This window comes from Paenibacillus sp. J2L1-98, assembly GCF_056269405.1.
In genome coordinates this window covers 1-56770 of the sequence record NZ_JBWDNW010000030.1, presented here as the reverse complement: position 1 = coordinate 56770, position 56770 = coordinate 1, and the positions used below count along the sequence as shown (strand labels likewise).

Annotated in this window: 60 protein-coding genes, 2 tRNA genes, 1 other RNA gene and 1 riboswitch (1 of these 64 cut by a window edge); of the genes, 39 read left to right on the top strand and 24 right to left on the bottom strand. The window is 48.6% G+C overall.

All coding sequences use genetic code 11. The features are described from left to right. From AC0YNZ_RS28880 to AC0YNZ_RS28840, 9 genes are all read left to right on the top strand, one after another. Window positions 1–405, top strand: partial view of a D-alanyl-D-alanine carboxypeptidase family protein gene (locus tag AC0YNZ_RS28880; RefSeq protein ID WP_475829847.1) — the 3' portion only. 894 nt of this gene lie to the left of the window's left edge; only the last 405 of its 1299 coding nucleotides appear in the window; the start codon falls outside the window, past its left edge; its stop codon occupies window positions 403–405. A 128-nt stretch (window positions 406–533) separates the two neighbouring features. After that, complete coding sequence (pdxS, locus tag AC0YNZ_RS28875) at window positions 534–1415, top strand: pyridoxal 5'-phosphate synthase lyase subunit PdxS (RefSeq protein WP_475829846.1); 882 nt, start codon at window positions 534–536, stop codon at window positions 1413–1415. A 77-nt stretch (window positions 1416–1492) separates the two neighbouring features. After that, complete coding sequence (gene pdxT, locus AC0YNZ_RS28870) at window positions 1493–2077, top strand: pyridoxal 5'-phosphate synthase glutaminase subunit PdxT (protein ID WP_475829845.1); 585 nt, start codon at window positions 1493–1495, stop codon at window positions 2075–2077. 47 nt (window positions 2078–2124) lie between these two features. Continuing rightward, complete coding sequence (gene serS, locus AC0YNZ_RS28865) at window positions 2125–3411, top strand: serine--tRNA ligase (RefSeq protein WP_475829844.1); 1287 nt, start codon at window positions 2125–2127, stop codon at window positions 3409–3411. Between the two features lie 81 nt (window positions 3412–3492). Continuing rightward, a tRNA-Ser gene (locus tag AC0YNZ_RS28860) sits at window positions 3493–3581 on the top strand. Window positions 3582–3705: 124 nt separating this feature from the next. Beyond that, on the top strand, window positions 3706–4053 hold the full coding sequence (locus tag AC0YNZ_RS28855; RefSeq protein WP_110774079.1) for a hypothetical protein: 348 nt from the start codon (window positions 3706–3708) through the stop codon (window positions 4051–4053). Window positions 4054–4068: 15 nt separating this feature from the next. Further along, window positions 4069–4245, top strand: a complete 177-nt coding sequence (locus AC0YNZ_RS28850) for a hypothetical protein (RefSeq protein WP_475829843.1) — start codon at window positions 4069–4071, stop codon at window positions 4243–4245. 45 nt (window positions 4246–4290) lie between these two features. Further along, the gene (locus AC0YNZ_RS28845; RefSeq protein ID WP_475829842.1) at window positions 4291–4446 is read left to right on the top strand and encodes a small acid-soluble spore protein P; all 156 of its coding nucleotides are present in this window, start codon (window positions 4291–4293) and stop codon (window positions 4444–4446) included. Window positions 4447–4592: 146 nt separating this feature from the next. Then, window positions 4593–5651, top strand: coding sequence for a hypothetical protein (locus AC0YNZ_RS28840; protein ID WP_475829841.1), 1059 nt, complete (start codon window positions 4593–4595; stop codon window positions 5649–5651). 198 nt (window positions 5652–5849) lie between these two features. Here the strand turns inward: AC0YNZ_RS28840 and AC0YNZ_RS28835 are convergent, their stop codons facing one another. Together AC0YNZ_RS28835 and AC0YNZ_RS28830 are read right to left on the bottom strand one after the other, a co-directional pair. After that, entirely contained in the window at window positions 5850–6206 is a 357-nt protein-coding gene (locus AC0YNZ_RS28835; protein ID WP_475829840.1) for a DUF4870 domain-containing protein, read from the bottom strand. A 299-nt stretch (window positions 6207–6505) separates the two neighbouring features. Continuing rightward, window positions 6506–6582 (bottom strand) — tRNA-Arg (locus AC0YNZ_RS28830). 181 nt (window positions 6583–6763) lie between these two features. Here AC0YNZ_RS28830 and AC0YNZ_RS28825 point away from each other — a divergent pair. Further along, window positions 6764–7915: an HD domain-containing phosphohydrolase gene (locus tag AC0YNZ_RS28825; RefSeq protein WP_475829839.1), complete on the top strand. Its 1152-nt coding sequence runs from the start codon at window positions 6764–6766 to the stop codon at window positions 7913–7915. 132 nt (window positions 7916–8047) lie between these two features. Here the strand turns inward: AC0YNZ_RS28825 and AC0YNZ_RS28820 are convergent, their stop codons facing one another. The 5 genes from AC0YNZ_RS28820 to AC0YNZ_RS28800 form a co-directional block, all read right to left on the bottom strand. Then, window positions 8048–8242, bottom strand: coding sequence for a hypothetical protein (locus tag AC0YNZ_RS28820; protein WP_475829838.1), 195 nt, complete (start codon window positions 8240–8242; stop codon window positions 8048–8050). Window positions 8243–8269: 27 nt separating this feature from the next. Then, window positions 8270–8983 (bottom strand): aspartate/glutamate racemase family protein, encoded by a 714-nt coding sequence (locus tag AC0YNZ_RS28815; RefSeq protein ID WP_475829837.1) that lies wholly within the window; start codon window positions 8981–8983, stop codon window positions 8270–8272. A gap of 40 nt (window positions 8984–9023) precedes the next feature. Further along, complete coding sequence (locus AC0YNZ_RS28810) at window positions 9024–10493, bottom strand: UDP-N-acetylmuramoyl-L-alanyl-D-glutamate--2,6-diaminopimelate ligase (protein ID WP_475829836.1); 1470 nt, start codon at window positions 10491–10493, stop codon at window positions 9024–9026. A 42-nt stretch (window positions 10494–10535) separates the two neighbouring features. After that, the gene (locus tag AC0YNZ_RS28805; protein WP_475829835.1) at window positions 10536–11723 is read right to left on the bottom strand and encodes a carboxylate--amine ligase; all 1188 of its coding nucleotides are present in this window, start codon (window positions 11721–11723) and stop codon (window positions 10536–10538) included. A gap of 345 nt (window positions 11724–12068) precedes the next feature. Then, window positions 12069–12950 carry a LysR family transcriptional regulator gene (locus AC0YNZ_RS28800; protein WP_475829834.1) on the bottom strand — a complete coding sequence of 294 codons (882 nt, stop codon included), beginning with the start codon at window positions 12948–12950 and terminating at the stop codon, window positions 12069–12071. A 328-nt stretch (window positions 12951–13278) separates the two neighbouring features. Here AC0YNZ_RS28800 and AC0YNZ_RS28795 point away from each other — a divergent pair, with 328 nt between their 5' ends. Then, window positions 13279–13458, top strand: coding sequence for a Spo0E family sporulation regulatory protein-aspartic acid phosphatase (locus tag AC0YNZ_RS28795; RefSeq protein ID WP_475829833.1), 180 nt, complete (start codon window positions 13279–13281; stop codon window positions 13456–13458). Between the two features lie 6 nt (window positions 13459–13464). Here the strand turns inward: AC0YNZ_RS28795 and tadA are convergent, their stop codons facing one another. Then, entirely contained in the window at window positions 13465–13929 is a 465-nt protein-coding gene (gene tadA, locus AC0YNZ_RS28790; RefSeq protein ID WP_110774090.1) for a tRNA adenosine(34) deaminase TadA, read from the bottom strand. Window positions 13930–14128: 199 nt separating this feature from the next. On the opposite strand from tadA, the gene AC0YNZ_RS28785 reads away from it, so the two are divergent. Both AC0YNZ_RS28785 and rluF read left to right on the top strand, forming a co-directional pair. Continuing rightward, window positions 14129–15961, top strand: coding sequence for a PAS domain S-box protein (locus AC0YNZ_RS28785; RefSeq protein WP_475829832.1), 1833 nt, complete (start codon window positions 14129–14131; stop codon window positions 15959–15961). A gap of 120 nt (window positions 15962–16081) precedes the next feature. Further along, complete coding sequence (rluF, locus tag AC0YNZ_RS28780; RefSeq protein WP_475829853.1) at window positions 16082–16783, top strand: 23S rRNA pseudouridine(2604) synthase RluF; 702 nt, start codon at window positions 16082–16084, stop codon at window positions 16781–16783. Between the two features lie 72 nt (window positions 16784–16855). Here rluF and AC0YNZ_RS28775 read toward each other — a convergent pair whose 3' ends face one another. Together AC0YNZ_RS28775 and motA are read right to left on the bottom strand one after the other, a co-directional pair. Further along, the gene (locus tag AC0YNZ_RS28775; protein WP_475829831.1) at window positions 16856–17689 is read right to left on the bottom strand and encodes a flagellar motor protein MotB; all 834 of its coding nucleotides are present in this window, start codon (window positions 17687–17689) and stop codon (window positions 16856–16858) included. Further along, on the bottom strand, window positions 17686–18474 hold the full coding sequence (motA, locus tag AC0YNZ_RS28770) for a flagellar motor stator protein MotA (RefSeq protein ID WP_475829852.1): 789 nt from the start codon (window positions 18472–18474) through the stop codon (window positions 17686–17688). The genes AC0YNZ_RS28775 and motA overlap by 4 nt, the downstream gene beginning before the upstream one ends. A 181-nt stretch (window positions 18475–18655) precedes the next feature. On the opposite strand from motA, the gene AC0YNZ_RS28765 reads away from it, so the two are divergent. After that, window positions 18656–18949, top strand: a complete 294-nt coding sequence (locus AC0YNZ_RS28765) for a hypothetical protein (RefSeq protein ID WP_110774093.1) — start codon at window positions 18656–18658, stop codon at window positions 18947–18949. An 11-nt stretch (window positions 18950–18960) separates the two neighbouring features. On the opposite strand, the gene AC0YNZ_RS28760 is transcribed toward AC0YNZ_RS28765, so the two are convergent. Further along, window positions 18961–19437 (bottom strand): GNAT family N-acetyltransferase, encoded by a 477-nt coding sequence (locus AC0YNZ_RS28760; RefSeq protein WP_475829851.1) that lies wholly within the window; start codon window positions 19435–19437, stop codon window positions 18961–18963. A 163-nt stretch (window positions 19438–19600) separates the two neighbouring features. Here AC0YNZ_RS28760 and AC0YNZ_RS28755 point away from each other — a divergent pair, with 163 nt between their 5' ends. Beyond that, the gene (locus AC0YNZ_RS28755) at window positions 19601–20857 is read left to right on the top strand and encodes an MFS transporter (protein ID WP_475829830.1); all 1257 of its coding nucleotides are present in this window, start codon (window positions 19601–19603) and stop codon (window positions 20855–20857) included. Window positions 20858–20971: 114 nt separating this feature from the next. Here AC0YNZ_RS28755 and AC0YNZ_RS28750 read toward each other — a convergent pair whose 3' ends face one another. The 5 genes from AC0YNZ_RS28750 to AC0YNZ_RS28730 form a co-directional block, all read right to left on the bottom strand. Then, window positions 20972–22330, bottom strand: coding sequence for an FAD-binding domain-containing protein (locus tag AC0YNZ_RS28750; RefSeq protein ID WP_475829829.1), 1359 nt, complete (start codon window positions 22328–22330; stop codon window positions 20972–20974). A 177-nt stretch (window positions 22331–22507) separates the two neighbouring features. Then, window positions 22508–22963 carry a C40 family peptidase gene (locus tag AC0YNZ_RS28745; RefSeq protein ID WP_475829828.1) on the bottom strand — a complete coding sequence of 152 codons (456 nt, stop codon included), beginning with the start codon at window positions 22961–22963 and terminating at the stop codon, window positions 22508–22510. A 3-nt stretch (window positions 22964–22966) separates the two neighbouring features. Then, a riboswitch (cyclic di-AMP (ydaO/yuaA leader) is annotated at window positions 22967–23118 on the bottom strand. Between the two features lie 360 nt (window positions 23119–23478). Continuing rightward, on the bottom strand, window positions 23479–24063 hold the full coding sequence (locus AC0YNZ_RS28740) for a hypothetical protein (protein ID WP_475829827.1): 585 nt from the start codon (window positions 24061–24063) through the stop codon (window positions 23479–23481). 139 nt (window positions 24064–24202) lie between these two features. Next, window positions 24203–25012: a hypothetical protein gene (locus tag AC0YNZ_RS28735; RefSeq protein WP_475829826.1), complete on the bottom strand. Its 810-nt coding sequence runs from the start codon at window positions 25010–25012 to the stop codon at window positions 24203–24205. A gap of 27 nt (window positions 25013–25039) precedes the next feature. Continuing rightward, window positions 25040–27055: a M1 family metallopeptidase gene (locus AC0YNZ_RS28730; RefSeq protein ID WP_475829825.1), complete on the bottom strand. Its 2016-nt coding sequence runs from the start codon at window positions 27053–27055 to the stop codon at window positions 25040–25042. Between the two features lie 106 nt (window positions 27056–27161). On the opposite strand from AC0YNZ_RS28730, the gene AC0YNZ_RS28725 reads away from it, so the two are divergent. The 5 genes from AC0YNZ_RS28725 (at window position 27162) to AC0YNZ_RS28705 (ending at window position 30903) form a co-directional block, all read left to right on the top strand. Beyond that, complete coding sequence (locus AC0YNZ_RS28725; protein ID WP_475829824.1) at window positions 27162–27686, top strand: YwhD family protein; 525 nt, start codon at window positions 27162–27164, stop codon at window positions 27684–27686. Window positions 27687–27914: 228 nt separating this feature from the next. Then, the gene (locus AC0YNZ_RS28720; RefSeq protein ID WP_110774100.1) at window positions 27915–28448 is read left to right on the top strand and encodes a sigma-70 family RNA polymerase sigma factor; all 534 of its coding nucleotides are present in this window, start codon (window positions 27915–27917) and stop codon (window positions 28446–28448) included. Further along, entirely contained in the window at window positions 28445–29014 is a 570-nt protein-coding gene (locus AC0YNZ_RS28715; RefSeq protein WP_475829823.1) for a hypothetical protein, read from the top strand. Before AC0YNZ_RS28720 ends, AC0YNZ_RS28715 begins: the two co-directional genes overlap by 4 nt. A 36-nt stretch (window positions 29015–29050) precedes the next feature. Next, window positions 29051–30220, top strand: a complete 1170-nt coding sequence (locus AC0YNZ_RS28710) for a hypothetical protein (protein WP_475829822.1) — start codon at window positions 29051–29053, stop codon at window positions 30218–30220. Continuing rightward, entirely contained in the window at window positions 30220–30903 is a 684-nt protein-coding gene (locus AC0YNZ_RS28705; RefSeq protein ID WP_475829821.1) for a hypothetical protein, read from the top strand. The genes AC0YNZ_RS28710 and AC0YNZ_RS28705 overlap by 1 nt, the downstream gene beginning before the upstream one ends. A 108-nt stretch (window positions 30904–31011) precedes the next feature. On the opposite strand, the gene cyoD is transcribed toward AC0YNZ_RS28705, so the two are convergent. The 6 genes from cyoD to AC0YNZ_RS28675 all read right to left on the bottom strand — a co-directional run bounded on the left by cyoD (window position 31012) and on the right by AC0YNZ_RS28675 (window position 37851). Continuing rightward, window positions 31012–31344 carry a cytochrome o ubiquinol oxidase subunit IV gene (gene cyoD, locus AC0YNZ_RS28700; RefSeq protein ID WP_475829820.1) on the bottom strand — a complete coding sequence of 111 codons (333 nt, stop codon included), beginning with the start codon at window positions 31342–31344 and terminating at the stop codon, window positions 31012–31014. A 1-nt stretch (window position 31345) separates the two neighbouring features. Further along, window positions 31346–31987: a cytochrome o ubiquinol oxidase subunit III gene (cyoC, locus tag AC0YNZ_RS28695; RefSeq protein WP_475829819.1), complete on the bottom strand. Its 642-nt coding sequence runs from the start codon at window positions 31985–31987 to the stop codon at window positions 31346–31348. Continuing rightward, window positions 31987–33957: a cbb3-type cytochrome c oxidase subunit I gene (locus AC0YNZ_RS28690; RefSeq protein ID WP_475829818.1), complete on the bottom strand. Its 1971-nt coding sequence runs from the start codon at window positions 33955–33957 to the stop codon at window positions 31987–31989. Before AC0YNZ_RS28690 ends, cyoC begins: the two co-directional genes overlap by 1 nt. Window positions 33958–34019: 62 nt before the next feature. Continuing rightward, the gene (gene cyoA, locus AC0YNZ_RS28685) at window positions 34020–35015 is read right to left on the bottom strand and encodes a ubiquinol oxidase subunit II (RefSeq protein ID WP_475829850.1); all 996 of its coding nucleotides are present in this window, start codon (window positions 35013–35015) and stop codon (window positions 34020–34022) included. Window positions 35016–35273: 258 nt separating this feature from the next. Then, on the bottom strand, window positions 35274–35561 hold the full coding sequence (locus AC0YNZ_RS28680; protein WP_475829817.1) for a hypothetical protein: 288 nt from the start codon (window positions 35559–35561) through the stop codon (window positions 35274–35276). Between the two features lie 181 nt (window positions 35562–35742). Next, window positions 35743–37851 carry a transglycosylase domain-containing protein gene (locus tag AC0YNZ_RS28675; RefSeq protein ID WP_475829816.1) on the bottom strand — a complete coding sequence of 703 codons (2109 nt, stop codon included), beginning with the start codon at window positions 37849–37851 and terminating at the stop codon, window positions 35743–35745. A gap of 184 nt (window positions 37852–38035) precedes the next feature. Here AC0YNZ_RS28675 and speE point away from each other — a divergent pair, with 184 nt between their 5' ends. From speE to argS, 5 genes are all read left to right on the top strand, one after another. Further along, window positions 38036–38863 carry a polyamine aminopropyltransferase gene (speE, locus tag AC0YNZ_RS28670; RefSeq protein ID WP_475829815.1) on the top strand — a complete coding sequence of 276 codons (828 nt, stop codon included), beginning with the start codon at window positions 38036–38038 and terminating at the stop codon, window positions 38861–38863. 37 nt (window positions 38864–38900) lie between these two features. Next, window positions 38901–39770: an agmatinase gene (speB, locus tag AC0YNZ_RS28665; RefSeq protein ID WP_475829814.1), complete on the top strand. Its 870-nt coding sequence runs from the start codon at window positions 38901–38903 to the stop codon at window positions 39768–39770. A gap of 127 nt (window positions 39771–39897) precedes the next feature. Further along, a complete protein-coding gene (locus AC0YNZ_RS28660; RefSeq protein WP_475829813.1) occupies window positions 39898–40407 on the top strand; it encodes a DNA-deoxyinosine glycosylase in 510 nt (169 codons plus the stop codon). A 79-nt stretch (window positions 40408–40486) separates the two neighbouring features. Beyond that, window positions 40487–40960, top strand: coding sequence for a YwiB family protein (locus AC0YNZ_RS28655; protein WP_475829812.1), 474 nt, complete (start codon window positions 40487–40489; stop codon window positions 40958–40960). Then, window positions 40957–42636 (top strand): arginine--tRNA ligase, encoded by a 1680-nt coding sequence (argS, locus tag AC0YNZ_RS28650; RefSeq protein WP_475829811.1) that lies wholly within the window; start codon window positions 40957–40959, stop codon window positions 42634–42636. The genes AC0YNZ_RS28655 and argS overlap by 4 nt, the downstream gene beginning before the upstream one ends. Window positions 42637–42663: 27 nt before the next feature. Here argS and AC0YNZ_RS28645 read toward each other — a convergent pair whose 3' ends face one another. Next, entirely contained in the window at window positions 42664–43800 is a 1137-nt protein-coding gene (locus tag AC0YNZ_RS28645) for a S8 family peptidase (protein ID WP_475829810.1), read from the bottom strand. 404 nt (window positions 43801–44204) lie between these two features. On the opposite strand from AC0YNZ_RS28645, the gene rpoE reads away from it, so the two are divergent. From rpoE to AC0YNZ_RS28575, 14 genes are all read left to right on the top strand, one after another. Beyond that, complete coding sequence (gene rpoE / locus AC0YNZ_RS28640; RefSeq protein ID WP_475829809.1) at window positions 44205–44774, top strand: DNA-directed RNA polymerase subunit delta; 570 nt, start codon at window positions 44205–44207, stop codon at window positions 44772–44774. 478 nt (window positions 44775–45252) lie between these two features. After that, window positions 45253–46854: a CTP synthase gene (locus AC0YNZ_RS28635; RefSeq protein WP_475829808.1), complete on the top strand. Its 1602-nt coding sequence runs from the start codon at window positions 45253–45255 to the stop codon at window positions 46852–46854. Between the two features lie 156 nt (window positions 46855–47010). Further along, complete coding sequence (locus AC0YNZ_RS28630; RefSeq protein ID WP_110774116.1) at window positions 47011–47409, top strand: response regulator; 399 nt, start codon at window positions 47011–47013, stop codon at window positions 47407–47409. A 240-nt stretch (window positions 47410–47649) separates the two neighbouring features. Next, the gene (locus AC0YNZ_RS28625) at window positions 47650–48912 is read left to right on the top strand and encodes a UDP-N-acetylglucosamine 1-carboxyvinyltransferase (protein ID WP_475829807.1); all 1263 of its coding nucleotides are present in this window, start codon (window positions 47650–47652) and stop codon (window positions 48910–48912) included. Window positions 48913–49035: 123 nt separating this feature from the next. Next, on the top strand, window positions 49036–50373 hold the full coding sequence (gene rho, locus AC0YNZ_RS28620; RefSeq protein ID WP_475829806.1) for a transcription termination factor Rho: 1338 nt from the start codon (window positions 49036–49038) through the stop codon (window positions 50371–50373). A 21-nt stretch (window positions 50374–50394) separates the two neighbouring features. Next, window positions 50395–51648 (top strand): radical SAM family protein, encoded by a 1254-nt coding sequence (locus AC0YNZ_RS28615; RefSeq protein WP_475829805.1) that lies wholly within the window; start codon window positions 50395–50397, stop codon window positions 51646–51648. A gap of 143 nt (window positions 51649–51791) precedes the next feature. Beyond that, window positions 51792–51989: a 50S ribosomal protein L31 gene (rpmE, locus tag AC0YNZ_RS28610; RefSeq protein WP_475829804.1), complete on the top strand. Its 198-nt coding sequence runs from the start codon at window positions 51792–51794 to the stop codon at window positions 51987–51989. An 83-nt stretch (window positions 51990–52072) separates the two neighbouring features. Continuing rightward, on the top strand, window positions 52073–52492 hold the full coding sequence (locus AC0YNZ_RS28605; protein WP_475829803.1) for a hypothetical protein: 420 nt from the start codon (window positions 52073–52075) through the stop codon (window positions 52490–52492). Window positions 52493–52566: 74 nt separating this feature from the next. Then, window positions 52567–52835: signal recognition particle sRNA large type (ffs, locus tag AC0YNZ_RS28600), an RNA gene on the top strand. Window positions 52836–53047: 212 nt separating this feature from the next. Then, the gene (gene dnaX / locus AC0YNZ_RS28595; RefSeq protein WP_475829802.1) at window positions 53048–54835 is read left to right on the top strand and encodes a DNA polymerase III subunit gamma/tau; all 1788 of its coding nucleotides are present in this window, start codon (window positions 53048–53050) and stop codon (window positions 54833–54835) included. A gap of 24 nt (window positions 54836–54859) precedes the next feature. Beyond that, entirely contained in the window at window positions 54860–55171 is a 312-nt protein-coding gene (locus AC0YNZ_RS28590) for a YbaB/EbfC family nucleoid-associated protein (RefSeq protein ID WP_475829801.1), read from the top strand. 43 nt (window positions 55172–55214) lie between these two features. After that, the gene (recR, locus tag AC0YNZ_RS28585) at window positions 55215–55814 is read left to right on the top strand and encodes a recombination mediator RecR (protein ID WP_475829800.1); all 600 of its coding nucleotides are present in this window, start codon (window positions 55215–55217) and stop codon (window positions 55812–55814) included. Window positions 55815–55978: 164 nt separating this feature from the next. Next, window positions 55979–56227: a DUF2508 family protein gene (locus AC0YNZ_RS28580; protein WP_475829799.1), complete on the top strand. Its 249-nt coding sequence runs from the start codon at window positions 55979–55981 to the stop codon at window positions 56225–56227. Then, window positions 56224–56487: a pro-sigmaK processing inhibitor BofA family protein gene (locus tag AC0YNZ_RS28575; protein WP_475829798.1), complete on the top strand. Its 264-nt coding sequence runs from the start codon at window positions 56224–56226 to the stop codon at window positions 56485–56487. Before AC0YNZ_RS28580 ends, AC0YNZ_RS28575 begins: the two co-directional genes overlap by 4 nt. A 55-nt stretch (window positions 56488–56542) precedes the next feature. On the opposite strand, the gene AC0YNZ_RS28570 is transcribed toward AC0YNZ_RS28575, so the two are convergent. After that, window positions 56543–56770: hypothetical protein (locus AC0YNZ_RS28570; protein ID WP_475829797.1), on the bottom strand; the 228-nt coding region annotated here is incomplete at its 5' end.

Genomic DNA, 56770 nt, shown 5'->3' with positions numbered 1-56770 from the left:
AACTACGGTTTCAGCACGTTTGAGAAAAAGACGGTACTCCCGCCAAAATCCGTGGTAGAATCGGTGAAATCGGTTAAGATTAAGAAGGGCAAAAAGAAATCCCTTCCGGTTGTAACGGATAAGGACATGACGTTCATGGTTAAGAAGGGCGTTGAGCCTAAGATCGAAGTTGTAGCCAGCGATGTGAAAACCGAGGCTGAATTGATTGCTCCGATTCCGGTCGGTACCGTTGTTGGTACGGTAACGTACAAGTACACGGATCCGAACACGAAGCTTGAGCTGAAGCGTACGGTTAATCTGATTACGACAGAGGATGGACAGAAGGCGAGCTGGTTCCGCTTGATGTTCCGTGCAATCGGTAATTTTTTCGCTAGCTTGTTTAACGGAATCGTCAATTTGTTCTAATCCGAGCAGAGAACAAGGGAATAAAGTAAATCAAGGCTTGTCGATTATTCTTGGTTCCTGTAAAATCAATGGTTAGAACAACTTCGGTAATATATATTTTAATGGATGACACTAGGAGGATTTGTAACATGGAAACAGGTACATCGCGTGTAAAACGCGGCATGGCAGAAATGCAAAAAGGCGGCGTCATTATGGACGTTATGAGCGCCGAGCAAGCGAAGGTAGCAGAAGCAGCAGGGGCAACAGCGGTAATGGCGCTTGAGCGTGTTCCTTCCGAAATTCGTGCAGCAGGCGGAGTAGCTCGTATGGCTGATCCGACAATTGTTGAAGAAGTAATGAAGGTTGTTTCGATTCCTGTTATGGCGAAAGCTCGTATCGGCCATTATGTAGAAGCGAAAGTACTCGAATCATTGGGCGTCGATTATATCGACGAGAGCGAAGTGCTTACACCAGCCGATGAAGTGTTCCACATTAGCAAGAATGAATTTACAATTCCGTTCGTATGCGGAGCGAAGGATCTTGGCGAAGCTTTGCGCCGTATTCAAGAAGGCGCAGCAATGCTTCGTACGAAGGGTGAGCCGGGAACGGGCAACATCGTTGAAGCGGTTCGTCACCTTCGCTTGATTAACGGTCAAATTCGCAAAATTCAAGGCTTGTCGAAGGACGAGCTTTACCACGAGGCTAAAATCCTCGGCGTAGCTTATGATTTGCTCCTTGGCGTGCATGAGACTGGCAAGCTTCCAGTCGTTAACTTCGCAGCGGGCGGAGTAGCTACACCATCCGATGCTGCTTTGATGATGCATCTTGGCGCAGACGGTGTATTCGTTGGCTCGGGTATTTTCACATCGGAAAACCCTGAGAAATTCGCTCGTGCAATCGTTGAAGCAACTACACATTATCAAGATTACAAGCTAATTGCTGAAGTATCGAAAAACTTGGGAGCACCGATGAAAGGTATTGAAATTTCCAAGCTGAACGCTGCTGAGCGCATGCAAGACCGCGGTATCTAATAGATGTAATATGCAGGTGCCGGCTAATTGCTTATAGCGATGCCGGCTCTTGCCCGTAAAGGAAGGCGAATAAAACGATGAAGATAGGCGTACTTGCGCTTCAAGGCGCAGTGGCAGAGCATATACGTAGCTTAGAAGCGGCGGGCGCAGAGGCGGTCGCCGTTAAGCGGGTTGAGCAGCTTGAGGAGCTGCAGGGGCTTGTTATTCCTGGTGGCGAGAGCACGACGATCGGCAAGCTTATGCGGAAATACGGATTTATGGAGGCTATTGCGGATTTCTCAGCACAGGGCAAGCCGTTATTCGGAACCTGCGCGGGTCTTATCGTATTGGCGGATGAAATCGAGGGACAAGAGGATGCGCATTTGCGTCTGATGGATATGACGGTTGCGCGGAATGCATTTGGCCGCCAGCAGGAAAGCTTTGAGACGGATTTGACCGTAAAGGGAATCGATGAGCCCGTTCGCGCAGTCTTTATCCGTGCGCCTTTGATTAAGAAAGTCGGCTCTGACGTAGATGTGTTGTCTACATACAGAGATGAGATCGTAACCGCAAGGCAGGGACATCTGCTTGCCGTGTCCTATCATCCGGAGCTTACGGATGACTACAGGCTGCATGCTTATTTCGTCGATATGGTGAAGGAAGCAGCCGCAGATAAAGAATAGCTTTTACAATAATAAAATTATTCCCTTCAGAGAGGGGCTTTTGACACGTGCTGGATGTGAAATTATTAAGAAATGAATTTGAGAAGGTTGAGAGGGCGCTTCGCGATCGCGGTGCTTCACTCGATCTTATTGCTAATTTCCCGGTGCTGGATACGAAGCGCCGTGATCTTATTCAAGAGACGGAGCTGCTAAAGAGCCGCCGCAATACGGTTTCACAGGAAGTAGCTAAGCTCAAAAGAACGGGCGGCGATGCCGAAGCGCTTATCGTTGAGATGAGAGAGGTAGGCGACCGCATTAAAGAGCTGGACGATGAGCTTCGTGAGCTAGAGGTGCAAGTGGAAGAGCTGACACAAGCGATTCCGAACATACCTAGCGAAAGCGTGCCAATCGGCAAGTCGGAGGAAGACAATGTTGAGCTTCGCAAAAACGGCGAAGTGCCAAGCTTTGACTTCGAGCCCAAGCCGCACTGGGAAATTGCGCAATCGCTCGGCATCTTGGACTTTGAACGCGCAGCGAAGGTGACGGGATCGCGTTTTACCTTCTATCGCGGCCTCGGTGCACGTCTTGAGCGTGCGCTTATCAGCTTCATGATGGATTTGCACAGTGACAAGCACGGTTATGAGGAGATACTGCCTCCGTATATCGTGAATCGCGACAGCTTGATCGGTACGGGGCAGCTTCCGAAGTTTGAAGAGGATCTATTCAAAATTTCTGATTCAGACTACTTCCTTATTCCAACGGCTGAGGTTCCGGTTACGAACCTGCATCGCGAAGAGATTTTACCGGGGGAAGAGCTTCCTAAATACTTTGTGGCTTACAGCTCATGCTTCCGTTCGGAAGCCGGCTCTGCTGGACGCGATACACGCGGCTTAATTCGTCAGCATCAGTTCAATAAGGTCGAGCTGATCAAATTGACTAAGCCAGAGGATTCGTACGAAGAGCTTGAGAAAATGACCGCTAATGCCGAGAAGGTATTGCAGCTGCTTGGGCTTCCATATCGTGTTCTAACGCTTTGTACGGGCGATATGGGCTTCACAGCGGCAAAAACGTATGATCTTGAAGTATGGCTCCCTAGCGCGGGAACGTACCGTGAAATATCGTCATGCTCGAATGTAGAGGATTTCCAAGCGCGCCGCGCCGGAATCCGGTTCCGCAGAGATACGAAGAGCAAGCCGGAATTCGTGCATACGTTAAACGGCTCAGGTTTGGCGATTGGCCGTACTTTTGCTGCGATCATCGAAAACTTCCAGCAAGCGGATGGATCGGTGACGATTCCAGAGGTATTGCGTCCATATATGGGCGGCATCAGCTTGATCGAAGCACCTAAACTTTAAATTTTTTTGCCACAAGGTCAAAATTTAGTTGCATCTTTATTTTGACCTGTGGTACAATATCTCTTGTGACAATTAAACGATGGAGAGATACCGAAGCGGTCATAACGGGGCAGTCTTGAAAACTGTTAGAGCGCAAGCTCACGTGGGTTCGAGTCCCACTCTCTCCTCCATATTTTTATTAGCTACATATGAACAAGTCCAAACGCCAAGCGTTTGGGCTTTTTTTGTACTTCATCTCCTCGTATAAAATGAAGTCGCCCTCCGCATGTTATACGTGTGGAGGTGCTTCATTTAATGGGTAAATCAGATGAGCTGCAAATGAATCAGGAAAACTTAGCAGATGCTTGGCGACAAACTTTGCCGGAAACGCTGAACAGCGCCGACCGCTGCAAGGTGCTGCCGGATGAGGCGGATTCGAAGTCACTGCGCGTGACGATAGATGCAGCCGGTCATCAAATGTATTCGTTTGATTTTAAAGTTACTTATGTGGATAGCCGCGAAGTGAGGGTTGAGCTTATTGACGTCGAGAAGGACAAGATATCCGTCGATGAGCGAGGCGACATCATACAGCAGCTGATACAGGATTACACCAGACATTTGCATGAATGTGCACAAGCGCTTCATCGTTTGACGCACGCGTAGAGGAGACAACCACTTATGACGAAAGCAAAAGGAACTGCCGATAAAAATTTATCGAATGTCGTTGATGCTCTAGACATCGAACCGGTCAATAGCCATCAGGCACAGCAGCTGCAGCAGGACAAAAATGACCGGCGCAATCAAGACGCTATAAATCATGATAACCCGGCTGATTTAGAGCATCAAAAGAATTAACGGTTGCTTAAATACAAAATGGAATAGACAAAGGAAGGGTTCTAAATGGCTAAATCAAAAGCTTTTCCAGTGCCGGAAAGCAATCAGCAGCGCAATAGGTCGAAGCGTGACAACGGCGGCGGGCAGCAGGCGCCGCTATCCGGTTCTAAGAAGACGAAGCAGCATAATCACGTGAGTCATAATAACCCGGATGGCTCTTAAAAATTAATTCGATGGCGCCAAAAATGTATAGATCAAAATTCCCGTTTCAGTTCGCTGAACGGGAATTTTTGGTTATAACTTCTAAAAGCTGTTTTTTTAGTATAGAATGGAGGTGCTTATAAAAAGATAGGGGAGGTACTTATTGCATGAAAAAGGTACATAAAATAACGGTTCTTTTGCTAGCTGTTATTTTGGTCGTCATTGCAGGCTGCAGCTCTGCAAAACCGCCGAAGGAAGCTTTGCAAGCAGCTATGACGAAGATCGCAGGTGCGGACTCATATGTAGTTAAAATGTCATTAGGTTTGGATGAGCTGGAAATTCCGCAGGATGCAGCTATGCAGGGTGATCCGGCTGCAACAGCGGCGATCGTAGGCATGATTAAGGATGCGACAATTTCAGTCAATGCTGTTTATCAGAAGGACCCGATGCGTACGGATATGAATATGGAGATCGTACTGCCGGGCGATATGGAAATGAAACTGACCGTACCAATGATCATGACAGAGGAAACGCTGTATGTGAAAATACCGCAAATTCCGATGCTGCCGCTGCCTGAGACCGTTACAGGCAAGTTCATCAAGATTGATCTGAAGGAGCTTGCGAAGCAGCAGGGCGCGGCTGAGATCGATCTGGATGCGCAGCAGAAGCTTGGCAAGGAGCTTGGAGACATACTGCTTAAGCATTTTGACGAGAAGACTTACTTCAGCGAGCCTAAGGCGGAGGAGGCTGGTCTGCCAGCCGATTTGAAAGCTGATCAAGTCGTTGCATTCGAAATCAACGCAGACAACTATCCAAAAACGGTAGAAACCGTTATTAACCAGGTGCTGCCTGAAGTGCTTGAAGTGCTGCTTGCGAATGAAGAATCGCTTAAGTCGCTGCAGCTAGAGAAGGCTGATATCGAGAAGTTTAAGACGGATCTTGAGACAAACAAAACAGAAATACTGGATACGCTCAAAAATAATGTCAAAGTAAACACGCTGACATTTACCGGCGCTATTACAGATGGCTACCTCTCTTACCAAGCAGGCAAAATAAATGTTGAAGCATCGGATAAAGAGAGCGGTCAGAAGATGAAGCTTGGCGTTCATTATGACGTAACTTATTCCGATATTGATAAAGCTCCAAAGTTCGAGAATGAAATTCCGGCTGACGCTATTACGCTGGATGAGCTGACAAAGTTGTTCCAACAGCCGGTTGGACTATAAGAAACCCATTTAGAAGCCGCTCCTGACTGTCAGGGGCGGCTTCTGCTTCGGGTGGTGACAAAAGTGGTTTCCCAGGCGATAGCTGCGCCAGCAGGCAATGGATCAGTTGGATCGCCAGCACGCGCTTCCGAAGAAATATACTTCGCAGCTGTAAAACAGAAAGGCGCCGGAACTGGCCAGTTCCGGCGCCTTTCTGTTTTATTTGAAAAAACGAATCGTTAACGGATAACGGTAGCTGTTCCCTTCGGATGCGCGAATGGAACCGATAATGGTGAATACGAGCCAGAAAATAAATAAAAGCGGTGTAGTTACAAAGCCGATGAGTACGAATATGAGCAGGCTGGAAATGATGGTGTAGATGGTATTACTGATCTGGAAGTTAAGCGATTCCTTGCCGTGCATATCCACGTAGCTGGATTGGTCCTTCTTCATGAGCCAGATGATAAGCGGGCCGAGAATGTTGCCAAACGGAATAATTAATCCGCTGAAAGCGAGCAGATGGGAAAGCATTCCGTACGTTTTCTCTTCTTTATGAAGCCCGAAAGGTTGATTCATTATATATTGCCTCCTTATGATAAGAACAGCCGACTAAAGTGACTTATGTAGTTATACGTTAGAAGGGCTGAAAGATATGCATAAATTTATCAATGAACAGCTTGGCTGCATAATGCGAATAAGATGGTCTGTAATGGGGCTTAGATGCGGCAGTCGTAAGGTGCAAAATCATTCCGAGAATTAAGCTCAAAAAGAGCCTTGTTAATTGACAAGGCTCAGGGAAGTATTTAATAGATGAGCTAAGTAACAACAAAAACATCAAGCTGCCGTATGTTGCGGTCAACAGACGAGTAAAGAAATGGCGCGCCCGAGAGGGCTCGAACCTCCCACCTAACGTTTAGGAAACGTTTGCTCTATCCGGATGAGCTACGGACGCGCAGCAATACTAATTATAGCATGTGTGCTTTAAAGTAAGCAAGATCAACGATTATTGAATGAAACAAATGCAATTTTTGTCGATAACACTGGCATTTCTTGTCTGAATAGCAGGATTTAGCGTGCAGGAGAGCGAATAATTGTAAAGGTTATGAGCTCGTACGGCTGGAGGAGTGCCCTGCATGCAAGAAAACTTCAATGAATCCCACTCTTATAAATTAGATTTATCGCCTGAGCAAATGCTCAAAGTGATCTTCGAATATACAGCAAAAATAGCTAATGAAATAAAGCTGGAGTCCGTACTTATTTTAATGGCGAACATGGGCCGGGAAATGGTCGTTGCCGACCGCTGCACGGTCTGGCTTATCGACGCTGCGCGTCATGAGCTGTTTACGGCAGTCGCTCACGGTGTGGGAGAAATTCGAATCCCTTACGGAAGCGGGCTAGTGGGAAGCGCGATCAGCTCTGGACAACCGATTTTTATAGACGATGCTTATGAGGATCCCAGACATAATCCAGATAGCGACAGAAAGACCGGCTACCGGACGAAGTCGATTATGACCATCCCTTTTTGCAATAATCAGGGAGAAGTGATCGGGGCTTATCAAGCTATTAATAAATTGACAGAAAAACAGACGTTCTCGACGAAGGATATGGAGTACCTATCGCTTGCCGCATCGTACTCGGGTAAATCTTTGGAATCGATCATGCTGCATGAGGAAATACTCGAAACGCAAAAAGAGATTATTATGGCAATGGGTAAAATTGGCGAGGGCCGTTCGAAGGAAACGGGTAATCATGTTAAGCGGGTCGCCCAATATTCCTATATTTTAGCGTTAGGATTAGGCATGTGTAAGTCGGAGGCAGACATGCTGCGCAGCGCTTCACCTATGCATGATATCGGTAAGGTAGCTATACCTGATGCCGTTTTGCAAAAGCCGGGAAAGCTAACGGCTGATGAGTTTGAGCAGATGAAGGGACATGCCGATATCGGTTACCAGCTATTGCGAAATTCCAAGAGGCAGCTTCTGCAGGCTGCGGCAATTGTCGCTTTGCATCATCATGAGAAATGGGACGGATCGGGGTACCCGCAAGGGCTTGCAGGCGAGGACATTCATATCTACGGGCGCATTACCGCGCTTGCAGATGTATTCGATGCATTAGGCAGCTCAAGGGTGTATAAAGCGGCCTGGGAGCTGGAACGGATATTGGCCCTTATTAAGGAAGAACGGGGGCGGCATTTTGACCCGCAAGTGGTGGATGTGTTTTTTGAGCAGCTGCCGCAAATTCTTGAAGCAAGAGACCGGGATGCCGATATGCTTGAAATTGAATAGAGTTGTTGGTTAGATCTCGTAGGAGAAATGTTTCGGGTCTTTTAGGGATGAATAAGCAAAGACACAAAAAATCCGGAGATCAGTATCTCCGGATTTTTTGTGCAGTGTCATAAGCGAATCGCGCATGCTGCGCTATAATGAAACCTCGAACCATAGCTTGCCGTCCGGATATGCGCTTGCTTCCAGAGGCTTCGTGCAGGCATTTGGATAGCGTGCTGCTATAAATTCAAGCTCGACTTCTGACAGCCGCAATTCTCTGAGCCGTATGCCCCCTTCGAAGGAAACGGTCAAAAATTGTTTGAATGCTTCCGTCTCATGGGCCGTCATGCCGAGCCTCCTTTTGCGCTTTCGTCTTTATTTCGTGATGGACTGCTTGCCGGACAGCTCGATAGACTTTTGAACAAGCACGGCCATTGCGTCTACACAATATTTCGAGACCTCGTTTTGAATTGGAATGATTGATAATTCGGTACATGCGATGATTACGCACTGGCATTGATCATGGATCAGAAGATGATTGATGATGCCTTCAAACTCGGATGGTTCTACCGGTAAATTGCGTTTAACCTTGTTGTAGATGATGTCCATCACATGCTCTTGAATCGAGTCGTTAGGCTCGTGAAGCTGCATATTGTACTGAGTACAGCCTTTGCGGTATACACCGCTGCTAACGGTCCCATTTGTAGCTAAAATACCGATTTTGCAATGCTCTCCGTAGGTGTTGTAGATCTCTTTCAAAGTCTCATCCACCATGTTAATGATGTTGATGCTCGTCATCTTCTGCATATCGTTGTAGAAATAATGCGACGTATTGCAAGGGATTGCGATATTCGACACGCCCGCTGCTTCAAGCAGCTTTAAATCCTTCGCAACCGCTTCAAGAAACACTTCGCCTCTGCCCGCCAATATAACTTCCGTTCGATCGGGTAAAGTGGCGTGATTAAGGACAACTATATTAATATGCTCCTGATCGCGGTCTGCTGCGGTCTGTTCGATAACCATGTCGAAAAATACGGATGTTGCTTTCGGGCCCATCCCGCCTATGACGCCTAAGCTTTTAGCTTCCATTGTTCAACCTACTTTTGATGAAGTGTTTAATTGAAATGATTCATTTTGAGCTTAACATGATTTCCCTAACGATCTCCGCTTCATTAAAAGGAATTTCCGTTTTGCCGATAATTTGCGACGTTTCATGGCCTTTGCCGGCGATCAGGATAACGTCGTCTTTTCTGCTGATTTCAATGGCAAAGGCAATCGCGTCTCTCCGGTCGACAATAGCCTCATAGTCGCCATTATGCGCTTCGATGCCTTCGACAATTTCCCGGATAATAAGCGTATTATCCTGCTCCTTCGGATTATCCGAGGTGATAACGGAAAAATCGGCAAACTTTGCGGCAACCTTGGCCATCGCTCTGCGCTTCTCTATACCCGACTCCCCATCAGACGCATATACTCCGAATACGAGAATGATTTTGCCCTTAGCAAAAGGCCGGATCGTCGTCAATGCCTTCTCTAGGCTATCCTCTGTATGCGCGAAATCGACGATAATTTTGGTGTCTTCATCTTGATAAACGACCTCTAGACGCCCTTTAATGCCATCGACAGCCGCAATCCCGTCAGCAATTTGCTGCAAGCTGAATTGATTGCAATAAGCGGTTGCGATAGCCGCCAAGCTATTGTACACGTAGATCGTTCCAGGCAGATTTACTTTAATGGCAATGCTGCCTTTTGGTGTATTTACAGTATAGATCGTGTATTCGGCAAAATAGTTAATATCCGATGCGTAAATGTCAGCTTCCTGCTCGATTCCGTAAGTAAGCAGCTTAGGAGCCGCGTTCTTCAATCGGTCGATGAGGATTTTACCGTATTTATCATCCGCATTAATAATGTTATAGTCCGTCGTCATGGCAAATAACTTGGCCTTCGCCTCGAAATACTCCTCCATCGTATGATGAAGCTCCAGATGGTCCGGCGTCAGGTTCGTAAAGATTCCGGTATTGAAGCTGGAATGAGCAACGCGGCTTAAATTGAGCGCATGCGAAGAAACCTCCATGACGCAATGCTTCGTATGGGACTCGATCATATCAGCGAAGATCCGCTGCAGATTCAGAGATTCCGGCGTCGTGTTTTTATTCTGGAACACCTTGTCTCCGATGACCGTGCCGATTGTGCCGATAATACCGAGGGATGTCCCCGTTTGCTCGAAAATTGATTTTAGAAAATAAGTGGTCGACGTCTTTCCGTTCGTCCCCGTTATGCCGAGAAGATTCATTTGCTCAGTCGGGCGATGATAGAAATTAGCGGCAACCCGCGCAAGCGCTTCGCGCGTGTCGGCAACCTGCAGCACCGTAACGTCAGCTGTAATTGCGACTTTCTTCTCTACAATGACAGTGGTCGCGCCAAGCGTGATCGCCTTATCAATAAAACGGTGACCATCAACCGAAAAGCCGGAAATTGCGACAAAAACGCCATTGGCCGTGACTTCTCTGGAGTCGTAGGCAACGGAGTTTGCTTCTATATTTAAATCACCTTTGACGAGCGTGTATTCAAGATCTTTAACTAAGGAGGTCAATAACATACGATCAGCTCCATTCTAGTGACCTGTTCCTGTCTGTGCGGACTATTTTCTCAGAAGCTTTTTCGTCAGCTTGCCGCCAATGATAGAGGCATAGGAGAGAGCCGGCTTAGGGTCCTTCCAATCCCAAATCGCATAAGCCTTAGGCTTAAAAAGCGAAACAAATACTTGCTTCCATGTCAGCTGTCCGGTCTTGATATAGTCACGAATGGCGAGCATGTCCTCATACCCGTACCAGAATACGCGGTTCGTATTCTCTTTGACGGCTTTGGGAGGCACAAGGTTGCCGCCAGTCAGCTCTTGATACGTAATCCAAGGGATGTTCACGCCTACCTTATAAAGCAGGTTGTTCAGGTTCGTGATCCGGCAGTTGACCTCGATCAAATAAAATCTGCCGGTTTCGGCGTCCTTCTTGAACTCGATTTCCGCGAAGCCCTTCCATTTCATCTTCTCCAGGAAAGGTGCGCCGATATCGAACAGCTCCTGCACGTACCTCTGGCCCGTATAAACCGATGCGCCGAAGTTGATAGGATACTGGCGGAATTTCTGGCAGGTTACCCAGTGCGTTACTTTGGAATTCTGGTTTAAGTATGCGTCAAACGTATACATATGATCGTCAAAGCCCGGAATGATACGCTGTACGATAACCTCCAAGTTTGCTTCCTTTGCTTTTGCCAATGCTTCCTCAAGCTCTGAGCGGTTGTTTACCTTGAAGAGTTTCCTTCTAAACTTCGCGACGAAGGAAGGGGAGTCGGTTGGCTTGACGATGCAAGGGAACTTGATCGTTTGGTCGATTTTCTCGAAGAAGCGGTCTTCATCCACTCTTACCGTTTCAGGGACGGAAACACCGTTTTCAAGCGCAAGCCGCTGTAGTACTTCTTTATTCATCATATCTGAATATATGCCTGGAACATTTTGCGGAATAAGATAATGTTCTCTTAGCTCGTCCAAATGCTCATCGATGACCTCAAGATAGGAATCATGGCAAGGAATGAGAACGGGAGGGACGCTTTGCTTTCGGGCATAGTCCTTTAGGAAACGAATGAATGCTGCCGTATCTTCTTTATAGTGAGGAGAGATCAGTCTCTCGGACGTATATTTTGAATCCGCGCCATAGGTATCTTTAGTGGAATAATCAACTGCAACCGTATGTACGCCGTTAATGCCTAAGCAACGAATCGTGCTTAAGCCTATATAATAATTACAACCTAGAATTAATGCTTTATTATTCACGAAGGCACATCCCGACATCCGAATTTATGTTATTTCATCAGTAATACTACTTATGTTTTAAATAATTTTACTTCATACTTTCTTATAATACAAATGGATTTATCCTCATAATTGTGGACAGCAAGCGGATTTTGTTTAACTTCAAAGCGCATGGAAAGACAAAAGCAGGTGCATGGGATGCGCCTGCTTGTTTGCGTGTATGCTCGTTATGGCTTGTATGGAATCGTTCGCTTATCGTAGATGGGAAAGTCAGATTTTTTTTGCAAAAGAAGTGAGGAGATAATGTAGCTGGCGGCGTGTTTGGCATTTGCTCATGAAAGACTGCAGGCCGGCATGCACAGACGGCTAGAATGCTTGCTTGATATACGTATAGAAGGCTTGTTCATGCTCGGTAAGCACCGTATCATTGCGGATGACGAAACCGTTGCTGCGTTTATTTTGCAAACCTGCCACAGGACGGTTTATCAGCTCTCCGCTTGCAATATGTTGATTAACGGAATAGTAGGGCAGAAAGGCGAAACCGCTTCCCTGCTTAACCTCTTCCTTGATCGCTTCAAGGCTGCGTCTATATACGATGTCTATGTTTACGTGATTACGTTTGAGTGCTTGAATCATGCTAAATTGAATGAAGTCATTTTCGGGGACGAGCTGCCGCTTACAGTTCAAGTCTCTTGTATACAGTATTTTGCGCTTGCTCCAGGGATGCTCCGGCGATGCGACAAGCAGCAGCTCCTCTACGAATAACGGTTCGAAAGTAAAGTCAGATTGGTTATAATAATCCGTTTCATTGAGCGGCATAATGGCAATATTAGTCTGTTTTTGCAACAATTTCTTCTGTAATTCGACATAATTACCGAATTGTATTTGTAGCGCTTTTTCGGGATATTTGTCATTAAATCGCTTAACGAGATCAGGCAGCACATAAGTGCCTAAATAATAGCTGACAAATACATTCAACGTTTGTGGTGCATTGTATTGGAGACGGGTTTCGGCCTCCTTATACAGCGATGTAATCTCAAGAGCGTACTCGTATAAAATTTTACCCTTTTGCGTTAAATCGACACTCTTGCCGGAGCGGTTAAATAAGGCCGTTCCATACTGAATTTCAAGCAGATGTATGTGATTGCTGACGGTAGGCTGAGAGGTATAAAGCCTTTTTGCCGTTTCGGTAAAAGACAGACAATCAGCGAGCATCAAAAACGTTTGAAGCTTTTCGGCAGAACTCATTAGGCATGCACTCCACATTAAATTAAGTAATGAATTAATAGTACAATAAATGATTATGATTATCAATATCATTTAAAAAGTGTGTATTTTTAACTAGTCCTTAATTTGTATTGAGTGACAATTACCAAATAATCATTGATTTTATTAGTGAAAAAGAACTACGGAATGGCGTAAATAACTACATTTTGTCGAATAATGCCCGAAAATTGTCTACGTTCGTCGACAAGTTTTTACAAACTCCTTATTGCTCTCCGAGTATAATAAAAGCATTACCACACGAGTGCTAAATAAGGAGCGTGCCCCGAAGCGAGCTATGGACAAAAAACACTTGCTAAAACAATTGCAGTCGCTGCGGCTAAAGCTTAATGAAATAGCCGAGGCTCGCGGCAGTTTGACAGATCCGGATGTTCTGGCGATTAGCGAAGAGGCCGATCAACTTATTGTTGCGTTACAGTATATACAAAGAGACGAACTAGCACCTATCACGATACGCCGCGACAATTTGTAGGGGACGTTACTTCTCTCGCAGTCGACGGAAAAATTGAGTTAACAGAGACGCGCATTCAGGCTGTAAAATACCACTTGTGAGCTCCGTTTCATGGTTGAAACGGGGCTCTTGCAATAAGTTCATGAGCGTTCCGGCACAACCCGCCTTCGGATCGGTCGTTCCGTATACAACACGTTTAACCCTGGATTGAACAATAGCGCCGGCGCACATTGGACAAGGCTCCAACGTGACATACAACGTACAATCTAACAATCTCCATGCGCCGATGCGATCGCAGGCGTCACGAATGGCCACCATTTCGGCATGCGCGGTTGGATCAAATCGTGTCTCCCGCAAATTGTAGCCTCTCCCGATAATTTCGTTGTTTCTGACAATAACGCACCCGATAGGAACCTCTCCGATTTGCTCGGCTTTTTTAGCTTCTGCAATGGCTTCAAGCATCCAGATCTGATCTTCTTGTTCTCTTATCATAAACAATAACCCCTTTGAAAGTTAATCATTATACAACGAACAAATATTCTGTTGTTAACATGTTGCGGATAACTTTGTGGATAACTTTCGTGATATACACATAGATACTCACAAATTATTCAGAGCTGTGCACAGTACTTGTTGATAATGTGTATAAGTTGTTAATAAAATGTTTTTGTGTAAAAGGATGTGTCATTCATTGTCAATTAAGATGAAGTTCTCTTTCTTGATTACGCTAATTGTATTGACGTTCTTCATTTTCTACCACATGTTAAGTGAATATTCGATGATTCACGGTATGCGGGAGCAGGCGCGTCAATCGATGCAGGATACCTCCATGCATGTTGCAAATTCCTTTTCCTCATACGAGCAGCAGTCGGGCAGGAGCTCCGTTTCCGAAGGAGAAGACCGAACAAGTCCTGAGCAAATCTTAGACATTGTAAAATCGTTAAATCCAAATATAAAGGAAATAACCGTATTTGAGCAAGACTCGTTATTCGTTCTGTTTGGCACCTATACGTATTTGGACTCAACGAACGATAATTCTATGTTAACCGAAGTGAAGAATACCGGCTTTGAGCTGCGAAAAATGCAAATAAACGGAAAGCCCTATTTTCGGAGCTACTATTCAACCGAACAGACGGGCAACTATATTATAAGCGTTGTTTATGACGGTGAAGGAATTAAGCACCTTGTAAGTCAGAGCCGTAATGACTCGCTGATTTATACGGGCATTGCGATGGTGCTCGTGCTCATTATCAGCTATTGGATGGTAGGGGTAATGATCAAGCCGTTAAAGGATATTTTGTGGAAGGTGAACGAGGTTTCTTCTGCGCGCTTTCAGCAACCGATTCGCATTAAGCGCAAGGATGAATTCGGCTTGCTCGCGCTAAAGGTCAATGCGATGTCGCAAAATCTAAGCATATATATGAGCAAGCTGCGAATAGCATTTGAAGAAAACCGGCGTATGAAGGAGCATTTGGAGTCGTTCATTAATCATACGAGCGATGCTATTCACCTTATCGACCTGGAGGGCAAAGTCATTCAAGTAAACCGCGCTTTCGAGCTACTCTTTGGCTATGAAGAGGAGGAAGCAATCGGGCTTTATTATCCGATTCTGCCGGATTCTCATAAAGCGGAGATGAGGCATATGCTGAACCAGCTCCTATCAGGAAAGGTGCTGCCTGCGCAGGAAACGATGCGCATAACCAAGACGGGCGAGATGATCCCGGTTAGCGTTACGATTTCACCTATTCGCGACTCGGATGGAACGATTCGTGCATTTGCCAGCATTTCAAGAGATATGCGCAGCCGCAATAAGATGGAGGAGCTGCTGCGCAGATCGGAGAAGCTCACGACGGTAGGGCAGCTGGCAGCTGGCGTTGCTCATGAAATCCGCAATCCGCTGACGACGCTGCGCGGTTTTCTGCAGCTTCAGCAGGAGAGCAAGAAGCTGACGCTCTCCCATGTGACCCTTATGCTGTCGGAGCTAGACCGGATCAATCTGATTGTTGGAGAGTTTCTGATTTTGGCCAAGCCGCAAGCAACGAAGTTTGTTACAAAGGACGTGAGGAATGTACTGCAGGATGTAATCGCATTAATGAACAGTGAAGCGCTTCTTCACGATATCGAGTTTCTTGTTACTTTTACGGAGGAGCCCTGCCTGATCTCATGCGAGGAGAATCAATTGAAGCAGGTGTTTATTAATTTGTTGAAAAATGCCATTGAATCGATGCCGAACGGGGGACGGATCCATATTCAAATTACGAACAAAAGAGAGTTTATTTCGATTGCAGTTACGGATGAAGGGATGGGTATACCTGCCGATATGATACCGAAAATTGGCGATCCTTTTTTTACAGGCAAGGAAACAGGCACTGGTCTCGGTATTATGGTGAGTCAGCGTATTATTAACAGTCATCGCGGGTCAATGGATATCAAAAGCCTTGTGAATGTCGGAACAACCGTCCATGTGATTCTTCCAGCTTTGAAAGAAGCTAGTGAGAACGTTATACTAGAAGAACAAGCATAGGCCTTGCCTCATGTTGAGGCAGCCGGCTGGAGACTTTCGGCGCTGCGGCAGCAGCCGCGCATGATGATCCATCGGACAAAATTTCCGATTTGGCAGTACATACAACGGGGTGAAGCAGCTTTGAGAATCAATAAGTTTATTAGTGAAACGGGTTATTGCTCCAGACGCGAGGCGGATAAGCTGGTAGACAGCGGACGCGTAACGATCAATGGTGTGAAGGCGCTTCTCGGCAGTCAGGCAGAGCTGGGGGATGATGTGCGTGTCGACGGCCGTAAGATTGGCAAGCAGAGACAGCATGTTTATATTGCGCTCAACAAGCCGGTAGGCATTACGAGTACGACTGAGCTGCATATTAAAGGAAATATTGTCGATTTTGTAGGCCATACCGAGCGTATTTTTCCGATTGGAAGGCTGGATAAGGATTCGGAGGGCTTAATTCTGCTGACGAATGACGGTGATATCGTGAATCCGATTCTTCGATCAGAGGGAAAGCATGAGAAGGAATATTTGGTCACGGTGGACAAACCGGTGACGGAGGCTTTCTTGCAAGGGATGGCAAGCGGCGTTCATATTCTGGGCAGCATGACATTGCCTTGCGTCGTGACGAGAGTGACGGATCGCGTATTCCGGATCATATTAACCGAAGGGCGCAATCGTCAAATTCGTAGAATGTGCGAGGCGTTCGGCTACCATGTAAGAAGGCTGCAGCGTCAGCGGATCATGAACATTCATCTGGGCGGGCTGCAGGTCGGGAAGTGGCGGGATTTGACGGAAGGCGAGAAAGCGGCGCTATTTGAAAATTTAAGCTACGAGCCGGTATAGCATGGCGCAGTTAAACAAAAATCCCCTGCATTAAGCGCGTTTAGCAAATGATGCAGGGGATTTTTGTTTATGCTATTTCACTTTAAGATTTTGAGCATTGGCTGATTCGTTGCGAGTTATCGAAACTTCAACACGGCGGTTTTTGGCGCGGCCTGCCACCGTTTTATTATCGGCAACCGGACGATATTCACCATAGCCGATGGCGCTGAAGCGTACGGGATTCAGGTGTTTATTTTCGAGCAAAATATCCATGAAACGAATGGCCCGCATCGAGCTTAGATCCCAGTTCGACTTGAAGAAGACGGTCGAGATCGGGGTTGTATCGGTATGCCCGGACACGATGACCTCGTAATCAGGATATTGCTGAAGCATTTTGCCGATTGCGACAGCGAGCTCCTTCGATTCCGGTTTAACGTTTGCTTGCGCCGGGGCAAATAACGCGTTGTCGCTAATCGTAATCATGAGCTGGGAAAGGTTAAGCTTCGTTTTCAGATCGGTCGTGAGACCGTTCTTCTCGATATAAGTGTCAACCTTCTTCTTCAGATCTTCAAGATCCTTCTGCTCTTGTTCGATGAGCTTTTGACGGGCTTTCTCTTCGGCCGTTTGATCCTTCGTTTCTTCCTTCGACTGATCCTTTGTGTCGATCACGCCGCCTGCGTCGTCTTGTTTCTTCCCGTCATCTTCACCGCTCTTGACAATTGCCGATTCGGTAAGCACTCCGCTGCCTGTGCTGAGCGCTACGTTGAAGGCTTTGGATAACTCTTCGAATTTTTTCACGTCTACGGAGTTCATGGAATATAACACGATAAAGAGTGCTAGCAGCAGGGTAAGCAAATCGGCGTACGGGATGAGCCAGGATTCGTCAATATGCTCCTCGTGTTGTTCGTGTTTATGTCTTCTGCTCAAGCGGCTCCTTCCTCCTTCTCCCTTAACTTCAATCTTTCTGTAGGGGTAAGGAATACGGACAGCTTCTGATTGATAGCAATCGTCGAAACGCCGGATTGAATGGATAGCAAGCCTTCAACCATCATGAGACGAATTTGAATTTCTTGCTTAGACAAACGCTTCAATTTATTAGAAATGGGATGCCAAAGCACATAACCTGTAAAGATACCAAGCAATGTAGCGATAAATGCACCGGCAATGGCGTGAGCGAGCTTCTCCATATCACTCATATCGGCCAAAGCGGCGATCAAGCCTACAACCGCGCCGAGTACGCCTAGAGTAGGCGCATATGTACCTGCTTGCGTGAAAATAAGCGCGCCAGCCTTATGCCGGTCTTCCGTAGCTGCAATATCCTCAAGCAGAACGTCGCGCACGAAGTCCTGATCGTTGCCGTCAATAATCATGCGCATGCCGTTCCGGAGAAACGTATCTTCAATTTCGTCGACCTTTGCTTCAAGAGCGAGCAAGCCCTCGCGGCGCGTAACGGAAGCCCATTCCATGAAGCGCTGGATCAATTCATCGCGCTGAGGAAGCTTTTGCTCGGTAAATACCATTTTAAATAGCTTGCCGACTTTGGAAAGCTCGGACATGGGAAAGGCAATAAGAACAGAAGCTACGGTTCCTAATATAATAATCATATAAGCAGCAGGATTCAAAAGAGATGACAGGTTTGCTCCCTTTAACACCATCCCTCCGAGTACAGCGACTAACCCTAGAACAAGACCGATAATTGTTGAATTTTTCATCATACACCCCGTCCAAATCATTTTCGACATTTCTCTACTTCTTATATTATCGTCAAATGGGTATTCCGAAGTTAGAGTAAATGGTACGTTTTGAAGGCGTACGCGTTAAAATTTTAAAAAATGCGGTAGAATAGTAGAGAGATGTGTACAAAAATAACGATGATAAAGGTGGTAATCACAAATGGGCGTTAGACATGCGAGAGAATACGCAGATATATTGAAGGATTTGACAGCAGCGGTGGCAGAAATCGAGGGCAGCTATACTTTTTTTGAAATGGAATCGGAGGAGTGGGCTGCGCTGCCTGCCGAGGACCGCTCTGAGGTGATGGAAGCATTGGCGGATGATGTCTTCTTCGGATTGGGTCAGGACCCGGTCATTGCGGTAGGCGGCGGCGTCATTACCTATAACAGCAAGCATCATATTATTGAGGTTTCGCAGGACGATAAAGTAACGCAAATTATTAGATTAATATAATGATCTACATTTCACTCCACTGCGGAAGGCTTATAAACCATACAATGGCATTCGGCAAAGCCGTAGGGAGTCGGGCGCGAATAGGTGTCCGTAATATGGAAGCCAGCTTGCTCATAGGCGCGGGAGGCACGCGTGTTCCAAGCAAGCACCTCTAAATCAATCTCGTTTTGCGGAGCGCGCCGTACAGCCTCGGAGACGATTAGCTGCGTGAAGGCGGGACCGAGCCCCAGGCCGCATAGGTCAGGCCGCAGGCCGAGCCCAAGCCGCGTCACCCCTGTTAAGGGGAAAAACTGCGCAAACCCAATCAGCTTCTGCTGACTATCGATTACTGCAGCATATTGATCCGCTCGAAGGACGGAGTCGCCGAACTCGATTCCGTCCTTTTTCATTTGCTCCCAGGAGGGCCAATTATAAATATCGAATGGCGCTTCATAGGTCCAGCCGCATATTTCCTCCGCATGGCAAGTTTCTAGCGGACATATGGTCATATCAATCGGATCTCGTTTATAATGAGTGGAGCTTGGTTTGTTCGTCACAGGTTGTGTACCTCCGGTCAGATAACTATTCACTTAAAGCTTAACACGAATGAAATAGGTTTATTATATCAGATAGACGCAAGGAGATCGTGCGTAAATAAGGAGAAGCATTAGAATGAAGAAGTTACTTTGGCTTGGCTGCTTGTCATATTTAGTTATAGGGGTTGCTCATGTCGTGGGCGGATCCATATTGGAACAGCTGATGGATCATTACGGCTTGACCTATAAAGACGGCGGGCAATGGATTATGAACCAGTTTCTTGGATTTTTGGTGGGTGTCCTGCTTGCGCCGTCCATTGCAGCGAGAACAGGGAAGAGGGGCGCCGTTCTGCTTGCGGTTGGCTTACTGACGCTCAGTGAAGCGGCTTACAGCCTATTGCTTCCATGGGGCTGGATGCTGGCGATTGGTCCTTTGGCGGGATTCGGCTTCGGTATGACGGAGGCTGTCGTCGGCGCGCTGATCATCGATATGGCGAAGAACGGAAAGGCAGCGGCAATGAGCCGGTTGGAAACCTTTTTTGGCGTAGGCGCCTTATTGATTCCGATTGCGGCCGCTTACCTGATTCAGCAAAGCGTCTGGCAAATTTCCTTCCCCATACTAGCCGCGATGGCAGGAATCACGTTTGTGCTGTGGCTGACGATGTCATTCGGAGAGCTGGACGACCAGCTTGGACTTAATTCACGCGCAGCGGCAGAGCAGGGCAAACCTAATGATTCTGCCGAGTCGTTTGCTGCAAGATCAGAAGCGACTGTCTTCTTCGGATATCCGCGGAAAGCGCTGCCGTTTCTATTGCTGTCGGCGCTGTTTTTTATGATCTATGTCGGAATGGAAATGAGCTTCTCTAACTATTTGCCGTCGATTCTCATCATTCGCTCGGGCGTTGAGGAATCCAGTGCGGCAGCCGTACTCAGCTTATTCTGGGGCACGATGGTGCTTGGCCGTTTATTTGCTGGCGTGCTTGCAGACCGGATGGGATATTCACGCTACTTATTCATCGCTACGGCAGGAGCTTCGGTCGTATTTGTTTTGATGGCGGTCATGGGACAGCTTAGCTGGATACTGGCGTTGGTAGCGCTAAGCGGCTTGTTCTTCTCGGGTATTTTCGGCATCGCCCTTGTTTATGCCAATGAGCTCATTCCGGGAATGACCGAGCGGACAACAAGCCTGCTGGTAGCATGCGGCGGCCTTGGAGGTGCTGTTTTTCCGCGAGTGACGGGCTGGTTTATGGACCAGTACAATGTGCAGTCCACCTTGTGGTACATTAGCGTACTCGTTGTGCTGATGCTGCTTCTGCTCGCGGCTATGCTCGTTCTCGGAAGAAAACAGGCGGGGCGCAGATCATTAGTTTTAGGTGGGGCGCAAGGGAGCTAGGCCGCTGCTCATAATACATGCGAAAAACCTCTATATCCGCTGTTTCGAAGCGGGTATAGAGGTTTATTTATATGGCAAATAAGAAATCGTATGCTGTTCAGTCAATCATTCGGATTATGAACCCGCCCGCTGCTTAAGTATCGTCTTATATACCTCGATAGCTCGTGCCCGGGACGCTTTCAGATCAACGATGGCGCCGCTTTGCGGCTTATGAATCTCTTTGTCCGTGAGATGGGCTAAATGAGGCAGCCAGTGCCGGATATAGCTGCCGCTGGGATCATGCGTCCGCGACTGTGTCTCCGGGTTCATAATGCGGAAATAAGGCGCAGCATCATAGCCTAGCGATGAGCACCACAGCCAGCCGCCGCGGTTAAGCGTATTGTCATAATCGCTTAGGTGCAGACGGAAATGCTGCTCGCCAAGCGTAAACGGGCACAGCAGGTTTTTAGTTAAAAACATGGCCGCAACCATTCGCAAGCGGCCTGGCAGCTCACCCGTACGGTTCAGCTGCGTCATGGCCGCGTCAATAATCGGAATGCCGGTCGCAGCAGCTGCCCACGCCTGCAGATGAGTATCCGAGAGCGGTGACAAATCAACCAGCTGTTCATATCGGAAGTAATCATCATGATACATCGCTTGGTACAAATAGAAATCACGCCATGCCAGCTGGCGAATCCATGTCTCGGCCCCGGGCAGCCCTTGCGTAAGCTCGTAGGCGTGGCGGGCCGAGATGGCGCCGGTGTTCAAGAAGCGGGCGAGACCGCTGGCATAATCGTCCGCGTAAGCGTCGCGGCTATTTGCGTAGGAGGCGAGGCGCTCACGCGCGAAGCGATCCAGCTTGATTAACGATTTTTGAGCCCCTTCAACACAAGTGCCGCCAAGTGCGCAAGAAATAAACTCTGGCAGCGCGAATGATAGCGCGACCTTGCTGTTCATTTCTCTTACGGTAGACAGCTCCTGAATCATTGTTCCGCTCATTGGACGATAGCATTCCCGCATATAGCTGCTCCACATGCGATAGAAGGGCGTAAACACTTTATAAGGCGCAGGCCGCCGTGCGAATGCAGGAAAAGCTTCTAAATCAGCAAGCGGCGCATCTGCAATCGACATCCAGCGCCGGCCCAGCCTGCGCGCTGCCTGCTGCAGCTGCTCATCGCGCCTAAGCGAGTAGGGCGTGTAGTCCGCATGAACGACGACTTCTTCGATGGGATGCGTTTGCAGCAGAGCTTCGGTAATCAAAACGGGATCCCCGTACAGCACATGCAGTTCTTTGTCCGCATTGGAATAGCTGTGCAGGAGTGAAGCGGCTTGCGCCAAAAAATTTCGGCCGCTGTGGCTGGTCAGCCGGCCTTCGCCCGTGAGGACGGGATCTATGATGAGCAAATGAATGCCATGTGTATCTTTGTTTTTCAAATAATCAAATGCGCGCAAATCTGCGGTGCGCAAATCCTTGCGGTGAATAAACAAATACATCGGCATTTCTCCTTCCTATACCGCAGAGCAGTGCGGCATAATCAGCTTGAAATAAAACAGCAAAGCCGCATGTCATTTGTCGACGGTGGACAAATAACTGCGGCTTTGCTGGGTGAGTCTACCCTTGCAACCCTCGATGAGAGGAGTTAGGTCACTCTATTGTCCGTTAGCATATGCTTAGAGGGAATCCGTATCCATGACACGACGGGCAGTCACGTAACGGTCTACATAATAGGAGGAATTAAGTTTGTCTGTTACAACGCCTCTGCTGGAGGACGAATGTGCAAACTTGCCATTTCCGATGTATATGCCAACATGGGAAACGGTGCTGTTGTTGCCACCGACTGTGTCGAAGAACACAAGATCTCCCGGAAGTAGGTCAGCCTTAGCGACCTTCGTGCCTGTTTTTGCTTGCGAACCGGATGTGCGAGGAAGGTCAACGCCCAATTTGTCGAACACGTAGCTCGTAAAACCGGAGCAGTCAAAGCCATTCGACGACGTTCCGCCGCTTCTGTACGGAGTACCAATAAGATCACTGATAGTTCCGTTCAGTTTTGAGTCTGCGAAAGCGCTACCCGCCTGGAAAGCGAGTACGAGAACGAGACCCAGGAGTAATGCGGTAATCTTCTTCAATTGTGAAACTCCTTCCAGTGCCGACGAGGTTAGCTGTGGGGTTCGGTTGAAGGCTCCCTATGATTCCTCAGGCGCTGAGAAAACTCAGACGTCGGAATCAATTCACCCAGAGTGGTTCCCCCGTTTCCCGATAGGGAATTAGGCAGTTTTTTCATGCTCCTGAGAATTATTCGATTATTTTCATTGATCTCCTGCCTTTACTGGCAAATTCTAATAATTCTCATGTAACCTTTTGACAATTTAGTTCGTTTAAACGACTTTTGTGTAATATAAACACTCATTTGTAGTCTTTTCTAGCTAAATGTGACGAAACTAATTCATTAATTATGTAGATATCATGTAAATGATACCGGATTGTCCCTGCGGCACCTCTCCGCGTAGATTAGCCTAAAGTCCCGAAAGCTGCGGTGTTTTACTGTTTACAAACGAAAGATTAAAAAAATTCATACAAAAAACCTCCGGTCAGCCGGAGGTTTTATTGTAGTTTCAGGTTTTACATCATTCGGATGCGCGCTTTATTTTGCGGTAATGACCTTCTCGGAGATGAGCTGCGGATCGCCGTTCTTTTGTTCCATCCAGAACCGCAGCTTGTATTTGCCCGAGTATTTAAAATCATAGGAGATGACTTTCGAGCTGAACCAAAAGGTGTCTTTTTCGACAAATTGCTTAAAATCAGCATCATCCTGGCTGCGGCTGTCAATCGTCGTTTCTTTATCGTTAGGGTCAACAATCGTGACCTTGAATTCGGAGATGGCGACATTCAAATTATCGATTTGCGCTTGTACTAAAAATTTCTGAACAGCCCCTTTTTCAACCTGTCCAAACATGGTTCGCTTCTCATTCATCAGAAACATATGGACGTTGGGCTTCTGAATGACCAGCTTCTTCTCGCTGCCCTTCCATTGAATGAACGCTTGCATGGAATCGCTTAAGGAACGGATATTGATGTACACCTTATCATCTACCAGTAAACCATCTTCTACCGATTGTTTATTATTATAAATCAGCGTTACTTTTTGGAGTAATTTGTCGGCTGCAACGAGCGAACCCCCCGATAAGAGCAATACCATCGATATTATAATCAATTTTTTACGCATCATTTACATGTATCCCCCATTATTCATTTTCTTACAAATATTTATACAGAAATGTAATCATTTAGTTGCGGTCGGTTTTGAAATAAAAAAAGCCCCGTATCCACGGGCGAACCGTGGAGCCGAAGGCTTCTTCATCCTGCGTTTATTTCGATTGCAGGCATTCATATTGCGAGGCTATGGTCCATACCTTCATGAGCGTACGAATCAGGTGATAGCCCTGATGCAGGATGAGCGCGAACAAGCCGGCCCAGAGCATCGATATGCCGGTGACTACGAGTCCTGCGGCAGCTCCGATCCCCCACATGATGAGTGAGATGGCCGCATAGGAGAGAAAGTTCCGGAGAGCGTGCCATAAGGAACGGAATACGCCTTCGCCGGATGCAGCGCCGAACTGCATGGCTAGAAATAACAAATGCAGCACTGTGCTCCACAGCAGCCATAGTGATGCGCCAGGCAGCACCGCTTGCAGCAGTTCCGGGATGGAGCCGCTCTCCAGAAGTGCGTCGAGCGAGCGGGGCATCAGCCACCAGGCAGGAGCCAGCGATAAGACAGCTTCTATCCAGTAGAGCAGGACAACGGGCTTCCACGTTTTGCGGATGCCCTCCAGAAACCGGGTTCTCCCCTCCGATCTCGTTTGATTGAGCGAGTAGAACAAGCCGGCGTTAAACAAAGGCGTCAGCAGCATCCTGGCAAACAACAGACCGCCTAACGTCCAGACATACGGGGTGATCAGATCGGTTTTGAGCAGCTGGAATTGGGCTTCGGTCATGAAGAGCTGAGCAGCCGTATCAGAAGGATAGGAGCCCGGGTACCGCCGCAGCAGCGGCGAGACGACCGAGTCAATGAAACGATAAAGGAAAAATCCCCATAGCAGCTGATACAGAAACAATAATATAACAAGGTAAAAATGTTTAACCGCTAGCCGCCAGCCTTGCTTCAAATGTATTTTCATTGTTAATCGCTCCTTGAACGCAATTACTTACCAGCTCAGCGACCCGAGCAGACCTTCAATAAGATTGACTACTCCAAGGCTCCATCTCGTGCGCGTATCCTCCGGCAGCTGGGCCTGCATATAGTTGTTAATGAGCTTGTTGTCGAGGACGTTGCTGTAATTCGGATCGACGATCGCCCATTCGAGCGGAGCGGAATGCAGCTGCTTGAATTGAATGTGAGTTTCTTCGGCATTCCACAGCTTCGTTAGTTTGGTGCCGTCGGTGAACTGCAGCACGACCTTGATGTCGCCGTTGCTGCCGCCGTTCTTTTTGACAAGCACGACCGATTCGTACATCTTGTTCCCATCCTGAGTGACGGGACGAACATGGATCGATTCGATCGAGAAGTCAGCCATCTGGCTGCCGTAAACGTATCGGCTGAAATAATCATGCCATTTCGTCTTCGTAACTTGATCGACCACGCGCTGGAAGTCGGCAGTAGAAGGGTGCTTGAACTTAAATTTTTGGAAATACGTACGTAAAATTTTTTGCATCGTTCTAGAGCCTACCTGATTCTCAATGCCAATGAGCACGAGCTTCGCCCTCATGTACACGTTCTCGGCGTATTGCGAGTGGCTGCCGTATGACCAGGATTGCTGCTTAAGCGGTGCGGGGTCGGTCATGTAGCTGGCCTCCACCCGCAAATTCGCTTCCAATCCGTATGCGGTCTCCATCACCTTGTCCTCGGCGTAGGATGTAAAGCCTTCGTCCAGCCAAGCCTCCTCGAACTCATTGGAGGCGACCATTCCATACCAGTATTGGTGCCCGATTTCATGCACGACCGTTCGCTCTAAATCGTAGCCGGGATTTTGTTTCTCGGCTGCGAATGCCGTGATGAGCGTCGGATACTCCATGCCTCCAGCTCCGTTCGCCCCTTTGGGAGGCACGACGATAGACAACGTGCTGTAGGGGTATTCCCCGTACCATTTCGCGTAGCTTGAGAGAGCGGATTTGGCGGCGTGCATATAGCGATCCTTAAGGGCGGCATGCGCCGGATCGAGATAGAGCTTAATCCGTACGCCGGGAATGCCCGTATCGGAGTAGGCGGTCTCTTCGTAGACGAAGTCCGGCGACGCCGACCAAGCAAAGTCATGAACGTCATCGGCATAAAATTGGTAAACCTTCGTTTGATCCTTCATTTCAATCGCTTTCGTTTGGAAGCCGGTTGCCGCGACCGTGTAGGCTTCCGGTACTGTAATCCGAACGCTGTATATGCCGAAGTCGCTGTAAAACTCGGAGTTTCCATGATATTGGTGAACGTTCCAGCCTTCAGCCGTACGTCCCCTTGTACCGACCGTTTCGTATACGGCAATTTTGGGAAACCACTGTCCCGCCATCACGAATTGTCCGGAGTAGCCCATTCTAGCAAACACCTCTGGCAGCTTCACATCGTACCCCATGCGGAGCGTAACGGACTTGCCCGGAGCGATAGGCTCTGGCAGCCGTATTTTGGCTAAGGTGAAGTCATCGGCATTGCCGTCGTCGGGCTGCACGTACTGCAGACGAGGCAGCAGGCTTTCGCCGTTAAGCGTTTCTAGCGTAAGCAGCTTCATATAGCCATGGCTGTTCGTGGTTGCTTTGTCCTCGCGCAGCTTGCCTCCGGATTCTTGCATGAACGTCGTTTTGTCTGATTGGAAAGCATTCGGGTACAGGTGGAAATAGAGCTCGGACACTGTTTTTTTGCCGGGGTTGGTCCAGGTTACCGTCTGGTCGCCGATTAATTGCTTCGTATCGCCAAGTAAATGAACGTTGATATGGTACTCAACGATACGGTTGCTTAGTGATTGCGGCTTAGGCGTCATGACCGTATTCGGCTCCTGCACGAGCGGCGGCTTGGCCGTATTTTGGGCAGGGGCCGGTGTTTGCTTGGCTTTGGCGGCGGGGGCGAAAGCATATGTATATTGGGATTGCCAAGCAGTCCCGAAGCCTTGCTGCACAGACAGGCCGAGCAGTACGACTGCGAGTATTACGAGTAAAATTCGTTTGAAATAGCGTGGAGTCATTGAACGTTTCCCTCCCGTTGACAAGCATCTACAGCATGTATATGTTTGCTTTTCAAGGATTATTAGCTAAAATGGAATTATTGTATCGGGGAAGGTGTGAATGCGCATGACGGAAGAACAAGGACAGCCGGCTCAGCCGGAAAAGAAGGAAAAGAAATCACTGTCGCTCAACGTAGTGAGCAACAAACAACATAAAGGCTTCGGGGCGGGAACGATCGATTTGAGCGCTGTATCCTGCGTCATTATTGATGAGGGCGTCGCTTATATCGACGTTGGCGCCATGCATGCGAAGAGCAAGGTGGAGCGCGGCATTAAGTTTACGCCGAACAAAGAGGATACGCCGAATGGCCGTCAATGCTGGATCGTGTGGGTAGCGGTCGACCGTAATGAGGAAGGATCTTATTATGCAGGCGCGACGGCCTGCGAGATGCTGATCGACTCCGAGGCGCGCCGCGGGTGGAAGATACTGGCTGACCACGTAAACAAGCTGGATCATGCGATCAAACGACGCTACAATTTGACAGAGCTTGGCGATGTAGAGAAAGCGGCGCTGCGCAAGCTGCTTACCGAGAATAACTTAGAGTGGTGGGATCGTTCGCCGGAAGAGCTTAAACAGGCTTTGAACGTGTAGCGGCGAGCGCGATCAAGCGCGACATAGGCGTAAGCGCCAATAAAGGATGAGAACCTCATCGTTCGTAAGGCTAATCTTGCGGATGATGAGGTTTTTCGTATTTTTAGAGGCTGTTGGAATCGTATGAAAAAATTTTTTTGGATTAAGTGCAGGGGAATAGCGCCTGGCTGACGTCTATAGATTGGGAAGGGGGGGAGCGACATTCAAGACGAGGATTGGATCAGAGCGGTGCAAGAGGGCGGGCCCGAGCATTATGGCCCTTTCGTACAGGCGTATGGTCCTTATATATATAGAACGGTCTTCGCAGTCCTTCATTCTCCGCATGATGCGGAGGATATAACGCAGGAAGTGCTGCTGCAAATTTATCGTTCCCTTCCGGATTGCCGATTGGACGGGCTGAAGACGTGGATTACCCGCATTGCCGTTAATCGAGCGATCGATTTCAAGAGAAGCAAGGCGCGCAGGCCCGAGGAGCTGTCGGATAGCGAAGCGATGAGCGAGAAAATGCATGATGATGCCGCCGCGGCGATGCCTGCAGCCGAGCTGGTAGCCATCAAGCAAGCGGATAGGCGGCAGGTTCGCGAGCGCGTAGAAGAAATGCCCGAAAACTACCGGGAAGTCATAAACGCTTATTATATGGAAGACAAGTCGTATGAACAGATAGCGGCCGAAACCGGGCTGGAGCGCAAAAGCGTAGAGTCCAGGCTGTACCGGGCAAGAAGCTGGATGAAGCGCCACTGGCGGAAGGAGGATTTCGAATGAGGAATGAGCATGTATCGCCGGATCAAATGATCCGATATGTGAATGGCACGCTCGCAGAAGCTGAGCGTGTACAGGTAGAGCAGCAGATGACAGCTTGCGATTGCTGCTTAAATCACTTTATTGCTGCAGTTGAATCGTCCGAAGACGAGGTGGAGTCAGTCTTTCCGAGCCATGTAAACGAACCTCAGCTTCCTGATATGGAGCAGTTAGAGAAGCGGGTCGTTGCGCAGCTGTTAAGCGAGGAGAGCATTCATCAAGCCCAGACTGACTGCCTTAGAACGTCCAGCGCTCTACAGGAGAAATCTCCCCGCCTTCGTGCTTGGCTTCAGCATCCGGTAACGCATTATACCATTGCTGCGTCCATTACGCTGCTGCTGCTTGTCACCGGTACCTTTGCCTCCTTCTCTCAGAAGCTGGCTCAGCTCGATATGAATGAGAATGTACAGCAGGCTGTACCGCCGTACCCGCCGATGGCAGCTGGCAAGCATTCGGAATCATGGTCGGACAAAATAGTCGATCAAACAGGGTCGTGGCTGGACGGCCTGAGAGCGACCCGCTATAAATAAATGAAAAATGAGGAAATGGAAAGGAATGATTCAAGCATGAATAAAAGCCCGTTAACGGCGTTTTTGCTTTCTTTTATACCCGGCGTTGGGCATGGCTATTTGGGCCGTCCTGTACGTGCCATATTATACGGAGGAGCTTTTTTTGGCCCAATTGGGATGTTTATTTTATTGATGATTACGAATGCGGGTGTCGATGATGGTTTTCTCGTCTTTCTGATGTTCATAGCCGCTATGTCCGGGATTATTAACATGCTCGATATGGTCTTTACCCTGATCAAAGGCAATGGATTATCGTCACATCCGGTTCAGCAGCATCCATTCGAGCATTCTGCCGATCATTTTGGCCCAGGAGCTGTATTGTTTGAGCGGGAGCATCAGCGCGAGAAATCGCGTATAATCCTGTTCTCCCTCGTGCCGGGTCTTGGCCATATGAGTATGGGGCTTATGCAGCGCGGGATCACATTGCTCATTTCGTTCATCGGCTGGTTCGCGATTATCGTCTTCTTAAGCACTATTATTCACAGAGGAGAGCTGCTCGTCTTTTTGCTCGCGCTGCCAATCATCTGGGTGTACAGCATGTTTGACGCGATCAGACAGCTTCACGCGAAGCAGCGCGGAGAGCATCTTGTGGATCGTGCTATATTCGAAGATATGGAATCGTATATCGCTTCGGGGCGCAAAAGTAAGGTGCTGGCTATCGCATTGTCGATTTTCCCGGGCGCAGGCCATCTCTATCTAGGCTTGCAGAAGCGGGGGCTGCAGCTTATGGGCGGCTTTCTCTTAACTATTTATATAATGGACAATTTGCGGCTGTCTCTATTTTTTTTCCTGCTTCCGCTGTTCTGGTGCTTCGCGTTCTTTGATGCCATGCAGCAGACGTCCCGCTACGAGCGTCAGACGCTTACCGATGAGCCGGTGCTGACGCAGCTTGTTCCTTATCAGCGCTGGTTCGGCATTGGGCTGCTTGGGTTTGGCGTTTACTATTTGCTTGATCGTGTAGCCGCTGAGTTCACTTCCCACTTTTCAAACGAGCTTTACTCGCAGTACATGCAGATCAAATATATGATTCCGACGGCTGTTGTGGCATTCGTTATGATTATTGTCGGCTTGCGTCTAGTCTTTGGAAGCAGAGCGGCTGCCGATATTAGAAAAGGAGCTCCGCCTGCAATCCCTGCTCCGCTGCATAAGCGGGAGGGGGAGTCGTAATGAACACAGTGAACATGGCGAATGAAGCGGTTAATCGGCCGGAAGGCGTGCGCACCTGGCGCGTCGGCTCGCTATCGATGGGCGTAACGCTGATGCTAATGGGAACTGCGCTAGCAGTATCCCTCTGGCAAGACATCAGAGCATATGAGATGCTCCTGTGGGTAGCGCCGGTAGTATTTATTATGCTGGGAGCGGAGCTGCTGCTCTACCTGAAATTTTCCGGCAGCGAGCGGGCAATCGTGCGTTACGACTGGATAAGCGTCTTTTTTGTTGGCATGATCGGCGCGGCGAGCCTTGGACTTGCCCTGCTCATGTCAACCGGCTTATTCGATGAGCTGCAGCGAGGACTGCATATGACGCAGCGAACGGCGTTTGTTGATACGAGGGCGGTGAAGGTGCCTGCAGAGATTAACAAAATTGTCATACATTCGTTAGGCGGTGTTCAATTCGGAGAGACAGATACGCGCGAGCTGCAGCTTTTTGGGCAAATTCGCTACAGATCTTCCGAGAAGCTTGAGCGGCTGGACGATAAAATGCTGCAAACCCGTATCGTCGGCACGACCATGTACGTCATGATCGGGTCGGCCGATCACCGGGATGGCGGCATTATTTCCGAAACGGTAATTCCCGAGCTAACGCTAATTGTACCGAAAGGCGTAGAGCTGGTAGAGCGGGGGCGCTAGTTAATTCGCAGCGTTAAGCTGCCGGTTTGGAATAGAAAAAAAGCTGCACCATTGTCGCAATGACATTGGCGCAGCTTTTTTATGAGTATCTCATCGTATTGCAGAATATTATGCTACCGCATTGTAGGTCATAATCCAGATGGAGCCCGCGACGATCGTCAGCAAAATGACGAGCCCGAAAATAAGCGCCATCAGGTTGAAACGCGGCTTCTCCTCATCCCGGATGTGCATGAAGAAGACCAGCTGAACGGCGAACTGCAGAACGGCCATCACGAGGATGAGCACGGTTGTGGCCGTTTTACTCAGCAGATCATTCATCACGACAACGAGCGGAATGATCGTCAGAATGATGGAGAATAGGAAGCCGATAACGTAAGACTTCATTGATCCGCCATGGGATCCGTGCTCGCCGTCATGGGCATGCGTGTTGTGCTTTTCCATCCTACATCACCCCCATCAAGTAAACGATCGTGAATACGAAAATCCACACGACGTCCAAGAAATGCCAGTATAAGCTGATGATGCTTACTTTGCGTTTTGTGACCGGTGTAATGCCGCGGCGGCTTAGCTGAAAGATCAGCGCGGTCATCCAGACGAGACCGACCGAGACGTGAAGCCCGTGCGTTCCGACAAGAACGTAGAAAGCAGACCAATAGGCGCTTGTTCCAATTGTAGCACCCTCATGCACCAGGTGCATAAACTCGTTTACTTCAAGAAATACGAATGATGCGCCGAGCAAAGCGGTAATCGCGAGCCAGAGAATCAGACCGCGTTTGTTCCCTTTGTTCATTTCCAGAACGGCTACGCCGCTCGTGAAGCTGCTTGTGAGCAGGAGGAAGGTCGAAATGATAATACCATTCATTTCGAGCAATTCCCCGCCGGTCGGTCCGCCGTCCGTGTTGAGACGGAGGACGACATAGGTAGCGAACAACGTACCGAATAATATAACGTCGGTTATAAGAAACAGCCAGAAGCCGAACATTTTCAACGACTCTTGATCGTGATGATCGTCATGGTGACCGCCGCCGTGACCGGCACCGTGTCCGCCATGCGCTCCTGCTGGATTGGAAACTGCATGTGCCATTATTTTGTCCCCCTTAATGCGGCTTCCGTACGCTCGATCTCATCCACCGGAATGTAATAATCGGTATCGTAAGAGAACGAACGGGCAAGCATACATATGGCTACGCCGATCATACCCGGTATAGCCATCCACAGCCAATCCCATACGAAGCCGAAGCCTGCTATAAACCAGCATAACGACATGATGAACGGAATACTTGAATTTTTCGGCATATGGATCGGCTCAAGCGGAGCGAGTGGTTTGGCCGGTTCACCGCTCGCAATGCGCTGTTTCTCTTCCCACCACTCGTCTTGGCTTGTAACCTGCGGCAAGCGGGCGAAGTTGTAGAGAGGTGCAGGCGATGGAATCGACCATTCCAGCGTACGGCCATCCCATGCGTCGCCGTCCTTTTCCTTCTTGTAAAACTTAATGCTATGAGCGATTTGCCACACTTGGAAAATAAACGCGAGACCCATTAAGAAAGCTCCGACAGTAGATACGACGTTAAGCGGCTGCCAGCCCATATCGAAGTCGTATTCGTTGAAGCGGCGCGTCATACCCATGAGGCCAAGCGCGTATTGCGGCATAAAACATACATAGAAACCGATGTTCCAGAACCAGAATGCCCATTTGCCGATACCTTCATGCAAGCGGAAGCCGAACATTTTCGGCCACCAGTAATAGAGACCTGCGAAATAACCGAACACAACGCCGCCGATAAGCACCTGATGGAAATGCGCGATCAGGAAGTAGCTGTTATGGAACTGGAAGTCGGCCGGCGCAACAGACAGGAGCACCCCGGTCATCCCCCCGACGACAAAGCAGGGAATGAACGCGATCGTCCACATCATCGGTGTCGTAAACGAAATTCGGCCTTGGTACATCGTAAACAGCCAGTTAAATACTTTCACCCCGGTCGGTATTGCGATCAGCATCGTTGTTAAAGCAAAGAACGCGTTAACGTTAGCGCCGGAGCCCATGGTGAAGAAGTGATGCGCCCAAGTGAAGAACGAGAAGAAGCTGATCGACATAAGGGCGAATACCATCGATTTATAGCCGAAAAGTTTTTTCTTCGCGAAGGTCGATACGACCTCGGAGAATATGCCGAATGCCGGCAAAATAACGATATATACTTCAGGATGTCCCCACATCCAGATGAGGTTGATGTACATCATCGGATTGCCGCCGCCGTCGAGCGTGAAGAAATGGGCGCCCAGATAGCGGTCAATGAACAGCAGGAACAGCGTAACCGTTAATATTGGGAAAGCGAACATAATCGTGATACATGACGAAAGTACGGACCATACGAACATCGGCATTTGCATGAGCTTCATGCCCGGCGCGCGCATTTTCAGAATCGTGACAACAAAGTTAATTCCCGTAGCAAGGGAGCCGATACCTGAAATTTGAATACCCCAGATATAGAAGTCTTGTCCGAGCCCCGGACTGCCTGACATCTCGGAAAGCGGCGGATATGCGAGCCAGCCTGCATCCGGCGAACCGCCGATAATAAAGGATACGTTGAACAGCATCGCTCCAAAGAAGAACATCCAGAAGCTAAGGGAGTTCAGGAACGGAAACGCAACGTCGCGGGCTCCGATGAGGAGCGGGACGACGATATTGAACAGACCGAACATAAGCGGCATCGCCATGAACAGGATCATAATAACGCCGTGCGTGGTGAAGATTTGGTTATAGTGTTCCGCGTGCAAAAACTCAAGCTCCGGAGCAGCAAGCTGAACCCGCATAAGCAGCGCATCGACGCCGCCGCGGAACAGCATGAGAATGGAAGCGATGATGTACATGATTCCGATTTTTTTATGATCGACGCTAGTCAGCCATTCGGTCCACAGCCAGCGCCATTTTTTGAAAAAGGTGAGTACGAATATAATCGCGACAAGCGATAACCCAATGGATACTTGAGCCCCTAAAATAAGCGGATCGCCGGTAACGAAAAATTCGGATGCGAATTGTTTAATTTTGTCTAACATGAGGGGTCCTCCTAAAAGTTTGTAGAACAAACTCGTTTCAAAAGCTTGCGCTTGTAAGTGGGTTAATGCCCCACATGGTTATGCGTGTTAGCGTCCGTGCTGCTGGCTGAGTGATGATGCGTCTCCGTCGTAACCGCCGGAGCGGTCTCTTCAATCGCGGCTGCCGCAGGCTCCGCTGCTTCACTGCCATGATGCTGATGCGCGCCGCCGCCGCCGTTCACATATTGTTTTACGATTTTATTGAATAAACCTTCAGGGAAGCTGGAGAACAGCTGCACATCAGAAGTTCCCGGCTCAGTCAGCTTCTCGAAGCCCTCCATAGTTAGGGATGGAGACTTAGCCTTCACTTCGCCAATCCAAGCTTTATATTCTTCCTCCGAAGTAGCATCGACTTTAAACGTCATTTGGGCAAAATCTTTCCCTGTGAAGTTCGCGCCGGAGCCAAAATAGCTGCCTTGCTCATCTGCTTGCAGGAATAGGGTCATGGCCATACCCGACATGGTGTAAATTTGTCCGCCGAGCTGCGGAACCCAGAAGGAGTTCATCGCCGTGTCGGACGTTAATTGGAACTTAATCGGCACGTCTTCCGGAATTTTAATGTAATTGACAGTTGCGATATCCTCATCCGGATATTTGAACAGCCATTTCCAGTCAAGCGACGTGACTTGAATCGTAATGGGCGCCTTAGCCGATTCGATCGGTTTGGAAGGCTCGAGCGCATACGTGTATTTAACGGTGACGATAGCCAGTATAAGGATAGCGATAATTGGAATGGTCCACCAAGTAATCTCCAGCTTCGTGCTATGCTCCCAGTTAGGGTTGTAGGAAGCCTTTCTGCCGGGCTTATCGCGGTACCGCCAAACGATAATAGCTGTCAGGATAAGTACGGGCACGATGATAACGGAACACAGAATGGTTGAAAAATAAATCAAATCCTTCTGAGACTCGCCGATTGGCCCTTTCGGGTCGAGCACAATGAATTGCTCGCCGCAGCCGGAAAGCATAACGGCCATTAGCATAATAAGTACGGGTGTCAGCATACGAAGATACGGTCTCATCAATAGTTCAACTCCTCAAAATTACTGCTTACGACTACAATAGCAGATCTACAAGATAATAACTGCGGGGTTAACAATTACGTCAAAAATTCGTCTTTTTTCTGTAACTGAAAGTTCACGGCTTAGACAACTGTTACATTTAGGATACTTTGCAGCGCCAGCTGTTCTGTCCATCATTACCCAAACAAATAGACAGCCCCATTCGGTCAGTGACCTCATGGGGCTGTCTATTTGCTCCGCTATAAATGCGGCGGTTACTTACGATTGATGGTCGTCAAAATCTTTCGGCTGCTGCTCTTGCGTTAGGCGAGCATGGACGAGTCCGATTGCTGTACCAATGACATAAATATGAACGCTGCCGATTAGAAATCCGATGCCGACCATAAGTCCGACATTTCGATCGCTGAAATGGCTTAAATTGACTAGACTGAGCACAACGCCAATGGCAAGAACGCCCCATGCGATTGCAGTCATTGCTTTGACAAGACGCTTGACATCCGATTTTGAAGGTTGAATATGGCTGATTGTTACGGTTTTCGTGGTCATTTTTGAACACTCCCGATTAATTGTAAGTGTTTTCTTATCCCTACTATAACACAACTATATGCATTTGTTCAAAGAAAATTCACTTTTTGATCATAAATCGGACAAAAATGTGCAAAGGTCATGGCAGTATCACAATCGGCAGCCGCAGCAGCTTCCTTCTTAAAGTAAGCCGCTGCTTTTTCTAGTCTGTCCACCAGCGCTTCAGATCAGTCCACCAAGTGCGGCGTCCCTCCGCCTTCGCTCCGTCTTGACCGGTACCGCTGCCGTTATCGCCCGCCGCGGCTGGCTTGCCGCATACTTCAGTTGGCTCCGTTCCGCTAAGGAAGGTCTCCAGCCGTTTGTTCGGGCAGGTGCTTTCCGCAATCTTTCCGCTGGTCGGATCAATATACACATTTACGACACCTTCCGGGATCGGGAAGATTTTAGGCGGTACGGCGGCAAGCGCCTGCTCCGTGAAATTAGCGAAAATCGGCGCAGCGCGATAAGCCTCGGCAACGGTCAGCTTACGATCTTTGTCGTATCCGACCCATACGGCTGTCGCCAGCTCGGGGGTATATCCGACAAGCCACGCATCCGTAGGCGTTGTGCCTGTCTTGCCCGCAACCGGCCGCTTAATAATAGAAGATACACGGAAAGCGGTGCCGCCTTCTTTAAATACGCTCTCCATTAAACTGGTCATGACATAAGCTTCCGCCGCGGTTACAACCTGCTCGGATTTATGCTCCGCTTCATATAAGACTTGGCCCTTGCGGTCCTCGATACGGATAATCGCGATCGGTTCATAGCGGAGACCGCCGCTGGCAAACGTGCCGAAGGCGGAGGCCATTTCGAACGGACTGACCGGGAATGTGCCAAGCGCGAGCGAAGGGACGGGCTGCATCGGGCTGTCGATCCCCAGCTTCCTCGCCGTATCGATCACTTTGTCAGCGCCAACGGTCATGATCGTGTTGACTGCGTAAATATTATCCGAGCTCGCCAGCGCCTGCCGCATATCGATCAGCTCATTCAAGTACTTATCGCCATAGTTATGCGGCTCGTATGTCTTGCGTCCTTCATCGTAAGTGAACACGGTCGGTTCGCTCTTGTAGTGCGTCAAGGGCGACATGAAGCCGCTCTGTATGGCGGTTAAATACAAGAAAGGCTTGAAGGAGGAGCCGGGCTGACGCGTTTTGGCAAAGACACGGTTGTACTGATTTTTCTTATAGTCTCTTCCGCCGACCATCGCTTTGATATAGCCGTTGCGCGGATCAATGGCAATAAGCGCGGCTTGCTGCTCGGAGCTTTCCGGAATCCCTTTCGCAATGACCTCTTCGGCCGTTGCTTGCGCTGCCGGATCAAGCGTCGTATAGATCGTTATGCCGCCCTCGTTCAGCAAATGCTCATTGATGCCAAGTTTGTCCACGGCAATATACCTGATATAATCGCGAAAATACGGCGCAAACCCCTCCTGCTCGCCAGAGCCGAGCGTCTGAAAATTCAGCATCTCCGCATAAGCGGCATCCGCCTGTTCGGACGTAATCGAGCCGCCTTCGACCATCGCCTGCAGTATCGTAAGCTGACGGTCCTTCGCGTTTTTCATATTCAAATAGGGGGAATAATATTTGGGTCCCTTCGGGATGCCGGCGAGCATGGCGCTTTCAGCAAGCGAAAGCTCGGAAGCATGTTTATTGAAGTACATCATCGCAGCCGCTTCAATGCCGTAGGAGCCATGGCCGTAATAAATTTGATTCAAATACATGCCGAGAATTTCATCCTTGGAGTAGTTCATCTCGAGCTGCACCGTGTACATAGCTTCCTTTATTTTGCGCTGCCAGGTTCGCTCATGCGTCAGATAAAGATTCCGTGCAAGCTGCTGTGTGAGCGTACTCGCGCCTTGCCGTGTAGAGAAGCTTTGGACGTTCACCATAACGGCGCGCGCCATTCCTTTCATATCGAAGCCGCGATGGTCGTAGAAACGGTGGTCCTCGATTGCCAAGGTCGCATCAATCACGTAATGCGAGATGTCCGAAAGCTGTACGGAGCGTCTGTTTTCTCCGGCATGGAACGTATCGATGACGTTGCCTTGCAGATCGACCATCTGAGACGTTTGGCTGATGGCGGCGACAGGCAAAGATTGCGTCCGCAAATAAACAAGCGTGCCCACGATGACGAGCACGAATAGGGCGAATGCGGCAGCAGCCCATCTCAGCCATTTTTTCATTTTCAGAACATGGGATATGAACCTCTCGGTTATAATAGGAAAAGCAGTTCGGCGACGGGGCTTACCCTGCCGATTGGAAGGCTTATTCATGGAGCAGGCTCCCTTCAGCGCAAAGCATCACTTTTCCTTAGTATGGAAAAACGGGGAACACCCTATTCACGCAGAGCCTGAGGTTGATTAAATTTTTGTATATAAGGTTGGAAAAGGTTGCTTTTTTGGCCTAATTTACTATAATACAGGTTGAACCATTGAAGGAAAGAAGGGATTATACGACATGGAATTGTGGTATACAGAAAAACAAACAGACAGCTTCGGCATTACGGCGAAGATTACTAAAACTTATGTAAATGAACAAACGGATTTTCAACAGCTTGATATGATCGAGACGGAAGAGTTCGGAACGATGCTTGTTCTTGACGGCATGGTTATGACTACGGTGAAAGATGAGTTCGTTTACCACGAGATGGTCGCACATCCTGTTCTTTTCACGCATCCGAATCCGGAGTATGTGCTCGTTGTGGGCGGCGGTGACGGCGGCGTTATCCGTGAAGTCATGAAGCATCCGAAGGTGAAGAAGGCTGTTCTCGTCGACATTGACGGTAAAGTGATTGAATACTCCAAAAAATATTTGCCAACTATCGCTGGCGAGCTCGACAACCCGCGCGTTGAAGTGCTTGTGAACGACGGCTTCATGCATATTCATGATCATAAAAACACGTACGACGTTATTATGGTTGACTCTACAGAACCGGTTGGCCCTGCTGCAAACCTGTTTACGAAGGGCTTCTATCAAGGCATCTACGAGGCGTTGAAGGAAGACGGTATCTTCGTTGCGCAAACGGATAATCCTTGGTTCAAAGCGGATCTTATCCAAAGCGTAAACAAAGACGTGAAGGAAGTATTCCCGATCGTTCGTGTATACGGCGCGAATATTCCGACTTACCCTAGCGGTCTGTGGACGTTCACAATGGGCAGCAAGAAGCACGATCCAATTGCTGTTGATGAGACAGCTATTCCAGAAATCGATACGAAATATTACACGCCGCGTCTTCACAAAGCAGCTTTCGTACTGCCTAAGTTCGTTGAAGATCTCGTGAAATAACGAGCGGCTACGCTATAGGAGAGAGAGGACAACCCTCATGAAATTGGATCAAAAATATTCCGGCAACGTCTTCATCCTGAGCTCTGACAATTATGAAGCTTCCAAAGCGGTTATCTACGGCATGCCGATGGATTTCACGGTTAGCTTCCGTCCGGGTTCGCGTTTCGGTCCTCCCCGCATTCGCGAGGTATCGATCGGATTAGAAGAATACAGCCCTTACTTAGACCGCAGCCTCGAGGATATTGAATATTTCGACGCTGGAGATTTGCTGCTTCCATTCGGCAACGCAGCGCGCAGTCTTGAAATTATCGGCGAGTTCGTTCGCGGCGTACTGGATGACGGCAAAATCCCTGTCGGCCTCGGCGGCGAGCATCTCGTTTCTTGGCCGATTTTCCAAGAGGTGTATAAGAAGTATCCTGACCTTGCGATTATCCACTTCGACGCTCACGCCGATCTGCGCGAGTCGTATGAAGGCGAGCCGTTGTCCCACTCCACGCCGCTGCGGAAGGCAGCCGGTCTGATGGGCGGACAGAACATTTACCAGTTCGGCATCCGTTCGGGCTCACGCGAGGAATGGCAGTATGCGCGCGAGAACATTAACTTCCACCCGTTCGAGGTATTGGAGCCGCTGAAGAAGGTGCTTCCTGAGCTCGAAGGCCGTCCGGTTTATTTAACGATCGATATCGACGTGCTTGATCCATCCGCAGCGCCTGGTACAGGCACAGCGGAAGCGGGCGGCATCACATCGAAGGAACTGATCGAATCGGTTCACGCGATCGCCCGTTCCGGTGTTAACATCGTTGGCTGCGACCTTGTTGAGGTAGCTCCAGCGTATGATCCGACGGAGCAGACGCAGATCGTTGCGGCTAAGGTTATCCGCGAGATGCTGCTTGGTTTTGTGAAATAGAATTCAGATATAGAAAGACGTTTTCTGCGTAATCTTAGCGGAAAGCGTCTTTTTTTGAAATATAAGCAAGTACAGAATAGCAAACTGCATGTATTATAGTGAAAATGAACTTACAGGAGGCAATCCGATGCGAATTTATTCGTTTCCGCCGGTTATCGATGAGCGTGCTCGTGTGCTTATTCTTGGGACGGCGCCGAGTGTGAAATCGCTTGAACATAAACAATTTTATGGGCACCCGCAGAACTACATGTGGCGAATTATATACCGTTTGTTTAATGAATCGGACGCAGATCCGGTGTATGAGAGGCGGCTCGCATTCCTGAAGGAGCATCGGTTGGCGCTGTGGGATGTCATTGAGTCCTGTGAACGGGAGGGCAGTTTAGACGTTAATATCCGCGCGGAAGTGCCGCAGAAGCTGCCTGAGCTTGTAGCGAAATATCCGGAGCTGCGCTGCTTTGCATTTAACGGGAGCAAAGCGTACGACACCTTCCAAAAATTTTATCGCGGGCATGAAAGCTTCCGGAACATCACGCTGCTGAAGCTGCCCTCCTCCAGTCCGATTCCTACTCAGCGTATGCGAACGCTTGAGGATCGCGTGGAGGCATGGCGGGAAATTGTACCGTATGCGTCAACTTAACCGCGCTCTAGCGTTGAAATTAAGAGGCTTCCTGTATATAGTAGTTACATAAGATTAGACTGATAACAGGAGCAAGATTATGGCTGACAGCAGGAAAGTGCGAATTACTTTGGAGAGCGTGCAGGACGGAAGCTCGCACACTCACGCCTATGAGGGCGAATGGTTTCGCAAGGAACGGTCCATATTTGTCCGTTACAGCGAGCCGGCTGTAGAAGGCGATCCGAAAGCCGGAGAAGTGCGCACGCTTGTGAAATACCGGCAGGGAGAGCTGTCCATCGTGAGGCGGGGCGTTATTGAATCGGAACAGCTATTCGTGCCCGGACTTAGGCGGACTGGACATTACCGTTCGTCGATGACGTCTTTTTCGCTTGAAACGGATACGCTTCTGCTGTCGCTTCAGGTGCCGGAGGGCGATGAAGGGAGTACGGAGGCTGTTTCATTGCCGTCGCAGCTGCCTTTTACGCTGGAGTGGGAGTACGAGATGCACGTAGGTGATCAAATGTCGGGCCGTTTCCATATACGGCTCCATATACAGGAGGAAACTAATCAATGAGCGCAAATGTACTGGAAAAAATGTATGATCAGGTTAAGGCGGCCATCGCCGATGCTGCGGTTGCAGCCGGTCTTGCGGCGAGGGAAGAGCTTCCCGCGTTCGTGCTGGAGGTTCCGAAGGATAAATCCCACGGTGATTTGGCAACTAATGCTGCTATGCAGCTGACAAAGCTGGCGAAGAAAAATCCCCGCCAAATCGCGGAAGCCATCGTTGCGCATTTGGATACGAAGAAAGCGTCCATTCAGTCTGCCGAAATTGCAGGTCCGGGCTTCATTAACTTCCGCATGAACAACAGCTACCTCTATCCGGTTGTGAGCGCCGCGCTTGAGGCTGGAGAAAATTATGGACGTGCAGGAGAAAAGAGCGGCAAACGCGTGCAGGTAGAGTTCGTCAGCGCGAATCCTACCGGCAGCCTGCATCTCGGCCATGCGCGCGGTGCGGCTGTTGGCGATGCATTGTGTAACGTGCTTGATTACGCTGGCTATGACGTTACGCGCGAATACTATATTAACGATGCCGGAAAACAAGTAGAGAACCTGGCTGTGTCCATCGAGGCTCGTTACCGGCAGCAGCTTGGACAAGCCGCGGAGATGCCGGAGGACGGCTACTACGGCGAGGACATCATCGGTTTCGCGAAGCTGCTCGTTGAGCAGGAGGGAGATAAGCTGCTTGAGCTTCCCGATGAAGAACGGTTTACGTATTTCCGCCAGTTCGGTCTGGAGCGGGAGCTCGACAAAATTAAGCGCGATCTCGGAAGATTCCGCGTAAGCTTCGACGTTTGGTACAGTGAAACGTCCCTCTACGAGAGCGGACAAGTTGAACAAGGACTTGAAGCACTCAAAGCGACGGGTCATGTTTACGAGGAAGAGGGAGCGACCTGGCTGTCTACCATGACCTTTGGCGACGACAAAAACCGCGTACTCGTGAAAAATGACGGTTCTTACACTTATTTGACGCCGGATATCGCTTATCACCGCGATAAATACAGCCGCGGCTTCGATCAGATGATTAATATTTGGGGCGCCGATCACCATGGTTACATCCCGCGCGTAAAGGCGGCGATGGAAGCGCTTGGCAATGATCCGGGGAAACTGACCGTGCTCATCGCACAAATGGTCAGCTTGTTCCAAAACGGCGAGAAAATGAAAATGTCGAAGCGTACGGGTAAAGCAGTTACAATGCAGGATCTGATGGACGAGGTGGGCATTGATGCGATCCGTTACTTCTTCTCCATGCGGAGCATGGATTCGCATCTCGATTTCGACATGGATCTGGCTATCTCTACCTCCAATGAAAACCCGGTGTTTTACGTCCAATATGCGCATGCACGGATTTGCAGCATTTTTAGACAAGCAGAGGAGCAAGGTCTTGTTCTGAAGTCCGTGGATGCTATTGATTTCAGCAAGCTGGCTGCAGAGAGCGAATTCGATCTTCTGCGCAAGATCGGCGAACTGCCGCAGGAAGTAAGCGAAGCGGCGGCGCAATACGCTCCGCACCGTCTTATTCGTTATGTATACGAACTGGCGTCGCTGTTCCACAGCTACTATAGAGCGGAGCGCGTCATCACAGAGGATGCCGAGCAGTCGCAAGCCCGTCTGGCATTGCTCGGAGCCGTTCGCATCTCTATTGCCAATGTGCTGCGCCTAGTCGGCGTTTCCGCACCTGAGCGCATGTAATTTCCTTCTCATAAAAAAGCCGCGGATCTAAGCATTATCCGCGGCTTGCATCATACTCATCACATCAAGCTCGCCGATCGTTCGGCGGGCTTTGCTGCCCCTTAAGGGCTGTACGGAGCGCTTGATAATAGACTTGATCTCGGTTGGCGTTAGTCCTGGCTTATGCGCAAGCAGGAGAGCGATTGCTCCGCTGACATGCGAGGTGGCCATTGAGGTGCCGCTCATCTCGTTGTATTTGCCGCGAAGCCAGGCAGATACGATCTTGTCGCCTGGCGCATATACATCAATGTACGCACCGCGGTTACTAAACGGAGCCACGCGACGAAGCCTGGTTGTAGCGCCTACGGCTATCGTCTGCGGATAACGGGCCGGATAATCGACAGAACGCCGCTTCCCGTCGTTGCCGGATGATGCAACGATAATAACGCCCGCATTATGGGCGTTCGTGACAGCGCTTAGCAGCGCTTTGCTTCTGGTCTTCATGCCGAAGCTCATATTAATGACGTCCATGCGGTTGCGGATACACCACTCGATTCCGAGAATAATGTCGGAGACGAAGGCGCTCCCATTGTGATCGAAAGCTTTAACGGGTGAGATCAACGAGCGCGGCGCTACGCCGATCATACCTTGTAGCTGGTTGGCTGCCGCAATCGTTCCGGCAATATGGGTCCCGTGACCATTATCGTCATGCGGAAGCATGCTGCGGTTAAGCAGGTTGATGCCTCTTGAGAGCGATTGGCGGAGATCGGGATGACTGAAATCGGCTCCCGTATCGATGACGCCGACCTTAACGCGATGGCCGGTCGTCGTGCTCCAGGCTTGTGGGGCTTTAATCTGGCTGACGCCCCAAGGGATGCCTTTATCTACAATAATCGACTTATTCGGTGAGGCATGAACGCTGATTTTGCAATCTTTTTCAATCCATACACGTCCTGAGAACCGTTCAAGCGTTTCCTCGGCCGGCAGTCTGCAGGATATTCCGCGAATGATAGGCATTTTTCTGATGCTTATTTGAGGCGATGACGACGAAGCGGCCTGAGGCATTTGCTGAAGGAAGTATCGGTAGTCGCTCGCACGCTGAAAGCGAATGATTCGCTTTACTGTCGTTGTGTCCGTGCAAGCCATCGTATCCTGCAACAAACGGATAAAAGCGGCGGTGTCCAAATTTGGCTTCCCCTCCCGACGGACCATGCTGCACTATTGTATGAGCGAGCGCTTCAGAACGCATGAGCCACTTGCCTTTTTTCACATAATTAGGCTTCAAACCGTGTCAAAAATCGTTGAGGGACATAGGATGAACAAAGAGTTCTCAGGGGCTCTTACGTCCAAGGTACGTTACCTTCGTGTCATGGCCGGATGGATACAGTCAAAGCGGGAGGACTATCCTTTCGCTTTTTGCATTTAAGTCCAAGCTGTACCGGCAGCTGTGCAGCCGCTTGCTTTTTTGCAAGAAATAGGTTTTACTATACTGTGACTAGCGTAAACGGCGGGCGTCATCCTCTGGCAGCAACCGCAATTTACGCAATGAACGAATACATAAATTGATTGGCAAGAGAGGATGTGTACATATGAGCAGCAGCAATTTTACGTTAAAGCTGGATCCTGAACGTATGAAGGAAATGCCTATGGTCGATTTGGCATTTGAAGTGCTGAAAGCGGCTAATACACCTTACTACTATCGCGATCTAATGATGGAGATCGCTAAAATACGCGGTCTTTCCGCAGACGGTATCAACCAGTTCATCGCCCAAGTGTATACGGAAATCAACATTGATGGCCGTTTTGCTTGCGTAGGCAGCAATATGTGGGGATTGAAGCGCTGGTATCCGGTTGAACGTTCCGAAGATCCTGTAGGCAATGCGAAGCGTACACGCATCATTAACGATGACGATGATCTTGAGGATGATGATGTGTTCGCGGACGAGGAAGAGGATTCGTACGCAGAGACGGAAGAGGACTACGACGTATTCGACGAGGACCGCGAGGACTTCGAAGAGGCGGAAGAGGAAACGGAAGTCGATGAGGAAGTTGGCATTGATGACGAGGAGCTGGACGAGGAAGAAGTCGACGGCGATTTGGATGCTGATGACGATGATGAGTCGGATGATGACGAAGAATTTGACGACGACGACAAGTAATTTGCTTAAAGTGTAAGCTGTATAAGCGGCAAGCGCATACTCCTGCTTACATTTTACCGCGGGCCTCGAACAGACGGCGAAAGCCGTTTGCTCCGCAGTATGTTTTATCCTGTCAGTTTCGCTTGACAGGTGCTACAAGCGAGGAGTAAACTATCTCATGGGCTTAAGATTCGGTTAACAAATAACGCATACAAGTGTAAATGGTCGATGGCGTCCTTTGGAGGCTGAAGATTTATTTCACGGAGAAATATAAGCTGAGTATAACGTTCAAACTTATGCTTTCTTATATTTTTATATATGCCAAAATGGAAAAGTGCCCCGTTGCTACGGGTGTCACTTTTTTTGTTTGTAGGGAATGGGTCTGTAGGACGCATTTCCACAAACTGGATGGACGGGCAGAGTGTATCTGCATCCATGTTTATCGAGTAAATGGGCAAACCTAAACATTAACAATAGGAGCTTGGAGGGTATCATCACAGTGACCAAATATATATTTGTAACCGGCGGCGTGGTGTCGTCATTGGGCAAAGGGATAACAGCAGCCTCGCTCGGTCGATTGCTGAAGAACAGGGGCCTCAAAGTAACGATTCAGAAGTTCGATCCTTACATTAACGTGGACCCGGGAACGATGAGTCCATATCAGCACGGAGAAGTATTCGTCACCGATGACGGCGCAGAAACGGATTTGGATCTTGGTCACTATGAACGGTTTATCGACATCAACCTGTCGAAGAACAACAACGTGACGTCCGGCAAAATTTATTCAAGTGTAATTACCAAAGAACGTCGCGGCGACTATTTGGGCGGAACGGTTCAAGTTATCCCGCATATTACGAACGAAATCAAAGACCGTGTATTCCGTGCGGGCAAAGAAGCAGGCTCTGATGTAGTTATTACAGAGATCGGCGGTACAGTAGGCGACATCGAGAGCTTGCCTTTCCTTGAAGCGATCCGTCAAATTAAAAGCGACATCGGACGCGATAACGTCATGTATATCCACGTTACGCTAATTCCTTATATCAAAGCGGCAGGCGAAGTGAAAACAAAGCCGACGCAGCATAGCGTCAAGGAATTGCGCAGCATCGGCATTCAGCCGAACGTGATCGTATGCCGTACGGAGTATCCTCTTGCTGAAGATTTGAAACGCAAAATCGGATTGTTCTGCGATATCGATGCGAATGCAGTCGTGGAATGCCGCGACGCTTCGACATTGTACGAGGTGCCGTTGATGCTTCGCGAGGAAGGACTTGATGAGATCGTCGTCAACCATCTGAAGCTTAAAGCGGAGCAGCCGGATATGCGTGAATGGGAAAGTCTTGTTACGCGCGTAAAGTCGCTTCATAAGAAAACCGAAATCGCGATCGTAGGGAAATATGTCGCTTTGCACGATGCATACCTCAGTATCGCAGAATCGCTTGAGCACGCCGGTATTGCCTCTGATTCCGTCGTGAAGATTCGTTGGCTGCATGCAGATGATCTTACGGAAGAGAACGCTCACGAGCAGCTGCAGGGCGTTCACGGCATTCTTGTACCTGGCGGTTTCGGCGATCGCGGTATTGAAGGCAAGATTACAGCCATCAAATATGCCCGCGAGAATAAGATTCCGTTCTTCGGTATCTGCCTAGGCATGCAGGTTGCCGTAATTGAATATGCTCGCAATGTGGCTGGACTAGCGGGCGCGAACAGCTCGGAAATTAATTCGTCCACACCGTATCCGGTTATCGATTTACTGCCGGATCAGAAGGACATTGAAGATATGGGCGGTACGATGCGCCTTGGCTTGTACCCTTGTAAGCTTAAGTCGGAAACGCTGGCTGCACGGGAATATGGCGACGAGCTCGTTTACGAGCGTCACCGTCATCGGTATGAGTTTAACAATGAGTACCGTGAAGCAATTGAAAAAGCAGGCTTGACTATTTCCGGAACATCTCCGGACGGACGTCTTGTTGAAATGGTGGAGATGGCCGACCATCCTTGGTTCTTGGCTGTACAATTCCATCCGGAATTCACGTCCAGACCAAATCGTCCGCAGCCATTGTTCCGCGGATTCGTCCAAGCTGCTCTCAACTATTCTGAGTAACATCAATCATTTCTTTCAATGACATATTCCATGTCAACACCTGATAAGTTTTTCTCTTTACGAGAAGGATTATATACCCACATTAGCGAATATATTAACGATTATGGAAGAGTTGGCCATTTCTGTTGGCGGACTCAGTCGCGGGGGGATTTGGAGTTGGAGAAGAAGAAAGTGTTGATCGTTGATGATCAGAACGGTATTCGCGTATTGCTCATGGAAGTATTCAGCAGCGAGGGTTATAACACGTTCCAAGCATCTAATGGCAAGCTGGCTTTAGAAATCGTGAAGAACGATGCTCCCGATCTTGTGCTGCTGGATATGAAAATTCCTGGTATGGATGGTTTGGAAATTTTAAAGCATGTGAAAGCGATCGACCGCAATATTAAAGTCATCATGATGACCGCATACGGTGAGTTAGATATGATTAAAGAGGCGACTGACCTCGGGGCGTTAATGCATTTTACGAAGCCGTTTGACATCGACGAGATGCGAATAGCGGTTAACATGCAGCTGCGGGGTGGAAATTCAACAAGTCGCTTTGCAATAGGTTCTTGATTTTGTTACAAACGGCATCGTCGCTTGCTTGGAGACGGTGTCTTTTTTTTGCATTTTCTGGAATCAACAAAACTAGCTTTACTTTTTCAAGGCGCATTATGTTATAATGACTCAGAATGAAGCGTAAAAACAAGAGTATGGAAATTAAACCGCCTCAAGACGGCAAGTGGGTTTAACACTCACTTGCTTTGGCGGTTTTTCCTTTATTCTCTTCCAATCCACGGGAGGAAACATAATTAGATGGAGAAATTGATGATACGCGGTGGACGGCCGCTCCACGGCACCGTTCAAATTAGCGGAGCCAAGAACAGCGCTGTTGCGCTAGTCCCTGCTGCCCTTTTAGCAGAATCAGAAGTAGTGTTAGACAATTTGCCGATTATAAGCGATGTAGCTGTATACAGTGAAATTTTGCAAGAGCTTGGAGCAGTCGTGAAGCGTGACGGCGACATGATGCGCATTGATCCTTCCGCGCTTGTCTCGAAGCCAATGCCAAACGGTAAAGTGAAATTGCTGCGCGCATCCTATTATTTGATGGGTGCAATGCTCGGCAGGTTTGGAGAAGCGACAATAGGACTGCCTGGGGGCTGTAATTTTGAGCCAAGGCCAATCGATCAACATATTAAAGGATTTGAAGCATTGGGTGCTACGGTAACCAATGAGCATGGATCAATCCGAATTTCCGCCAAGCAGCTGCGGGGTGCGAAAATCTATCTCGACGTATCAAGCGTTGGAGCGACTATTAACATTATGCTAGCGGCCTCCCGGGCCAAAGGGTTAACCCTTATTGAAAACGCGGCAAAAGAGCCTGAAATTATAGATGTAGCTACTCTCCTAAATGCCATGGGCGCAAAAATCAAAGGTGCCGGAACTGAAACGATTCGGATTGAAGGGGTCGATCGGTTGCACGGCTGCCGCCATTCCATCATTCCCGATCGAATCCAAGCTGGTACGTATATGATTGCAGCTGCTGCAACACGCGGCGATGTCCTTATTGATAATGTTATTCCGAAGCATTTGGAAGCGATGACGGCCAAGCTCGAGGAGATGGGTGTCCAAGTCATAGAGATGGATGAATCCATCCGGATTATTGGAGCGCCTAATTATTCGTCAATCGATGTGAAAGCACTCGTTTATCCTGGTTTTCCAACGGATCTACAATCGCCGATGACAACCTTGCTTACACAAGCGAATGGTGTCAGCATTTTAACCGACTACGTCTATGGCACCAGATTCAAGCATGTTCCTGAGCTCACCCGCATGGGAGCCAACATTCGCGTGGAAGGCCGCTCGGCCGTTATCGAGGGCGGTAAGCTCAATGCTGCTAAAGTGAAGGCTGCTGATTTGCGCGCGGGCGCTGCGCTTGTTGTAGCTGCGTTGACCGTTGACGAAGGCGTTACCGAAATATCGGGCGTCGAATATATTGACCGGGGTTATGATAACTTAGTAGAGAATTTATGCCGATTAGGTGCAGAAGTATGGCGTGAAACAGAAGTCAAATCTTAAGAGGCATGATGAAGCAGACGCTGTGGAATAGACGGCGTCTAATTCGGCAATGATAGATAATCAGGCATATGATTTTACTAGATATACAAAATCATAATGAAAATTGAATAAAGTGGTGAGAACATGACAGACCTTCAGATCGCCGATCTAGAAGAGTTGAAATTGACTGATCTTTACAAATTAGCGAAGCAATTTCAGGTTCCTTATTACGGAACGCTTAAGAAGAAGGAATTAATTTTTGCTATTCTACGTGCGCAGGCAGAGAAAAGCGGCCTTATGTTCATGGAGGGCGTACTCGATATTTTGTCAGAGGGCTTCGGATTTTTACGGCCTATTAACTATTTACCGAGCAAAGAGGATATTTATATCTCAGCATCGCAAATTCGCAGATTTGATTTAAGGAGCGGCGACCTCGTATCCGGTAAATGCCGTCCGCCGAAAGAGAATGAACGTTACTTTGGCTTGCTTCAGGTTAATGCCGTTAACGGCGAGAACCCTGAGACAGCATCCGAACGACTGCATTTTCCTGCGCTTACTCCTCTTTATCCAGAAAAAAAACTAGTACTTGAGACGACAAAGTCGAAGCTTTCCACGCGCATGATGGACTTGCTCGCGCCTGTAGGACTCGGACAGCGCGGTCTAATTGTAGCCCCTCCGAAGACGGGTAAAACACTGCTTCTCAAAGAAATTGCCCACAGTATTTCAGAAAACCGTCCCGACATCAAATTATTCGTTCTGCTCATCGATGAGCGTCCCGAGGAAGTTACCGATATGCAGCGCTCGGTCAAAGGCGAGGTTATTGCCTCAACGTTCGACGAGCTGCCTGAAAATCATATTAAAGTAGCTGAGCTTGTGCTTGAACGGGCGCTGCGCCTTGTTGAACACAAGAAGGATGTTGTGATCCTGATGGACAGTATCACTCGACTTGCCAGAGCGTATAACTTGGTTATTCCTCCATCCGGACGTACGCTTAGCGGCGGTATCGATCCGGCTGCGTTCCATCGTCCGAAACGGTTTTTTGGTTCGGCTCGTAACGTCGAAGAAGGCGGCAGCTTGACTATACTGGCGACTGCGCTGATCGAAACGGGCTCACGTATGGATGATATTATTTATGAAGAATTTAAAGGTACCGGCAATATGGAGCTCCATCTGGACCGCAAGCTTTCCGAGCGTCGTATTTTCCCTGCTCTCGATATGCGCAGATCAGGTACGAGACGAGAAGAGATGCTTTTGACGAAGGAAGAGCTGGATAAAGTGTGGGCTATCCGCAGAGGGATGACGGATACGCCTGATTATGTCGATAATTTCTTGAAAAAACTAAAAGACAGCGAGAACAACGAACAATTTCTCATGTCGCTTGATACAACAGCAGAAGCGAAACAACCGGAGCGGTCCGGTATCAAAAGCAGTGCTACCACGACCAGCAGGCGGCCTACGCCTAGAACTACGCACGGATCGTAAGACCGCAGGAAGGAGAACAACATGAATCTCGTATATGCGGATGAACAAGGAAATGTATTTGACCATCCAGACTTTGTGGCCTTGGGAAGAAGCGGCGATATGATCGTCGAAATCATGGAGGAGGAATTGATTCCTCTTCCTCATGGAGCAACGCTTGTCAGCCTGCCATTCACTAGGCCTATTGGGCTTAATCCGGATACAGGCGAAATGCAGGTGCTGCCAGGCGATGTTCAAGCGGTTGGCGCCTTGCTTCCGCAAGGCTTTACCCGACTATGTCTGCCTAGTTATGTGAAAGCGGATAAAAACGAGAAGCTTCCTTTATTCGGTTATACGGCTGTCGTATGGAAAGATGGAAGCTTCTATGTAACAGCAGAACAGTGTGATGATCCGGAGAGATGGGATCCGCTTAATTGCGATCGTGGCGAGCTAGGCATACAGGTTGAGCGTCTGCTTGCCAAATACCCGGAAAACCGTTTATACAAGCATCTGTCCAATTGTGCTTTAGGCTATGAATGCTTGACCTCATCCAACACATTTCTAGGCCGCTGGGAAGGTGCGGTTCCCGTTTCCTACTCTTGCAACGCCGGCTGCTTTGGCTGTATTTCCGAGCAACCGGATGATAGCGGCTTTGTTGCTCCTCAAACACGGATGAACTTTAAGCCGACTGTCGATGAGGTTGTTGAAATTATGCTGGAGCACTTGCGCGAGCCGGAATCGATCATCAGTTTCGGACAAGGCTGTGAAGGCGAGCCTTCAACGCAAGCCAAAATTATCGTTGAGGCGATGCAGCGAGTCCGCAGTCAAACCTCGCTTGGTTATATTAACATTAACACCAATGCAGGGCTGACCGATTACATGCGCGCGATTGTCGATGCAGGGCTTAATCTGATGCGCGTCAGTACGATTAGTGCGCTTGACGACCATTATAACGCCTATTACAAGCCTCGCGGATATACGTTGAAAAATGTTGAGAAGTCGCTTAAGTATGCATCGGATAAAGGTGTGTATACCTCCATCAATTATTTGATTTTCCCAGGGGTTACGGACCGTGAAGAAGAGATAGAAGCGATGATCGGATTCGTGAAGCGCACGGGATTAAAGCTGATCCAAATGCGAAACCTGAATATCGACCCTGAAAGCTATTTGGCAATTATCCCGAAGGCGCAGGGTGAAATCTATGGCATGAAGCAAATGCTGGAGATTTTCCGCGAAGAGCTTCCGGATGTGGTAATTGGCTCCTATACGCATGTTCCGCCATCGGCGTTGCTTCGATAAGTACCAATTAAACGGTAATTTCAGCTAAAATTAACATATTAACGATTATTCATTGCAACTGCAAAACAGTTCATGCTATAATCCGGTATGTGTGATTTAACTCTGGGTCCGCATGCGATTCAGGGCAGAAAGAGGTGAACGAGATGAAACAAGCTATTCATCCGACATACCACATCATTACAGCAACTTGCGCTTGTGGAAATTCCTTCGAGACTGGTTCGATTAAACCGAGCCTTCGCGTTGAGATTTGTTCCCAATGCCACCCATTCTACACGGGTAAGCAAAAGTTCCTGGATGCTGGCGGCCGCGTCGATCGTTTCAAGAAGAAATACGGCATTTAATCCTACAGATCGTTCTGCCTTTATTTGGCAGAATACAAGAGCCTCCCTCAGCCATCCTATTGGATAGAAGGGAGGTTTTTTGATTGGATAAGAAATCATTCGATTCGAATAAGCAATGGGGTTTTACGCGATTTATTGTCGCGGCGGTATGCATAGCGGCGTTATCCTTAACGCTCTTTGGCTGCGGTAGCAACAAGCAGGACAAGCTGAAAACCTACGGACATGACGGATATATGGGGTATTCCAACAGCAATCCAAACTTGCCGAACCGTCATCAGTACCTCAATTATAATGCGGACGGCAATTTTGTTGAACAAGTGCTGGAGCCCATTGCTGAAATTGAGCGTACGCAAGTTTATTTCAACGGCAATGACCTGCATGTGAATATAAAAATCAATAAAGCGGTATCCGATGCACAGCTCGAACGGCTGCGGGCGAAAGCGCAGTCGATCGTTCAGTACAATATGCCGAGGTACAATGTTTATGTAGAAGCGAAAAGATAAACGGGAACAAGATCCTCCTTCCAATTGCACCCATGAGTTGCGCTTTAGGATGGAATCGGCTATACTTATTTTTACCGTGCTAGATGGGGAGGTAGCGGTGCCCTGTAACTCGCAATCCGCTGTAGCGAGGTTGAATTCCTGCTTGAGGTTATGCTGATGTAGGGTCTTGGCACTTGCGAGCAGTGTTGACAGTTGGGTCCTCCGCAATGGACGTTTGTGAACCCGGTCAGGTCCGGAAGGAAGCAGCCGTAAGCAAATTAGTTCATGTGCCGGGGGAGTGCCTGACTCGAGCTGTAGTGCAAGGATGCCGCCTGGGTCGCATTAATCAGGAGCAGGTGCACGGTCCTGAATTTTTTCTGAGATATTGCCAATAACAAAAGTAGCACTTGTACACGCTGTTCGATGTTTTTGTCGGAAAGTGGATGCAGGTGTTTTTGTTTTTTTAAGGGATAAGACAGGTAAAAGAAAGTTTTGATTGCTACACAGTTGTTGTATAATAGGGGAATAGCAATTATTTTTTTGTAATGAAAAGGCAACATGAAAGGAAAGGTCTGCGTGTCACATATCGCTTTATACCGTGCCTGGCGTCCGCAGACGTTTCAGGACATGGTTGGACAACAGCATATTATCCAAACGCTCCAAAATTCAATTCGCGAGCAGCGCGTGTCGCATGCGTATCTTTTTAATGGACCGCGAGGAACCGGGAAGACCAGCGCCGCGAAAATTTTGGCGAAAGCGGTCAACTGTGAACGTGGTCCGGCTGAAGAGCCCTGTAATGAATGCGGTGCTTGCATAGGGATCACCGCGGGACATATTATGGATGTGATCGAGATTGATGCCGCATCTAACCGCGGTATCGATGAAATTCGCGATATTCGTGATAAAGTGCGATATGCACCTTCAGAAGTGCGGTTCAAAGTTTATATCATAGATGAAGTACATATGCTTACGGCCGAGGCGTTCAATGCCTTGCTTAAGACGCTTGAGGAGCCGCCGGGGCATGTAATCTTTATTTTGGCGACAACCGAACCGCATAAGCTGCCTGCAACGATTATCTCACGCTGTCAGCGTTTTGATTTCAGACAGGTATCGCTTGAAGAGCAAACCGAGCATTTGTTAAAGATCTGCCGAGAGGAAGGCATACAAGCAGACGGGGATGCGCTTGCTTACATCGCAAGGCTTTCGGAAGGCGGTATGCGCGATGCGATTAGCTTGCTCGAGCAGGTTTCTGCTTTTGCAGCAGACCGCATTACCCTTGATGCAGCGGTGGATGTGACCGGCGGCATGGCCGCTGATCATTTCTATCAGCTGGCTGAGGCTGTTAAGGATCGCAATGTGGCGGCGGTTATGCCGCTCGTAGAGAGCTTGATGCAGGCCGGCAAGAGTGCGGACAAATGCATGGAAAACCTGATTTATTATTTCCGTGACTTGCTGGTTATGAAGCTTGCTCCGCAGGGCGGTGCCGTAACGGAACGCATTGTTGATCCGGAACGCTTCAAAGTAATGTCCGAAGCTTTCACACCCGGGCGGCTGTTCACTATGATCGATACGCTGAACCGCTATCAAGTAGAGCTGAAGCATGCATCACAGCCTCAAACGTTGTTTGAGGTGGCGCTAATGAAGCTCTGCACGCTTAGTGACGAGCAATCTTCAAGCGGAGGAGCGGCAACTGGCTCTACTGCATCAGTCACAACCGGCGCGCAGTCAGCTGAAGTGGGCCGGTTGCGGCAGCAGGTTGAAGCGCTGGAGCGCAAGCTTGAGCAAGCGCTGCAGAATGGAGTGGCTGCCGGGGCTCATTCAGCCTCTGCAGACAGTGCGGCCAGCAAACAAGCCGCACGTACCAATGCTGTTCGCAGCTCATTTGGCGGCTCAGGCGGGATAGCACGGTCGTCTGTTAAGCTCGATCCATACTTAGCAGCGGCAGGCAGCCCCGAATTCAATCAATTTCGCATGAAATGGAATGACGTGCTTCAAGGCGTGAAGGAAGCCAAAATAACGGTTCATGCTTGGTTGAAGGACGGGGAGCCGGTCGCTTCCGCTGACGATGCCATACTTGTCGCTTTCAAAAATACGATGCACCGCGAAACGACCGAAAAGCCAGCCAACCGTGAGATTATTGAGAAAGTTATGCAGCATGTCCTTGGGGGGCCGTATCGGATCGTGACGGTCATGATGAAGGACTGGCAGGCTGCAGCACAAGGCGCTAGTGCTCAGAAGAGCGAGACGCTTCAGTTGGAGCCAGAGGCTGATAACGCTCCGCAGACATCAAGCAGGCCTGTTTGGGTGGAAGAAGCCGTTAAGCTTTTTGGCGAAGATTTGGTAGTTATAAAGGATAACAATTAAATTCTAATGATGAGGTGATTTTCAATGAACAATATGAACCAAATGATGAAACAAGTGAAGAAAATGCAGGATCAAATGATGAAGGCACAAGAAGAGCTCGAAACAAAGACGGTAGAAGGGACTGCGGGCGGCGGTGTTGTTACAGTTACCGCGAACGGTCACAAGAAGCTGCTAAACATTACCATTAAGCCTGAAGCAGTAGATCCAGAGGATGTAGAAATGCTGCAAGATCTCGTGCTTACTGCAGTTAACGACGCGCTTGCAAAGGTAGATGAGCTGGCGAATAAGGACATGGGTAAATTTACAGGCGGAATGAAGATTCCTGGATTGTTCTAAGAAGCAAACGTGTGCTTTCGTTTGAAAGGAGCTGTACCCCGTTTTGTATTATCCCGAACCGATAGCGAAATTAATTGATGCTTTTACGCGATTACCGGGTATTGGGCCCAAAACGGCCGCCCGTCTGGCGTTCCATGTGCTTCGAATGAAAGAAGACGACGTCATTGGTTTTGCGAAGGCGCTAGTAAGTGTTAAGCGCAATTTGTTCTATTGCTCGGTTTGCTGCAACATTACCGATACCGATCCGTGCAGAATATGCCAGGATAAGTCTCGCGATAATTCTGTTATTTGTGTTGTACAAGATACAAAGGACCTTGTAGCCATTGAGCGGATGAAGGATTTTCAAGGGCAATACCACGTCCTGCATGGCGCGATCTCTCCCATGGAGGGTATCGGTCCAGATGAAATTCGAATTGCAGAGCTATTGCGGAGATTAAGTGATGAACGGATTCAGGAGCTTATATTAGCAACTAACCCAAACATTGAAGGCGAAGCAACAGCGATGTATTTATCGAGGCTCATTAAGCCGTTTGGTATTCGAATTACGAGGATAGCGCATGGATTGCCTGTAGGCGGCGATCTTGAATATGCTGATGAGGTGACACTCTCGAAAGCGTTAGAAGGTCGACGGGAAATAAATTAACGTCAAGCACTATGAATAAGCGGCAGGTCGAGCATTTACTCGATCTGCCGCTTTTGTCGTTTCTAACAGGGATGCTTTCCATCAAGATCTCGTTCTATTCCAATGTCCAAGCCTATACATATAGTAGAGAACTGTATGAAATCAGGATGAGCGGAGGGATACGTTTGAAGAAAAAGAAACAGGCGGACTTGGAAAAAGAAGTGCAGCAAATGGACGACATTCGAATGGAAATAGTTGAAGCGCATCAGCAGTGGGTGAATGCGAACCGTTATTTTGATTATGCTATTGGCGATGATCAGATCGACTACGCCATTTATTGCATTATTACTGCAGAGAAGAGATATGAGATGCTGCTGCGCGTGGCAAAGCGTACAAAAGGTAAATGGCCGGCTTGGAGAGGAGTGATGAAATGAAAGCATTTTGGTTATCTATGTTTATTGCATCGTCGGTATTATTGGCAGCTGTATTATTAAGAAACAAGCTATCTTGGGGCTGGCTTCGCGGATTTGCGCTGCACCTCGTTCTGGCTGCGGGGTTATTGTACTTGTTGAACTACTCAGAACTTGTACCAGGCATATATATCCCGCTGAACCCCATCACGATTGGAACTGTGGTTACTTTAGGCGTACCCGGCGTAGCCCTAATAGTGGGCCTTCAATGGGTTGTTGTGTAGATATTAAAAAAATGTTTAGGCAAAAGGTTGACGCGAGAAGCAATTATATGCTACATTAGTTCTCGCGCCAAGAGTAAGTGAACAAGCTTAAAAAAAGAAATAAAAAAAACACTTGCATTAACTTGGGCGTCTGTGATATATTATAAAAGTCGCCGATACGAAATACGCCGTCGACACGAAAGAAAAGATTGTTCTTTGAAAACTGAACAACGAGTAATAACTGCCTCGCAAATCCTTCGGGATAAGCGAAAAAGCGATAACAAGTAATGAGCAAGTCAAACAC

What these genes read in the sequence shown, in the direction of transcription:
- AC0YNZ_RS28655 (WP_475829812.1), top strand. Translation starts at nt 40,487, where the DNA reads ATGGCTGACAGCAGGAAAGTGCGAATTACTTTGGAGAGCGTGCAGGAC.
- motA (WP_475829852.1), bottom strand. Translation starts at nt 18,474, where the DNA reads ATGAAAAATTCAACAATTATCGGTCTTGTTCTAGGGTTAGTCGCTGTA.
- AC0YNZ_RS28590 (WP_475829801.1), top strand. Translation starts at nt 54,860, where the DNA reads ATGAACAATATGAACCAAATGATGAAACAAGTGAAGAAAATGCAGGAT.
- AC0YNZ_RS28820 (WP_475829838.1), bottom strand. Translation starts at nt 8,242, where the DNA reads ATGACGGCCCATGAGACGGAAGCATTCAAACAATTTTTGACCGTTTCC.
- AC0YNZ_RS28810 (WP_475829836.1), bottom strand. Translation starts at nt 10,493, where the DNA reads ATGTTATTGACCTCCTTAGTTAAAGATCTTGAATACACGCTCGTCAAA.
- AC0YNZ_RS28740 (WP_475829827.1), bottom strand. Translation starts at nt 24,063, where the DNA reads ATGATGCGTAAAAAATTGATTATAATATCGATGGTATTGCTCTTATCG.
- speB (WP_475829814.1), top strand. Translation starts at nt 38,901, where the DNA reads ATGAAATTGGATCAAAAATATTCCGGCAACGTCTTCATCCTGAGCTCT.
- speE (WP_475829815.1), top strand. Translation starts at nt 38,036, where the DNA reads ATGGAATTGTGGTATACAGAAAAACAAACAGACAGCTTCGGCATTACG.
- AC0YNZ_RS28725 (WP_475829824.1), top strand. Translation starts at nt 27,162, where the DNA reads ATGACGGAAGAACAAGGACAGCCGGCTCAGCCGGAAAAGAAGGAAAAG.
- pdxT (WP_475829845.1), top strand. Translation starts at nt 1,493, where the DNA reads ATGAAGATAGGCGTACTTGCGCTTCAAGGCGCAGTGGCAGAGCATATA.
- AC0YNZ_RS28705 (WP_475829821.1), top strand. Translation starts at nt 30,220, where the DNA reads ATGAACACAGTGAACATGGCGAATGAAGCGGTTAATCGGCCGGAAGGC.
- AC0YNZ_RS28730 (WP_475829825.1), bottom strand. Translation starts at nt 27,055, where the DNA reads ATGACTCCACGCTATTTCAAACGAATTTTACTCGTAATACTCGCAGTC.
- AC0YNZ_RS28710 (WP_475829822.1), top strand. Translation starts at nt 29,051, where the DNA reads ATGAATAAAAGCCCGTTAACGGCGTTTTTGCTTTCTTTTATACCCGGC.
- cyoD (WP_475829820.1), bottom strand. Translation starts at nt 31,344, where the DNA reads ATGGAAAAGCACAACACGCATGCCCATGACGGCGAGCACGGATCCCAT.
- AC0YNZ_RS28575 (WP_475829798.1), top strand. Translation starts at nt 56,224, where the DNA reads ATGAAAGCATTTTGGTTATCTATGTTTATTGCATCGTCGGTATTATTG.
- AC0YNZ_RS28675 (WP_475829816.1), bottom strand. Translation starts at nt 37,851, where the DNA reads ATGAATAAGCCTTCCAATCGGCAGGGTAAGCCCCGTCGCCGAACTGCT.
- AC0YNZ_RS28855 (WP_110774079.1), top strand. Translation starts at nt 3,706, where the DNA reads ATGGGTAAATCAGATGAGCTGCAAATGAATCAGGAAAACTTAGCAGAT.
- AC0YNZ_RS28815 (WP_475829837.1), bottom strand. Translation starts at nt 8,983, where the DNA reads ATGGAAGCTAAAAGCTTAGGCGTCATAGGCGGGATGGGCCCGAAAGCA.
- AC0YNZ_RS28825 (WP_475829839.1), top strand. Translation starts at nt 6,764, where the DNA reads ATGCAAGAAAACTTCAATGAATCCCACTCTTATAAATTAGATTTATCG.
- AC0YNZ_RS28615 (WP_475829805.1), top strand. Translation starts at nt 50,395, where the DNA reads ATGAATCTCGTATATGCGGATGAACAAGGAAATGTATTTGACCATCCA.
- pdxS (WP_475829846.1), top strand. Translation starts at nt 534, where the DNA reads ATGGAAACAGGTACATCGCGTGTAAAACGCGGCATGGCAGAAATGCAA.
- cyoC (WP_475829819.1), bottom strand. Translation starts at nt 31,987, where the DNA reads ATGGCACATGCAGTTTCCAATCCAGCAGGAGCGCATGGCGGACACGGT.
- AC0YNZ_RS28760 (WP_475829851.1), bottom strand. Translation starts at nt 19,437, where the DNA reads ATGACCATATGTCCGCTAGAAACTTGCCATGCGGAGGAAATATGCGGC.
- AC0YNZ_RS28800 (WP_475829834.1), bottom strand. Translation starts at nt 12,950, where the DNA reads ATGAGTTCTGCCGAAAAGCTTCAAACGTTTTTGATGCTCGCTGATTGT.
- AC0YNZ_RS28845 (WP_475829842.1), top strand. Translation starts at nt 4,291, where the DNA reads ATGGCTAAATCAAAAGCTTTTCCAGTGCCGGAAAGCAATCAGCAGCGC.
- rpmE (WP_475829804.1), top strand. Translation starts at nt 51,792, where the DNA reads ATGAAACAAGCTATTCATCCGACATACCACATCATTACAGCAACTTGC.
- AC0YNZ_RS28680 (WP_475829817.1), bottom strand. Translation starts at nt 35,561, where the DNA reads ATGACCACGAAAACCGTAACAATCAGCCATATTCAACCTTCAAAATCG.
- AC0YNZ_RS28755 (WP_475829830.1), top strand. Translation starts at nt 19,601, where the DNA reads ATGAAGAAGTTACTTTGGCTTGGCTGCTTGTCATATTTAGTTATAGGG.
- AC0YNZ_RS28765 (WP_110774093.1), top strand. Translation starts at nt 18,656, where the DNA reads ATGGGCGTTAGACATGCGAGAGAATACGCAGATATATTGAAGGATTTG.
- AC0YNZ_RS28735 (WP_475829826.1), bottom strand. Translation starts at nt 25,012, where the DNA reads ATGAAAATACATTTGAAGCAAGGCTGGCGGCTAGCGGTTAAACATTTT.
- AC0YNZ_RS28750 (WP_475829829.1), bottom strand. Translation starts at nt 22,330, where the DNA reads ATGTATTTGTTTATTCACCGCAAGGATTTGCGCACCGCAGATTTGCGC.
- AC0YNZ_RS28690 (WP_475829818.1), bottom strand. Translation starts at nt 33,957, where the DNA reads ATGTTAGACAAAATTAAACAATTCGCATCCGAATTTTTCGTTACCGGC.
- rho (WP_475829806.1), top strand. Translation starts at nt 49,036, where the DNA reads ATGACAGACCTTCAGATCGCCGATCTAGAAGAGTTGAAATTGACTGAT.
- rpoE (WP_475829809.1), top strand. Translation starts at nt 44,205, where the DNA reads ATGAGCAGCAGCAATTTTACGTTAAAGCTGGATCCTGAACGTATGAAG.
- tadA (WP_110774090.1), bottom strand. Translation starts at nt 13,929, where the DNA reads ATGATAAGAGAACAAGAAGATCAGATCTGGATGCTTGAAGCCATTGCA.
- AC0YNZ_RS28835 (WP_475829840.1), bottom strand. Translation starts at nt 6,206, where the DNA reads ATGAATCAACCTTTCGGGCTTCATAAAGAAGAGAAAACGTACGGAATG.
- AC0YNZ_RS28840 (WP_475829841.1), top strand. Translation starts at nt 4,593, where the DNA reads ATGAAAAAGGTACATAAAATAACGGTTCTTTTGCTAGCTGTTATTTTG.
- AC0YNZ_RS28625 (WP_475829807.1), top strand. Translation starts at nt 47,650, where the DNA reads ATGGAGAAATTGATGATACGCGGTGGACGGCCGCTCCACGGCACCGTT.
- AC0YNZ_RS28660 (WP_475829813.1), top strand. Translation starts at nt 39,898, where the DNA reads ATGCGAATTTATTCGTTTCCGCCGGTTATCGATGAGCGTGCTCGTGTG.
- AC0YNZ_RS28850 (WP_475829843.1), top strand. Translation starts at nt 4,069, where the DNA reads ATGACGAAAGCAAAAGGAACTGCCGATAAAAATTTATCGAATGTCGTT.
- cyoA (WP_475829850.1), bottom strand. Translation starts at nt 35,015, where the DNA reads ATGAGACCGTATCTTCGTATGCTGACACCCGTACTTATTATGCTAATG.
- AC0YNZ_RS28715 (WP_475829823.1), top strand. Translation starts at nt 28,445, where the DNA reads ATGAGGAATGAGCATGTATCGCCGGATCAAATGATCCGATATGTGAAT.
- argS (WP_475829811.1), top strand. Translation starts at nt 40,957, where the DNA reads ATGAGCGCAAATGTACTGGAAAAAATGTATGATCAGGTTAAGGCGGCC.